General features: G+C 52.1%; 70 protein-coding genes, 1 rRNA gene, 1 pseudogene and 2 other annotated features (1 of these 74 only partly in view). Of the genes and pseudogenes, 71 read left to right on the forward strand and 1 reads right to left on the reverse strand.

The features are described 5' to 3' along the window. From rrf to salA, 71 genes and pseudogenes are all read left to right on the forward strand, one after another. Positions 1-86 (forward strand): 5S ribosomal RNA (gene rrf / locus T260_RS1000000138235); the annotation flags it as partial. A gap of 264 nt (positions 87-350) precedes the next feature. After that, a complete protein-coding gene (gene ctsR / locus T260_RS136045) occupies positions 351-812 on the forward strand; it encodes a transcriptional regulator CtsR (protein ID WP_011229590.1) in 462 nt (153 codons plus the stop codon). A 15-nt stretch (positions 813-827) separates the two neighbouring features. Then, positions 828-1,376 (forward strand): protein-arginine kinase activator protein McsA, encoded by a 549-nt coding sequence (mcsA, locus tag T260_RS136040; protein ID WP_011229591.1) that lies wholly within the window; start codon positions 828-830, stop codon positions 1,374-1,376. A 5-nt stretch (positions 1,377-1,381) separates the two neighbouring features. Further along, positions 1,382-2,473: a protein-arginine kinase McsB gene (gene mcsB / locus T260_RS136035; protein ID WP_011229592.1), complete on the forward strand. Its 1,092-nt coding sequence runs from the start codon at positions 1,382-1,384 to the stop codon at positions 2,471-2,473. Further along, positions 2,470-4,902, forward strand: coding sequence for an ATP-dependent protease ATP-binding subunit ClpC (gene clpC / locus T260_RS136030; protein ID WP_011229593.1), 2,433 nt, complete (start codon positions 2,470-2,472; stop codon positions 4,900-4,902). The genes mcsB and clpC overlap by 4 nt, the downstream gene beginning before the upstream one ends. A gap of 77 nt (positions 4,903-4,979) precedes the next feature. Beyond that, complete coding sequence (gene radA, locus T260_RS136025) at positions 4,980-6,353, forward strand: DNA repair protein RadA (protein WP_011229594.1); 1,374 nt, start codon at positions 4,980-4,982, stop codon at positions 6,351-6,353. Positions 6,354-6,661: 308 nt separating this feature from the next. Beyond that, a complete protein-coding gene (locus T260_RS136020; protein WP_012820471.1) occupies positions 6,662-7,756 on the forward strand; it encodes a PIN/TRAM domain-containing protein in 1,095 nt (364 codons plus the stop codon). A gap of 21 nt (positions 7,757-7,777) precedes the next feature. Continuing rightward, on the forward strand, positions 7,778-8,464 hold the full coding sequence (ispD, locus tag T260_RS136015) for a 2-C-methyl-D-erythritol 4-phosphate cytidylyltransferase (protein ID WP_011229596.1): 687 nt from the start codon (positions 7,778-7,780) through the stop codon (positions 8,462-8,464). Between the two features lie 14 nt (positions 8,465-8,478). After that, positions 8,479-8,955 (forward strand): 2-C-methyl-D-erythritol 2,4-cyclodiphosphate synthase, encoded by a 477-nt coding sequence (gene ispF / locus T260_RS136010; RefSeq protein ID WP_011229597.1) that lies wholly within the window; start codon positions 8,479-8,481, stop codon positions 8,953-8,955. A 200-nt stretch (positions 8,956-9,155) separates the two neighbouring features. Then, positions 9,156-10,628, forward strand: a complete 1,473-nt coding sequence (gltX, locus tag T260_RS136005) for a glutamate--tRNA ligase (RefSeq protein ID WP_011229598.1) — start codon at positions 9,156-9,158, stop codon at positions 10,626-10,628. Positions 10,629-10,700: 72 nt separating this feature from the next. Continuing rightward, positions 10,701-10,936: a binding site (T-box leader), on the forward strand. Beyond that, complete coding sequence (gene cysE / locus T260_RS136000; protein WP_075261495.1) at positions 10,934-11,671, forward strand: serine O-acetyltransferase; 738 nt, start codon at positions 10,934-10,936, stop codon at positions 11,669-11,671. (Overlaps the previous feature by 3 nt.) Next, positions 11,649-13,049 carry a cysteine--tRNA ligase gene (gene cysS, locus T260_RS135995; RefSeq protein ID WP_011229600.1) on the forward strand — a complete coding sequence of 467 codons (1,401 nt, stop codon included), beginning with the start codon at positions 11,649-11,651 and terminating at the stop codon, positions 13,047-13,049. The genes cysE and cysS overlap by 23 nt, the downstream gene beginning before the upstream one ends. A gap of 6 nt (positions 13,050-13,055) precedes the next feature. Continuing rightward, entirely contained in the window at positions 13,056-13,481 is a 426-nt protein-coding gene (locus T260_RS135990; protein ID WP_012820476.1) for a Mini-ribonuclease 3, read from the forward strand. Further along, positions 13,481-14,218, forward strand: coding sequence for a 23S rRNA (guanosine(2251)-2'-O)-methyltransferase RlmB (gene rlmB, locus T260_RS135985; protein WP_011229602.1), 738 nt, complete (start codon positions 13,481-13,483; stop codon positions 14,216-14,218). Before T260_RS135990 ends, rlmB begins: the two co-directional genes overlap by 1 nt. Before the next feature lie 3 nt (positions 14,219-14,221). Further along, entirely contained in the window at positions 14,222-14,734 is a 513-nt protein-coding gene (locus tag T260_RS135980) for an NYN domain-containing protein (protein WP_011229603.1), read from the forward strand. 90 nt (positions 14,735-14,824) lie between these two features. Further along, positions 14,825-15,454, forward strand: a complete 630-nt coding sequence (gene sigH, locus T260_RS135975) for an RNA polymerase sporulation sigma factor SigH (RefSeq protein ID WP_020278980.1) — start codon at positions 14,825-14,827, stop codon at positions 15,452-15,454. Positions 15,455-15,546: 92 nt separating this feature from the next. Continuing rightward, complete coding sequence (gene rpmG, locus T260_RS1000000138470; RefSeq protein WP_011229605.1) at positions 15,547-15,696, forward strand: 50S ribosomal protein L33; 150 nt, start codon at positions 15,547-15,549, stop codon at positions 15,694-15,696. A gap of 40 nt (positions 15,697-15,736) precedes the next feature. After that, entirely contained in the window at positions 15,737-15,919 is a 183-nt protein-coding gene (gene secE / locus T260_RS135970) for a preprotein translocase subunit SecE (protein ID WP_012820481.1), read from the forward strand. A gap of 112 nt (positions 15,920-16,031) precedes the next feature. After that, positions 16,032-16,565: a transcription termination/antitermination protein NusG gene (nusG, locus tag T260_RS135965; RefSeq protein ID WP_012820482.1), complete on the forward strand. Its 534-nt coding sequence runs from the start codon at positions 16,032-16,034 to the stop codon at positions 16,563-16,565. Positions 16,566-16,799: 234 nt separating this feature from the next. After that, positions 16,800-17,225 (forward strand): 50S ribosomal protein L11, encoded by a 426-nt coding sequence (rplK, locus tag T260_RS135960; RefSeq protein ID WP_011229608.1) that lies wholly within the window; start codon positions 16,800-16,802, stop codon positions 17,223-17,225. A gap of 181 nt (positions 17,226-17,406) precedes the next feature. After that, positions 17,407-18,108 carry a 50S ribosomal protein L1 gene (rplA, locus tag T260_RS135955; protein WP_011229609.1) on the forward strand — a complete coding sequence of 234 codons (702 nt, stop codon included), beginning with the start codon at positions 17,407-17,409 and terminating at the stop codon, positions 18,106-18,108. 47 nt (positions 18,109-18,155) lie between these two features. Further along, positions 18,156-18,319 (forward strand) — a sequence feature (ribosomal protein L10 leader region). 47 nt (positions 18,320-18,366) lie between these two features. Beyond that, on the forward strand, positions 18,367-18,867 hold the full coding sequence (rplJ, locus tag T260_RS135950; protein WP_011229610.1) for a 50S ribosomal protein L10: 501 nt from the start codon (positions 18,367-18,369) through the stop codon (positions 18,865-18,867). A 54-nt stretch (positions 18,868-18,921) separates the two neighbouring features. Next, on the forward strand, positions 18,922-19,290 hold the full coding sequence (gene rplL / locus T260_RS135945) for a 50S ribosomal protein L7/L12 (protein ID WP_012820484.1): 369 nt from the start codon (positions 18,922-18,924) through the stop codon (positions 19,288-19,290). A 111-nt stretch (positions 19,291-19,401) separates the two neighbouring features. Then, positions 19,402-20,004 (forward strand): class I SAM-dependent methyltransferase, encoded by a 603-nt coding sequence (locus tag T260_RS0119545; RefSeq protein WP_025039126.1) that lies wholly within the window; start codon positions 19,402-19,404, stop codon positions 20,002-20,004. Between the two features lie 413 nt (positions 20,005-20,417). Next, positions 20,418-23,990, forward strand: coding sequence for a DNA-directed RNA polymerase subunit beta (rpoB, locus tag T260_RS135940; RefSeq protein ID WP_011229613.1), 3,573 nt, complete (start codon positions 20,418-20,420; stop codon positions 23,988-23,990). A 92-nt stretch (positions 23,991-24,082) separates the two neighbouring features. Further along, positions 24,083-27,682, forward strand: a complete 3,600-nt coding sequence (gene rpoC / locus T260_RS135935) for a DNA-directed RNA polymerase subunit beta' (protein ID WP_012820486.1) — start codon at positions 24,083-24,085, stop codon at positions 27,680-27,682. A 134-nt stretch (positions 27,683-27,816) separates the two neighbouring features. Beyond that, on the forward strand, positions 27,817-28,065 hold the full coding sequence (locus tag T260_RS135930) for a 50S ribosomal protein L7ae-like protein (protein WP_011229615.1): 249 nt from the start codon (positions 27,817-27,819) through the stop codon (positions 28,063-28,065). Between the two features lie 96 nt (positions 28,066-28,161). Beyond that, a complete protein-coding gene (rpsL, locus tag T260_RS135925; RefSeq protein WP_011229616.1) occupies positions 28,162-28,584 on the forward strand; it encodes a 30S ribosomal protein S12 in 423 nt (140 codons plus the stop codon). Between the two features lie 39 nt (positions 28,585-28,623). Further along, positions 28,624-29,094, forward strand: coding sequence for a 30S ribosomal protein S7 (gene rpsG / locus T260_RS135920; protein ID WP_011229617.1), 471 nt, complete (start codon positions 28,624-28,626; stop codon positions 29,092-29,094). A 180-nt stretch (positions 29,095-29,274) separates the two neighbouring features. Continuing rightward, positions 29,275-31,353 carry an elongation factor G gene (gene fusA, locus T260_RS135915; protein WP_021322059.1) on the forward strand — a complete coding sequence of 693 codons (2,079 nt, stop codon included), beginning with the start codon at positions 29,275-29,277 and terminating at the stop codon, positions 31,351-31,353. Between the two features lie 128 nt (positions 31,354-31,481). Continuing rightward, positions 31,482-32,669, forward strand: a complete 1,188-nt coding sequence (tuf, locus tag T260_RS135910; protein WP_011229619.1) for an elongation factor Tu — start codon at positions 31,482-31,484, stop codon at positions 32,667-32,669. A 296-nt stretch (positions 32,670-32,965) separates the two neighbouring features. Beyond that, positions 32,966-33,274, forward strand: coding sequence for a 30S ribosomal protein S10 (gene rpsJ, locus T260_RS0119550; RefSeq protein ID WP_008881945.1), 309 nt, complete (start codon positions 32,966-32,968; stop codon positions 33,272-33,274). Between the two features lie 20 nt (positions 33,275-33,294). After that, entirely contained in the window at positions 33,295-33,936 is a 642-nt protein-coding gene (gene rplC, locus T260_RS135905; RefSeq protein WP_011229620.1) for a 50S ribosomal protein L3, read from the forward strand. A 29-nt stretch (positions 33,937-33,965) separates the two neighbouring features. Continuing rightward, positions 33,966-34,589, forward strand: a complete 624-nt coding sequence (gene rplD / locus T260_RS135900) for a 50S ribosomal protein L4 (protein ID WP_011229621.1) — start codon at positions 33,966-33,968, stop codon at positions 34,587-34,589. Continuing rightward, positions 34,589-34,876 (forward strand): 50S ribosomal protein L23, encoded by a 288-nt coding sequence (gene rplW, locus T260_RS135895; protein WP_011229622.1) that lies wholly within the window; start codon positions 34,589-34,591, stop codon positions 34,874-34,876. Before rplD ends, rplW begins: the two co-directional genes overlap by 1 nt. Before the next feature lie 27 nt (positions 34,877-34,903). After that, positions 34,904-35,734 carry a 50S ribosomal protein L2 gene (gene rplB, locus T260_RS135890; protein ID WP_011229623.1) on the forward strand — a complete coding sequence of 277 codons (831 nt, stop codon included), beginning with the start codon at positions 34,904-34,906 and terminating at the stop codon, positions 35,732-35,734. 33 nt (positions 35,735-35,767) lie between these two features. After that, positions 35,768-36,046 (forward strand): 30S ribosomal protein S19, encoded by a 279-nt coding sequence (rpsS, locus tag T260_RS135885; protein WP_011229624.1) that lies wholly within the window; start codon positions 35,768-35,770, stop codon positions 36,044-36,046. 18 nt (positions 36,047-36,064) lie between these two features. Continuing rightward, the gene (rplV, locus tag T260_RS135880) at positions 36,065-36,406 is read left to right on the forward strand and encodes a 50S ribosomal protein L22 (RefSeq protein WP_011229625.1); all 342 of its coding nucleotides are present in this window, start codon (positions 36,065-36,067) and stop codon (positions 36,404-36,406) included. A gap of 3 nt (positions 36,407-36,409) precedes the next feature. Then, positions 36,410-37,066 (forward strand): 30S ribosomal protein S3, encoded by a 657-nt coding sequence (gene rpsC, locus T260_RS135875; protein ID WP_011229626.1) that lies wholly within the window; start codon positions 36,410-36,412, stop codon positions 37,064-37,066. 2 nt (positions 37,067-37,068) lie between these two features. Beyond that, positions 37,069-37,494, forward strand: coding sequence for a 50S ribosomal protein L16 (gene rplP, locus T260_RS135870; protein WP_011229627.1), 426 nt, complete (start codon positions 37,069-37,071; stop codon positions 37,492-37,494). Further along, positions 37,494-37,694, forward strand: a complete 201-nt coding sequence (gene rpmC, locus T260_RS135865; RefSeq protein ID WP_011229628.1) for a 50S ribosomal protein L29 — start codon at positions 37,494-37,496, stop codon at positions 37,692-37,694. Before rplP ends, rpmC begins: the two co-directional genes overlap by 1 nt. Before the next feature lie 24 nt (positions 37,695-37,718). Continuing rightward, positions 37,719-37,982, forward strand: a complete 264-nt coding sequence (rpsQ, locus tag T260_RS135860; RefSeq protein ID WP_011229629.1) for a 30S ribosomal protein S17 — start codon at positions 37,719-37,721, stop codon at positions 37,980-37,982. 49 nt (positions 37,983-38,031) lie between these two features. After that, the gene (gene rplN / locus T260_RS135855) at positions 38,032-38,400 is read left to right on the forward strand and encodes a 50S ribosomal protein L14 (protein WP_011229630.1); all 369 of its coding nucleotides are present in this window, start codon (positions 38,032-38,034) and stop codon (positions 38,398-38,400) included. A 36-nt stretch (positions 38,401-38,436) separates the two neighbouring features. Next, a complete protein-coding gene (rplX, locus tag T260_RS135850; protein ID WP_011229631.1) occupies positions 38,437-38,748 on the forward strand; it encodes a 50S ribosomal protein L24 in 312 nt (103 codons plus the stop codon). 27 nt (positions 38,749-38,775) lie between these two features. Continuing rightward, complete coding sequence (gene rplE / locus T260_RS135845) at positions 38,776-39,315, forward strand: 50S ribosomal protein L5 (RefSeq protein ID WP_011229632.1); 540 nt, start codon at positions 38,776-38,778, stop codon at positions 39,313-39,315. Between the two features lie 29 nt (positions 39,316-39,344). Next, the gene (locus T260_RS135840) at positions 39,345-39,530 is read left to right on the forward strand and encodes a type Z 30S ribosomal protein S14 (protein WP_003247599.1); all 186 of its coding nucleotides are present in this window, start codon (positions 39,345-39,347) and stop codon (positions 39,528-39,530) included. A 33-nt stretch (positions 39,531-39,563) separates the two neighbouring features. Then, positions 39,564-39,962 carry a 30S ribosomal protein S8 gene (gene rpsH, locus T260_RS135835; RefSeq protein WP_012820490.1) on the forward strand — a complete coding sequence of 133 codons (399 nt, stop codon included), beginning with the start codon at positions 39,564-39,566 and terminating at the stop codon, positions 39,960-39,962. Positions 39,963-39,994: 32 nt separating this feature from the next. After that, complete coding sequence (gene rplF / locus T260_RS135830; RefSeq protein WP_011229634.1) at positions 39,995-40,531, forward strand: 50S ribosomal protein L6; 537 nt, start codon at positions 39,995-39,997, stop codon at positions 40,529-40,531. Between the two features lie 33 nt (positions 40,532-40,564). Next, the gene (gene rplR / locus T260_RS135825; protein ID WP_011229635.1) at positions 40,565-40,927 is read left to right on the forward strand and encodes a 50S ribosomal protein L18; all 363 of its coding nucleotides are present in this window, start codon (positions 40,565-40,567) and stop codon (positions 40,925-40,927) included. Between the two features lie 19 nt (positions 40,928-40,946). Continuing rightward, positions 40,947-41,447, forward strand: a complete 501-nt coding sequence (gene rpsE, locus T260_RS135820; protein ID WP_011229636.1) for a 30S ribosomal protein S5 — start codon at positions 40,947-40,949, stop codon at positions 41,445-41,447. Between the two features lie 13 nt (positions 41,448-41,460). Continuing rightward, complete coding sequence (rpmD, locus tag T260_RS135815; RefSeq protein ID WP_014194602.1) at positions 41,461-41,649, forward strand: 50S ribosomal protein L30; 189 nt, start codon at positions 41,461-41,463, stop codon at positions 41,647-41,649. Between the two features lie 24 nt (positions 41,650-41,673). After that, on the forward strand, positions 41,674-42,114 hold the full coding sequence (gene rplO / locus T260_RS135810) for a 50S ribosomal protein L15 (RefSeq protein ID WP_011229638.1): 441 nt from the start codon (positions 41,674-41,676) through the stop codon (positions 42,112-42,114). Beyond that, positions 42,114-43,406: a preprotein translocase subunit SecY gene (gene secY / locus T260_RS135805; protein ID WP_023633390.1), complete on the forward strand. Its 1,293-nt coding sequence runs from the start codon at positions 42,114-42,116 to the stop codon at positions 43,404-43,406. The genes rplO and secY overlap by 1 nt, the downstream gene beginning before the upstream one ends. 43 nt (positions 43,407-43,449) lie before the next feature. Continuing rightward, positions 43,450-44,118: an adenylate kinase gene (locus T260_RS135800; protein ID WP_023633391.1), complete on the forward strand. Its 669-nt coding sequence runs from the start codon at positions 43,450-43,452 to the stop codon at positions 44,116-44,118. Then, positions 44,058-44,249 (forward strand): annotated as a pseudogene (locus T260_RS1000000139775) (adenylate kinase); the annotation flags it as partial. The gene T260_RS135800 and the pseudogene T260_RS1000000139775, both read left to right, overlap by 61 nt. Then, the gene (gene map, locus T260_RS135795; RefSeq protein WP_011229641.1) at positions 44,246-45,013 is read left to right on the forward strand and encodes a type I methionyl aminopeptidase; all 768 of its coding nucleotides are present in this window, start codon (positions 44,246-44,248) and stop codon (positions 45,011-45,013) included. The pseudogene T260_RS1000000139775 and the gene map, both read left to right, overlap by 4 nt. Before the next feature lie 95 nt (positions 45,014-45,108). Then, positions 45,109-45,327, forward strand: coding sequence for a translation initiation factor IF-1 (gene infA / locus T260_RS135790; RefSeq protein ID WP_011229642.1), 219 nt, complete (start codon positions 45,109-45,111; stop codon positions 45,325-45,327). A 36-nt stretch (positions 45,328-45,363) separates the two neighbouring features. Further along, positions 45,364-45,477, forward strand: a complete 114-nt coding sequence (gene rpmJ, locus T260_RS135785; protein WP_011229643.1) for a 50S ribosomal protein L36 — start codon at positions 45,364-45,366, stop codon at positions 45,475-45,477. Between the two features lie 20 nt (positions 45,478-45,497). After that, positions 45,498-45,863, forward strand: a complete 366-nt coding sequence (gene rpsM, locus T260_RS135780; protein ID WP_008881920.1) for a 30S ribosomal protein S13 — start codon at positions 45,498-45,500, stop codon at positions 45,861-45,863. Positions 45,864-45,888: 25 nt separating this feature from the next. Continuing rightward, a complete protein-coding gene (gene rpsK / locus T260_RS135775; protein ID WP_011229644.1) occupies positions 45,889-46,278 on the forward strand; it encodes a 30S ribosomal protein S11 in 390 nt (129 codons plus the stop codon). A 150-nt stretch (positions 46,279-46,428) separates the two neighbouring features. Then, positions 46,429-47,373 carry a DNA-directed RNA polymerase subunit alpha gene (locus T260_RS135770; RefSeq protein WP_011229645.1) on the forward strand — a complete coding sequence of 315 codons (945 nt, stop codon included), beginning with the start codon at positions 46,429-46,431 and terminating at the stop codon, positions 47,371-47,373. Between the two features lie 100 nt (positions 47,374-47,473). Then, the gene (gene rplQ / locus T260_RS135765; protein WP_011229646.1) at positions 47,474-47,836 is read left to right on the forward strand and encodes a 50S ribosomal protein L17; all 363 of its coding nucleotides are present in this window, start codon (positions 47,474-47,476) and stop codon (positions 47,834-47,836) included. A 117-nt stretch (positions 47,837-47,953) separates the two neighbouring features. Then, positions 47,954-48,793, forward strand: a complete 840-nt coding sequence (locus tag T260_RS135760; protein ID WP_011229647.1) for an energy-coupling factor ABC transporter ATP-binding protein — start codon at positions 47,954-47,956, stop codon at positions 48,791-48,793. Further along, positions 48,769-49,641, forward strand: coding sequence for an energy-coupling factor ABC transporter ATP-binding protein (locus T260_RS135755; RefSeq protein ID WP_011229648.1), 873 nt, complete (start codon positions 48,769-48,771; stop codon positions 49,639-49,641). Before T260_RS135760 ends, T260_RS135755 begins: the two co-directional genes overlap by 25 nt. Next, positions 49,634-50,431: an energy-coupling factor transporter transmembrane component T family protein gene (locus tag T260_RS135750; RefSeq protein ID WP_011229649.1), complete on the forward strand. Its 798-nt coding sequence runs from the start codon at positions 49,634-49,636 to the stop codon at positions 50,429-50,431. The genes T260_RS135755 and T260_RS135750 overlap by 8 nt, the downstream gene beginning before the upstream one ends. A gap of 12 nt (positions 50,432-50,443) precedes the next feature. Beyond that, positions 50,444-51,220: a tRNA pseudouridine(38-40) synthase TruA gene (truA, locus tag T260_RS135745; protein ID WP_011229650.1), complete on the forward strand. Its 777-nt coding sequence runs from the start codon at positions 50,444-50,446 to the stop codon at positions 51,218-51,220. 179 nt (positions 51,221-51,399) lie between these two features. Then, a complete protein-coding gene (rplM, locus tag T260_RS135740; protein WP_011229651.1) occupies positions 51,400-51,837 on the forward strand; it encodes a 50S ribosomal protein L13 in 438 nt (145 codons plus the stop codon). 20 nt (positions 51,838-51,857) lie between these two features. After that, complete coding sequence (gene rpsI, locus T260_RS135735; protein ID WP_011229652.1) at positions 51,858-52,250, forward strand: 30S ribosomal protein S9; 393 nt, start codon at positions 51,858-51,860, stop codon at positions 52,248-52,250. Positions 52,251-52,369: 119 nt separating this feature from the next. Then, complete coding sequence (locus tag T260_RS135730; RefSeq protein WP_011229653.1) at positions 52,370-52,810, forward strand: YbaK family protein; 441 nt, start codon at positions 52,370-52,372, stop codon at positions 52,808-52,810. A gap of 66 nt (positions 52,811-52,876) precedes the next feature. Next, positions 52,877-53,593 carry an N-acetylmuramoyl-L-alanine amidase CwlD gene (gene cwlD / locus T260_RS135725; RefSeq protein WP_011229654.1) on the forward strand — a complete coding sequence of 239 codons (717 nt, stop codon included), beginning with the start codon at positions 52,877-52,879 and terminating at the stop codon, positions 53,591-53,593. Between the two features lie 194 nt (positions 53,594-53,787). Continuing rightward, positions 53,788-54,804 (forward strand): iron-sulfur carrier protein/transcriptional regulator SalA, encoded by a 1,017-nt coding sequence (gene salA / locus T260_RS135720; RefSeq protein WP_011229655.1) that lies wholly within the window; start codon positions 53,788-53,790, stop codon positions 54,802-54,804. Positions 54,805-54,889: 85 nt separating this feature from the next. Here salA and gerD read toward each other — a convergent pair whose 3' ends face one another. Next, a protein-coding gene (gerD, locus tag T260_RS135715) for a spore germination lipoprotein GerD (protein WP_014194611.1) crosses the window boundary here: on the reverse strand, positions 54,890-55,293 show its 3' portion. 223 nt of this gene lie beyond the right edge of the window; 404 of the gene's 627 nt are visible here — the last part of the coding sequence; the start codon falls outside the window, past its right edge — the gene reads right to left on this strand; it ends in the stop codon at positions 54,890-54,892.

Here is a 55,293-nt window from a genome sequence, read left to right on the forward strand (position 1 = left end):
TTCCCATCCCGAACACGGAAGTTAAGCCCTCCAGCGCCGATGGTAGTTGGGGCCAGCGCCCCTGCAAGAGTAGGTCGCTGCTAGGCAAAATGGAAAGCACGTCTTTTCTTTCCTTGGAAGAAAAGGCGTGCTTTTTCATTTATTCGGCTGCTTGACGTTTTATTGTCCAAAAAAACGGATATTCTATAGTTAGTTTTCCTTCTTTGGTCACTCTTGAAATTTTCCGTAATACATTGTATAGTAAGAGTAAGGTCAAATATAGTCAAAGTCAACAAATAGGCAGTGGGGTGTCCTGGTCAGCGGACGGCCCATCGCCAGGCAGCTTGGTTGTAAGGAAGGTGGTAGGTAGAGTGCCGAACATTTCCGACATCATTGAGCAATATTTAAAGCAAGTGCTCAATATGAGCGACCAAGATATCGTTGAAATTAAACGAAGCGAAATCGCTAATAAATTCCAATGTGTTCCGTCGCAGATCAACTATGTCATCAATACGAGGTTTACCCTTGAAAGAGGGTACATCGTCGAAAGCAAGCGCGGTGGCGGTGGGTATATCCGCATTATGAAAGTGAAGACAAAGAGTGAAGCACAGCTTATTGACCAGCTGCTCGAGCTTGTCGGCCACCGCATCAGCCAATCGAATGCCGAAGATGTGGTAAAACGTCTCGTTGAAGAAAAGGTAATTTCGGAGCGGGAAGCGAAAATTATGTTAAGCGCTATGGATCGTTCTGTTTTATATATCGATTTGCCCGAGCGGGACGAACTGCGGGCCCGCATGTTAAAAGCGATGCTGACGTCGCTGAAATACAAATAGGGGGAGGGGGAGGCATTGATTTGCCAAGAATGCAAGCAGCGGCCGGCCACGATGCACTTTACAAAAATTGTAAACGGAGAGAAAACGGAGTTCCATCTTTGCGAGCAATGTGCCAGAGAGCATGGCCATATGTTTACGTTCTACGGCAATGATGATTTTTCACTCAACAACTTGTTGGCGGGGCTTCTTAACTTTCAAGCGCCGATGAAAGAGATGACGGCGAACGCGTTTCCGAACCCGGATGTACTTCAATGTGAGACGTGCCAAATGACATACCATCAATTCACACAAATCGGGCGGTTCGGCTGCGCTAACTGCTACCGGACGTTTGCACGCTACTTGCCGCCGATTTTGAAACGGCTCCATAGCGGCAATACCGCTCATTCAGGAAAAATTCCGAAGCGAAAAGGCGGCGTTCTCCATTTGCGCAAGCAACTTGCTATGTTGAAACAAAAGCTTCAGGAGCTCGTTGCTCGTGAGGAATTCGAGCGGGCGGCCGAGGTGCGCGACCAAATCCGCTCGTTGGAGGATGAACTGCGTCGACGCGGAGAGGGGGATATGTAAGCGGTATGTCGTTCGAGAAGTTTTTCAATACGGCGGTCAGCGCGTGGATGAGCCAAGAGGGGCCGGATTCGGACATCGTCTTAAGCAGTCGCATCCGACTGGCGCGCAACATCGTTGACTTTCGTTTTCCAACGCTGTTTAGCAGTGAAGAAGCGATGCAAATCGTCGCGTTGTTTGAACGGACGTTCGCCCATCGTTCTTACGGAGGGGCAGGCCGCTTCGAGTTGTTGAAAATGTCGGAGCTTCAGCCGATTGAAAAACGGGTATTGGTAGAAAAACACTTAATTAGTCCGCATCTGGCTGAGGATTCGCCGTTTGGCGCTTGTCTGCTTTCGGAAAATGAAGAAATCAGCATCATGATCAACGAGGAGGATCATATCCGCATCCAATGCCTATTCCCGGGGTTGCAGCTTGCTGAGGCTCTCGAGGCGGCGAGCGAATTGGACGATTGGATTGAAGGGTATGTCAACTATGCCTTTGACGAGCGGCTTGGTTATTTAACGAGCTGCCCGACCAATGTCGGGACGGGATTGCGGGCTTCGGTGATGATGCATCTTCCGGCGCTTGTGCTGACGCAGCAAATTAACCGTATTATTCCTGCCATCAACCAGCTTGGGCTTGTTGTCCGTGGAACATACGGTGAAGGGAGTGAAGCGTTGGGGAATATATTCCAAATTTCCAACCAGATCACGCTTGGGAAATCGGAGGAAGACATTGTTGCTGATTTGCATACGATCGTTCAGCAGCTGATCGCCCAAGAAAGAGCGGCTCGTCAGGCATTAGTGAAAACTTTGGGCATACAATTAGAAGACAAGGTGTTCCGTTCATACGGCATACTGGCCAACTGCCGCGTCATCGAATCGAAAGAAGCGGCGCAATGTCTGTCCGATGTTCGCTTAGGGATTGATCTAGGATATATCAAGAACATCTCGCGCAACATTTTAAATGAGCTGATGATTTTGACGCAGCCGGGATTTTTGCAGCAATATGCCGGCGGGGCGCTTCGCCCTGAAGAACGGGACGTCCGCCGCGCGGCGCTGATCCGGGAGCGTTTAAAGATGGAGGAACGAAGAAAGATGGAGGGTGATGAACGATGATGTTTGGCAGATTTACGGAACGGGCGCAAAAAGTGCTGGCGCTGGCGCAGGAAGAAGCCATTCGCCTCGGCCATAACAATATCGGCACAGAACATATTTTGCTCGGCCTCATCCGCGAGGGCGAGGGGATCGCGGCTAAGGCGCTCATGGCGCTTGGGCTCGGCCCAGATAAAATTCAAAAAGAAGTCGAATCGCTCATCGGCCGTGGCAGTGAAGTGTCGCATACGATCCACTATACGCCGCGGGCGAAAAAAGTAATTGAGCTGTCGATGGATGAAGCGCGGAAGCTCGGCCATTCATACGTCGGCACAGAACATATTTTGCTTGGGTTGATCCGCGAAGGCGAAGGGGTGGCCGCCCGCGTGCTGAACAACTTGGGAGTAAGCTTGAACAAAGCGCGCCAGCAAGTGTTGCAGCTGCTTGGCAGCAATGAGTCGATGTCAGGCCATGGCGGCGGTGCTTCGCACGTGAGCACTCCGACGCTTGACAGCCTCGCCCGCGATTTGACAGCGATTGCCCGCGAAGGGCGGCTGGACCCGGTCATCGGCCGCAGTAAAGAAATTCAGCGCGTCATTGAAGTATTAAGCCGGCGGACGAAAAATAATCCGGTGTTGATCGGCGAGCCGGGCGTTGGGAAAACGGCCATTGCTGAAGGGTTAGCCCAACAAATCGTCAATAACGAAGTGCCGGAAACGCTGCGCGACAAGCGGGTCATGACGCTCGATATGGGGACAGTCGTCGCCGGAACGAAATACCGTGGAGAATTTGAAGACCGACTGAAAAAAGTGATGGATGAAATTCGTCAAGCGGGCAACATCATCTTGTTTATCGATGAGCTGCATACATTAATTGGCGCCGGTGGGGCGGAAGGAGCGATCGACGCGTCGAACATTTTGAAACCGGCGTTGGCGCGCGGGGAGCTTCAATGCATCGGCGCGACAACGCTCGATGAATACCGGAAATATATTGAAAAAGACGCCGCGCTTGAACGCCGCTTTCAGCCGATTTACGTTGATGAACCGACAGTGGAAGAATCGATCCAAATTTTAAAAGGGTTGCGCGATCGGTATGAAGCGCATCACCGCGTTTCGATTTCCGACGAGGCGATCGTGCAAGCCGTCAAGTTGTCCGACCGCTACATTACCGACCGTTTCTTGCCGGATAAGGCGATCGATTTGATCGACGAGGCTTGCTCGAAAGTGCGCCTTCGTTCGTTCACCGCACCGCCGAAATTGAAAGAACTTGAACAAAAGCTCGAGGAAGTGCGGAAAGAAAAAGACGCGGCCGTGCAAAGCCAAGAGTTTGAGAAAGCGGCGTCGCTGCGCGATATGGAACAGCGGCTGCGCGAAGAACTGGAGGAAACGAAACGTGCGTGGAAAGAAAAACAAGGCCAAGAAAATTTGGAAGTGACGGTCGAAGACATCGCCGCGGTCGTCTCGAGTTGGACCGGCATTCCGGTATCGAAGCTCGCTGAGACGGAAACGGAGCGGCTGCTCAAGCTGGAAGAAATTTTGCATTCGCGTGTCGTCGGCCAAGACGAGGCGGTCAAAGCGGTCGCCAAAGCGGTGCGCCGCGCCCGTGCTGGCCTGAAAGACCCGAAACGCCCGATCGGTTCGTTCATTTTCCTTGGTCCGACCGGGGTTGGGAAAACGGAGTTGGCTCGAGCCTTGGCAGAAGCGATGTTTGGCGATGAAGACGCCCTCATTCGCATCGATATGTCCGAGTATATGGAAAAACACTCGACATCGCGGCTCATCGGGTCGCCGCCGGGGTATGTCGGTTATGAAGAAGGCGGCCAGCTGACGGAAAAAGTGCGCCGCAAGCCGTATTCGGTTGTCCTGTTAGATGAGATGGAAAAAGCGCATCCGGACGTGTTCAATATTTTGCTGCAAGTGTTGGAAGATGGGCGGCTGACTGACTCGAAAGGGCGGACGGTCGACTTCCGCAACACGATCATCATCATGACGTCCAACGTCGGCGCCGATGCGCTGAAACGGAATAAGTACGTTGGCTTCAACATTCAAGACGGGAACCAGCAATACAAAGATATGAAAAGCAAAGTGATGGATGAGCTGAAAAAAGCATTCCGTCCAGAGTTTTTAAACCGGATCGACGAAATCATCGTCTTCCATTCGCTCGAAAAAGACCATCTGAAACAAATCGTCCGATTGATGGCCGATACGCTCGTGAAGCGGCTGAAAGAGCAAGACATTGATCTTGAGCTGACGGAGGCCGCCATTGAGAAAATCGCCGCCGAAGGGTTCGATCCAGAATACGGTGCCCGCCCGCTGCGCCGCGCCTTGCAAAAGCATGTTGAAGACCGTTTGTCCGAAGAATTGTTAAAAGGCACGATCGCCAAAGGGCAAAAAGTCGTCGTGGATGTCAAAGACGGGGAGTTTGTCGTATTGTCGAAACAAGCGGTCGTGTGAGGGAAGAAAAGGCATGCGGCAGCTTCCTGCCCATGCCTTTTTTTCGTTGGAAAACGTTACAGAAAGGGTTAAGATCGATGGCGAAGAAGAAAACGAAGTTCGTTTGCCAAGAGTGTGGATATGAGTCGGCCAAATGGCTTGGACGCTGTCCGGGATGCCAAACATGGAATTCGTTTGTTGAGGAAATTGAGCAGGAGAAACCGACTGTGCGCGGCGCATTTCTTCATTCGGAGCGGGCGGGTTCGGCCAAACCGGTCCCGATTACAGCCGTGGAGGCGGTGCAAGAGCCGCGCATGAAAACGAACAGCGCGGAGCTCGATCGCGTGCTGGGCGGTGGAATCGTCAAAGGTTCGCTCGTTTTGATCGGCGGCGACCCTGGCATTGGCAAATCAACGTTGCTTTTGCAAACATCGGCGCAGCTGGCCGCCGCTGGGCATCAAGTGCTGTATGTCTCCGGTGAGGAATCGGTCAAACAAGTAAAGCTGCGCGCTGGACGCCTTCGTGCGGAGTGCGATCAGCTGTACGTGTTGGCGGAAGCAGATTTGGAATACATTGTGGCAGCGGTTGAAACGGTTCAACCTGCTTGTGTCATCATTGATTCGATTCAGACGGTGTATCGCACCGATATTTCCTCTGCACCGGGCAGCGTCGCCCAAGTGCGCGAATGCACGGCCGAGCTGATGAAGCTGGCGAAAACAAAAGGCATTGCCATTTTTATCGTCGGTCATGTGACGAAGGAAGGGGCGATCGCCGGGCCGCGCCTGCTCGAACATATGGTGGACACCGTTCTCTATTTTGAAGGGGAGCGACACCATACGTATCGCATTTTGCGAGCGGTGAAAAACCGTTTTGGCTCAACGAACGAAATTGGCATTTTTGAGATGCGCGACATTGGGCTGAAGGAAGTGGAAAACCCATCAGAAGTGTTTTTAGAAGAACGGTCGCGCGGAGCGGCTGGCTCGACGGTCGTGGCGGCGATGGAAGGGACGCGGCCGGTGCTCGTGGAAATCCAGGCGCTCGTCTCGCCGACGAGCTTCGGCAACCCGAGACGGATGGCGACCGGCCTTGACCATAACCGTGTGTCGCTTTTGATGGCCGTGCTCGAAAAGCGGGTTGGGCTGCTGTTGCAAAACCAAGATGCTTATTTGAAAGTGGCGGGCGGCGTGAAGCTTGATGAGCCGGCAATTGACTTGGCGGTCGCTGTCAGCATCGCCTCGAGCTTTCGCGATCGGCCGACGAATCCGGCGGATGTCATTATCGGCGAAGTCGGCTTAACTGGAGAGGTGCGCCGCGTCTCGCGCATCGAACAGCGCGTGCAGGAGGCGGTAAAATTAGGCTTTTCCCGCATCATTGTGCCAAAAAACAATTTAGCTGGCTGGCAGCCGCCAAAAGGTGTGCAAGTGATCGGTGTTTCGCATGTGGCCGAGGCGCTTGAGCATACAATGTGTTAATCGCTCTTTCACCTGCGCAACCCGCTTCTTCGCGCCCAAGGGGATATGAGCGATCAAAAATTCATCGCCTCTTCATTCTTAAGTGTTCAAGCAGAGGCATAAACAGCCTAAAAGGATTGAACCTTTTCGCTCTGATGTACGTAAAAAATAGTAGGGTGATCCGAAACAACTATGGCGTTTGGCCGGCGTTTTCCGCTATTGTTACAAGCAGATGTCGAATGTTCAAAAACGATGAAAAATTGCCTTCCAATTGGTTTCAAACATTGGAAACTGTTTATAATGTTAAATAGGGAGGTGAAGATGGGCTGATGGTCAAACGCATTGTGCAATTATTTTTCCTCGCCGTGGGCGGAACGTTAGGCGCCATGTTTTTTCCTGACTTGCTTAAGCTGATGAATGTGAGCGGCATGCCGCTTCTCAATAATTCTTATACGCTGGCGGTGCTGGGGGCAGTCGTTTTCTTTTTGTTGACGTTTTGGCTTGTCGATTATGTGGTCGACATGATTCGCTGGGTGGAGGAAACGCTCGTGAAGGCGCCGGCCGCCGACGTGCTGTTTGGCAGTCTCGGGCTGATTTTCGGTCTTATTATCGCGTTTTTCGTTGTCATGCCGTTGCAGTCGTTTCACATTCAAGTGTTGAATACGGTGTTGCCGATTTTTTTGACGGTGTTGCTTGGCTACTTAGGGTTTCGCGTCGGTTTAAAGAAACGGAATGAGTTGATGAACTTATTTTCCTTGTCCAATCGCATGGCGAAGAAAAAAGGTGGAGAAGCGGAAAACGAACCGTCAAAGGGCGGTGCTGTGAAAATTTTGGATACGAGCGTCATCATCGACGGGCGGATCGCAGACATTTGCCAAACCGGGTTTTTGGAAGGGCCGCTTGTCATTCCGCGGTTTGTGCTCGAAGAATTGCAGCATATCGCCGATTCGTCCGATGTGCTGAAGCGGAACCGCGGCCGCCGCGGCTTGGATATTTTGAACCGCATCCAAAAAGAAATGGCGATGAAAGTGGAAATCCATGAAGCGGATTTCAGCGACGTCCAGGAAGTCGACAGCAAACTCGTCAAGCTGGCGAAGCAGCTTCAAGGCGTTGTCGTGACGAACGATTTCAATTTAAACAAAGTATGTGAGCTGCAAAACGTGCGTGTTTTGAATATCAACGATTTAGCGAATGCCGTCAAACCGGTCGTGTTGCCAGGCGAGGAGCTGAACGTACACGTCATTAAAGATGGGAAGGAGCATAACCAAGGCGTGGCCTATTTGGACGACGGGACGATGATCGTCGTTGAAGATGGCAAAGAATATATCGGCAAACGGGTTGACGTTTTAGTCACCAGCGTGTTACAAACATCTGCAGGGAGAATGATTTTTGCCAAATTGAAACTGCTGCAAAAAGCGTTGTAAAACGAATAGGGGAAACGGCCAATGAATTACGAAGCGATTGTCTTGGCGGCCGGGCGAGGAAAGCGGATGAACGCCGGCATGAACAAGCAATTCCTTGAGCTTGGCGGTGAGCCGCTCATCGTTCGGACGCTGAACGTGTTTGAGCGCGATGAGCGGTGCACCCGCATCGTGCTCGTCGTCAACCCAGCCGAGCGAAGCCGATTTGAGCAGCTGCTCGCCCGCTTTCGCATTCAAAAAGTCGCCGCGCTTACCGACGGCGGCGAGGAGCGGCAGCATAGCGTTTATAACGGATTGCAGGCGCTCGCGGGGGAGGAGATTGTTCTCATCCATGACGGCGCCCGCCCGTTTGTCCGCGTCCATCATTTGCACGAGCTAGTAAACGCCGCTGTTCAGTACGGGGCGGCGATCCCGGCAGTGCGGGTGAAAGATACGATCAAAAAAGCGAACGGTTTGTTTGTCGAACAGACGATTGATCGTTCCAGCTTGTGGGCGGTGCAGACGCCACAAGCTTTTCGTCTGTCTTTGATCATGGAAGCGCACGAAGCGGCGAAACAGGCTGGCTATCTCGGCACGGATGACGCCAGCCTTGTGGAGCGAATCGGCAAGCCGGTGAAGATCATTGAGGGGGATTATCGCAATATTAAGCTGACGACGCCGGAGGACCTTTTGTTTGCTGAAGCGATTTTGGCAAGCCGGATGGCCGAATAGATGGGGGTGGAGAGATGTTTCGCATTGGACAAGGGTTTGACGTCCATCAGCTTGTTGAAGGGCGTCCGCTGATCATTGGCGGCGTTACTATTCCGTATGAAAAGGGGCTGCTCGGCCACTCAGATGCCGACGTGCTGCTTCATGCGGTGGCGGACGCATGCCTTGGGGCGATCGGCGCCGGCGATATCGGCCGGCATTTTCCAGACACAGATCCGCGCTTTAAAGATGCCGACTCGGCTGAGCTGTTGGCGCACGTATGGGCGCTCGCTCGGCAGGAAGGGTATAGGCTCGTGAACGCCGACTGCACGATCATCGCACAAAAGCCGAAGCTGGCGCCATATATTGAAGAAATGAGGGCGGTGATCGCTCGGTTGCTGGAAGCCGAGCGCTCGCAAGTCAATGTGAAGGCAACGACGACGGAAAAGCTTGGATTCACTGGGCGGGGGGAAGGCATTGCCGCCCAGGCGGTCGTCTTGCTGCAAAAAAGCTAATGGAGCGGCCTTTGGCAGCATCATTTGGGAAGGCCTCGTTCTTTAATACATAAGCGCTTTGTTCGCCGTCCTGGCTAGGAGGTGTAAAGGGGGCGTCGGCGGCGTGGTGCGGCTTAGGCGAGAGCTGTCTGTTTTGAACTTTGCCGCGATAAACGGTACAATAATAGCACAAGCTTTGATGGAAGTGGAGGGTTTGGATGATGGCAAAAGAGGTGCGCGTGCGCTATGCGCCGAGCCCAACCGGCCATTTGCATATCGGCGGGGCGCGGACAGCGCTGTTTAACTATTTGTTTGCCCGCCATCACGGTGGAAAAATGATCGTCCGCATCGAGGATACGGATATTGAACGGAACGTCGAAGGCGGCGAAAAGTCGCAGCTCGAAAACTTAAAATGGCTCGGCATTGATTATGATGAATCGATTGATCAAGATGGCGGCTACGGGCCGTACCGGCAAACGGAGCGGCTCGATATTTACCGAAAATATGTGAATGAATTGCTTGAGCAAGGGCATGCGTACAAATGTTTTTGCACGCCGGAAGAGCTCGAGCGCGAGCGGGAGGCGCAGCGGGCGGCCGGCATCGCCGCTCCGCAGTACAGCGGCAAATGCCGCCATTTGACGCCGGAGCAGGTCGCGGAGCTCGAGGCGCAAGGGAAGCCGTATACGATCCGCCTGAAGGTGCCGGAAGGGAAAACGTACGAGTTTTACGATTTAGTGCGCGGCAAAGTGGTGTTTGAATCGAAAGATGTCGGCGGCGATTGGGTGATTGTCAAGGCGAATGGCATTCCGACATACAATTTCGCTGTTGTCATCGACGACCATTTAATGGAAATCAGTCATGTGTTTCGCGGTGAGGAACATTTGTCCAATACGCCGAAGCAGCTCATGGTATACGAGTACTTCGGCTGGGAGCCGCCGCAGTTCGCGCACTTGACGTTGATCGTCAACGAGCAGCGGAAAAAGCTGTCGAAGCGCGATGAATCAATCATTCAGTTCGTCTCGCAATACAAAGAACTTGGCTATTTGCCGGAAGCGATGTTCAACTTTTTCGCTTTGCTTGGCTGGTCGCCGGAAGGAGAGGAAGAAATTTTTACGAAAGACGAACTGATCCGCATGTTCGATGTCTCCCGGCTGTCAAAATCGCCGTCCATGTTTGATACGAAAAAGCTGACATGGATGAACAACCAATATATCAAAAAGCTTGATCTTGACCGGCTTGTCGAGCTGGCCTTGCCGCATTTAGTGAAAGCCGGGCGCCTGCCGGCGGATATGACGGACGAACAGCGGCAATGGGCGCGCGATTTAATTGCTTTGTATCAAGAGCAAATGAGCTACGGTGCGGAGATCGTCCCGCTGTCTGAGCTGTTCTTTAAAGAAGAAATCGACTACGAGGACGAGGCGCGTCAAGTGCTTGCTGAAGAGCAAGTGCCGGCTGTGCTTTCCACCTTCCTTGAGAGCGTGCGTGAGCTTGAGCCGTTTACGGCAGACGAGATTAAAGCGGCCATTAAAGCGGTGCAAAAGGCGACCGGGCAAAAAGGGAAAAAGTTGTTTATGCCGATCCGCGCGGCGGTGACGGGACAAACGCACGGACCGGAGCTGCCGTTTGCCATTCAGTTGCTCGGCAAAGAAAAAGTGATCGAGCGGCTGGAGCGGGCGTTGCAAGAAAAATTTTAATCGGCCTCTATGCACGTTTGCATGATGGATGTGGTATAATAATATAAAGTTTCGATGGAACAAGCGCATAAAGAAAAAGCGTTGACGAGGAGAAGTAGGAAGCATCGGCATCCCAGAGAGAGCCGCCTTGGCTGGAAGCGGCTTGTGTTCGGTGCTGTCTGAAGTGCGCCTCGGAGTCTCCTTTCGAACCGGAACAGAGACGTTCTGCAGTAGAGGGGAGCGGAGCATCTCCGTTATCGGAATCGAGTGAGCGAAACGGCGCCCCGTTTCGCTAAACAGAGTGGAACCGCGCCAAAAGCGTCTCTGTGTCTGCGGCACAGGGACGCTTTTTTATTCAAGACAACTTAGAGGGATGGAGGGAGGACATTATGTTTAAAACGTTAAAAGAGGATATTGAGGTCATTTTTGAGCAAGACCCGGCGGCGAGAAGCTATTTGGAAGTCATTTTAACGTATTCCGGCCTGCATGCCATCTGGGCGCATCGGATCGCCCATGCGCTTTACAAGCGGAAATTTTACTTTCTTGCCCGCTTGATTTCGCAAATCAGCCGCTTTTTCACTGGCATTGAAATCCATCCGGGCGCGAAAATCGGCCGCCGCTTTTTCATCGACCACGGCATGGGCGTGGTGATCGGCGAAACGTGCGAAATCGGCGACAATGTCACTGTCTATCAAGGGGTCACATTAGGCGGGACAGGGAAAGAAAAAGGGAAGCGGCACCCGACGATCAAAGACAACTGTTTGATCGCTGCCGGCGCGAAAGTGCTCGGTTCGATTACGATCGGGGAAAACTCGAAAATCGGCGCTGGGTCGGTCGTGTTAAAAGACGTACCGCCCAATTCGACCGTCGTTGGCATTCCGGGCCGCGTCGTTGTGCGCGACGGGGTGAAAGTGAAGAAAGATTTAAACCATACCGACCTTCCTGACCCGATCGCCGACCGGTTTCGGGAGCTTGAAGAGGAAATCGCCCGGCTGAAAAGCGAGCTTGAGGCATTGAAACAACAAGAAAGGAAGAACGAGTATGAGCAGCATCCGGCTTTATAATACACTGACGCGAAAAAAAGAACCGTTTGAGCCGCTGGAGCCGAATAAAGTGAAAATGTATGTGTGCGGCCCGACCGTCTATAATTATATTCACATCGGCAATGCTCGGGCCGCCATCGTTTTTGACACGATCCGCCGCTATTTGGAGTTCCGCGGCTATGATGTGACGTATGTATCGAACTTTACCGACGTCGATGACAAGTTGATCAAAGCGGCCCGCGAGCTCGGCGAGAGCGTGCCGGCGATCGCTGAGCGGTTTATTGAGGCGTATTTTGAAGACATTCAGGCGCTTGGCTGCAAAAAAGCGGACATCCATCCGCGGGTGACCGAAAACATTGATACGATTATCGAATTCATTCAGGCGCTCATTGACAAAGGATATGCCTACGAAGTCGACGGCGACGTGTATTACCGGACGCGCAAGTTCCGTGAATACGGCAAGCTGTCTCATCAATCGATCGATGAGCTGCAAGCTGGGGCGCGCATCGAAATTGGGGAGAAAAAAGACGATCCACTTGATTTCGCCCTTTGGAAAGCAGCGAAGGAAGGAGAAATTTGTTGGGACAGTCCATGGGGGAAAGGGCGGCCTGGTTGGCATATCGAATGCTCGGCGATGGCGCGCAAATATTTGGGCGATACGATCGATATCCACGCCGGCGGCCAGGACTTGACATTCCCGCACCATGAAAACGAAATCGCCCAGTCGGAGGCGCTGACCGGCAAACCGTTCGCGAAATATTGGCTGCACAATGGGTATTTAAATATTAACAACGAAAAAATGTCGAAGTCGCTTGGCAATTTCGTGCTCGTTCACGATATCATCCGGGAGATCGACCCGCAAGTGCTGCGTTTTTTCATGCTGTCGGTGCATTACCGCCATCCGATCAACTACAGCGAGGAACTGCTTGAGAGTGCGCGGCGCGGACTCGAGCGCCTGAAGACGGCGTACAGCAATTTGCAGCATCGCCTGCAGGCAAGCACGAACTTAACGGACAATGACGAGGAATGGGTTTCGCGCATTGCCGACATCCGCGCCTCGTTCATCCGTGAAATGGACGACGATTTCAACACGGCGAACGGCATTGCCGTATTGTTTGAACTGGCGAAGCAGGCCAACTTGTACTTGCAGGAAAAAACGACATCCGAGAAGGTCATTCACGCGTTTTTGCGCGAGTTCGAACAGCTGGCGGACGTACTTGGACTCACCTTGAAGCAGGATGAGCTGCTTGATGAGGAAATCGAGGCGTTGATCCAAAAGCGCAATGAAGCGCGGAAAAACCGCGATTTTGCGCTGGCCGACCGCATTCGCGACGAGTTGAGAGCGAAAAACATTATTTTGGAAGACACGCCGCAAGGAACGAGATGGAAACGGGGATAGCACGCGATGATGGCGGAGTTTGAAACGGTCAACGATGTGAAGCAGTTAAATGGACTGGCGCTTGCCTATATTGGCGACGCCGTGTACGAGGTGTATGTGCGACGCCATTTGCTTGCTGGCGGCAGCGTGCGGCCGCATGAGCTGCATCGGCGGGCGGTCCGCTATGTGTCGGCGCGGGCGCAAGCGCGAGTGATTTTGGCGTTGCTTGACGAGGGCGTCCTGACCGAGGAGGAAAAGGACATCGTCCGCCGCGGCCGCAATGCCAAATCAGGCACAATCCCGAAAAATACGGATGTGCAAACATACCGGCATAGCACGGCCTTTGAGGCGCTCATCGGTTATCATTTTTTGGTTAATAATGAAAAGCGGGTTGATGAGCTGATCGGCCGTTCGTTTGCCATTATTGAAAGGGAAGAAAGGGCGTTGGAATGATGGACTACATTATCGGCAAAAATCCGGTCATTGAAGCGCTCAAAGCCGGGCGCGACATCAATAAAATTTGGATCGCGGAAGGGGCGCAGCGCCATACCGTCGAACCTGTGCTTGAATGGGCAAAGCGGCGGGGCGTGCTCGTCCAATATGTCCCGAAGCGCAAGCTTGATCAGATGGCTGAAGGAGCTCATCAAGGGGTGATCGCTCAGGCGGCGGCTTACCGCTACTATGAAATTGATGACTTGTTCGCTCGCGCCGCCGAGCGGGGCGAGGCGCCGTTTTTTCTCATCTTGGATGAGCTTGAGGATCCGCATAATTTAGGGGCCATCATGCGCACCGCTGATGCGGTCGGGGCGCACGGCCTCATTATTCCGAAGCGGCGTTCGGTCGGGCTGACCCAAACGGTGGCGAAGGCGTCGACCGGGGCGATTGAGCACGTTCCGGTCGCGCGTGTGACAAACTTGGCGCGGACGATTGACGAGCTGAAAGAGCGCGGAGTGTGGGTAGCCGGAACGGATGCATCGGCTCAAGACGACTACCGCTCGCTCGATGGCACGATGCCGTTGGCGCTCGTAATCGGGAGCGAAGGAAAAGGGATCAGCCGCCTAGTGCTTGAAAAGTGCGATTTCTTGTTCCGGTTGCCGATGCGCGGCCATGTCACCTCACTCAATGCCTCTGTCGCCGCCAGCCTGCTCATGTACGAGGTGTACCGGAAGCGGTATCCGTTGGGAGAATAGCGAATGAACATTTTGATTGTCGACGGCTATAACATGATCGGTGCTTGGCCGGAGCTGCGCCGGCTGAAAGAAGAGGGCGATCTGGCAGCGGCAAGGGATTTATTGATTGAAAAAATGGCTGACTACAAAGGATTCACCGGGGACCATGTCGTGATCGTATTCGATGCCCACCTCGTGCAAGGAAACGAGAAAAAGTATAAACATTACGACGTCGATGTCATTTTTACAAAGGAACATGAGACGGCCGATGAGCGAATTGAACGGTTGGCGAAAACATTGATGAATGCGCGCACAAAAGTGTATGTCGCTACCTCCGACTACACCGAACAATGGACGGTGTTCGGCCAAGGCGCCCTGCGCAAGTCGGCGCGCGAGCTATTGGATGAAGTCGAGACGGTTGAGCGGGACATTTCCCAAAAAGTAAAAGCGATGCGGCAACGCACTCCGATCTCCAAAGTTCCGCTAAATGATAGAATTGCTGAAATTTTTGAAAAATGGCGAAGAGGAGAAAAATGAGCGGTTGACGCTGTAAAAATTTGTCCTGTATAATACATGTTAGCGATTGATGCGGTCGGGGGGATCAGCGTGGGGGAATGCTTGAAAGCAATGAAAGGGAAAGGTTATCATCAGCTGGACGATGAGCAGCTTGTTGCGCTCGTTCACGAAGGGGATGGGGAAGCACTTGATTTTTTAATCCATAAATATCAAAACTTTGTGCGCGCCAAAGCTCGCTCCTATTTTTTAGTCGGAGCTGATCGGGAAGATATCGTGCAGGAAGGAATGATCGGTCTGTATAAGGCCGTCCGTGATTTTAAGGGGGACAAGCTTTCCTCATTTAAAGCGTTTGCAGAACTTTGCATCACAAGGCAAATGATTACCGCGATTAAAACGGCGACCCGCCAAAAGCATATTCCGCTCAACTCTTACGTTTCCTTGGATAAGCCGATTTATGACGATGAATCTGACCGGACGCTGATGGATGTGTTGTCCGGCACGCAGGTGACGGACCCGGAACAATTGATTGTCAACCGCGAGGAAGTCGATGATATTGAACTAAAGATGGCGGAACTGCTCAGCGACCTCGAGCGGAAAGTGCTCGCTTTGTATTTGGATGGACGCTCATACCAGGAAATTTCCGAAGAGCTGAACCGCCATGTCAAGTCGATCGACAACGCGTTGCAACGCGTCAAGCGGAAGCTCGAGAAATATTTGGAATACCGCGAGATCAGTTTATAGCATCGCAACGCCGCATCAAAAGATGTCATTGACAGCGAAACAGCCAATATGATAAATTTTTATGGACATCTCGCAGGAACGGTGGAATGCTGATGCGCCAAAAAGTGACGCTGGCTTGCGTGCAGTGCGCAAGCCGAAACTATACGGCAGCAAAACAAATACGTCGCCTTGGTGAGCGCCTTATGGCCAACAAGTTTTGCTCAACATGCAACAAACATACAATCCATCGTGAAACGAAATAGACGGTGGAGATAGTTTTGAACGATGATGGAGGTACGAGTGATGCAGCGAGTAATCAACTTTTTAAAAGAAGTCGTACGCGAGCTGAAAAAAGTGAGTTGGCCAAACCGGAAGGAGTTAGTGAACTACACGGCGGTCGTGTTGGCCACGGTGGCGTTTTTCACTGTCTTTTTTGCCGTTGTGGACCTCGGCATTTCTGAGTTGATTCGCCTCGTGTTTGAATAAGCGGACAAAGGATATGTTATAATGAAAGATAATCGTGCGCGTATGGAACCCGGCAACGGGTTTTTGTTTTGCGCAAAAAACAAAACGAAAACCGCCTTGGGGAGGCTTGTTGATGGAGAAAAACTGGTATGTTGTCCATACATATTCGGGATATGAAAACAAAGTGAAAGCCAATTTGGAAAAACGCGTCGAATCGATGGGAATGCAAGATAAAATTTTTCGCGTCGTCGTTCCGGAAGAGACGGAGACGGACGTCAAAAACGGAAAACGGAAAACGACGAAAAAGAAAGTGTTCCCTGGCTATGTGCTCGTTGAGATGGTCATGACGGATGACTCATGGTATGTCGTGCGCAACACGCCGGGCGTCACTGGATTTGTCGGCTCAAGCGGAGCTGGTTCGAAACCGACGCCGCTTATGGAGGAAGAAGTAAAAATGATCTTGAAGCGGATGGGCATGCCGCTTGCCGAGGTTGACGTAGACTATGAGGTAAATGAAACGGTGCGGATCAAAGAAGGTCCGTTTGCGAACTTTACAGGGAAAATTGAAGCGATTGACCCGGATAAACATAAAGTGAAGCTGCTTGTCGATATGTTTGGGCGCGAAACACGGGTGGAGCTTGAGTTTTCGCAAATAGAAAAAATCTAATGGATAAAGAACTTGCAATTGATAGGGAAAAGTGATACTATTTTAAAGTCAGTATGTCTCTTAAACGGAGACATATGGCGGTGAACTTATACACTTGTATAAGGGAGCCGTTTTGTTTTTACGCTGATCCTCTCAACTGAACGGGAGATAGGAAAACGGCTCAGTAGACCGGAGCCGGATGAGTGGGAGGGGCAATCCCTAATACCACATCACGGACTTAAGGAGGTGTGTCTCGTGGCGAAAAAAGTAATCAAGGTCGTCAAACTGCAAATTCCTGCAGGGAAAGCGAATCCGGCGCCGCCAGTAGGTCCTGCGTTGGGTCAAGCCGGTGTCAATATTATGGCGTTTTGCAAAGAGTTTAATGCCCGCACGGCGGACCAAGCAGGGTTGATCATTCCGGTTGAAATTACGGTTTTTGAAGACCGTTCATTTACATTCATCACGAAAACGCCGCCAGCCGCTGTATTGCTGAAAAAAGCGGCGGGCATTGAATCGGGCTCCGGCGAACCGAACCGCAACAAAGTGGCGACAATTAAACGCGACAAAGTACGTGAGATCGCTGAGCTGAAAATGCCGGATTTGAATGCGGCGAGCATTGAGGCGGCCATGCGCATGATCGAAGGCACGGCCCGCAGCATGGGCATTGTGATTGAAGACTAAAGCCGGTGCGTCGTTTGTAGGGGAGGTTGCGTCATTGGGCAACCTCTCTCTCCATGAACAAAAACAGCAAGACGGGCCCGATGAATGGGCATCCGTCCGCTTCTTCGTTTTCGAAAGAAGCGAAGAACGTTCAATGTGGGAGGTTTTTCCGCTAAAACCACAATCGAGGAGGATTTTTCACATGCCGAAAAGAGGAAAGAAATACTTAGAAGCATTGAAGCTCGTCGACCGCTCCAAAGCATACCCGATTGCTGAAGCAATCGAGCTCGTGAAAAAAACGAACATCGCGAAATTCGATGCCACGGTGGAAGTGGCGTTCCGTTTGGGCGTCGACCCGAAAAAAGCGGACCAACAAATTCGCGGCGCCGTCGTCCTGCCGCACGGCACAGGGAAAGTGGCGCGCGTGTTGGTGTTCGCGAAAGGGGAAAAAGCGAAAGAAGCAGAAGCGGCTGGCGCTGACTATGTCGGCGATGCAGAATATATCAACAAAATCCAGCAAGGTTGGTTTGACTTTGATGTCGTTGTTGCTACGCCGGACATGATGGGTGAAGTCGGGAAACTCGGCCGCATTTTAGGGCCGAAAGGGTTGATGCCAAACCCGAAAACCGGAACAGTCACGTTTGACGTAGCAAAAGCGGTGCAGGAAATCAAGGCTGGTAAAGTGGAATACCGCGTCGACAAAGCGGGCAACATCCACGTTCCGATCGGCAAAGTGTCGTTTGACAACGAGAAATTGGCTGAAAACTTCGCGGCCGTCTATGAAGCAATTTTGAAAGCCAAACCGGCGGCGGCAAAAGGGACGTACGTGAAAAACGTCACGATTACATCGACAATGGGCCCTGGCATCAAGGTTGACCCGTCCACGGTTGCTGTTGCACAATAACCGTTGACTTTTGTTTGTCCGTCTGTTAAAATGCCATTTGGCTGAACAAATGAATATCATTTGTACCGTAGACAGTAGGTGCCTGTTTGAGGCTTAATTTCCTACCGAGGTATGTGGACGATAGAACAGCGCGCCCTGCGTCGGGGACGAGCGGCGGTGCGTTGAACGACACCTCCATGTCTACGCGGCATGGAGGTTTTTTATTGAGCAGACGGTATAAGTGGTATTCTCTCATTTTCCTTACAGGAGGTGCAGGACGTGTCGAGCGCGATTGAACTGAAAAAACAAGTGGTCGCGGAAATCGCAGACAAATTCCGGGCCAGCAAGGCAACCGTCATCGTTGATTACCGCGGCTTGAACGTGGCGGAAATGACCGAGTTGCGCAAACAGCTGCGCGAGGCAGGCGTCGAGTTTAAAGTGTACAAAAACACCTTGACCCGCCGGGCGCTCGCGGAAGTCGGCTTGGAAGGACTGGATGAAGTGTTCACCGGTCCAAATGCCATCGCCTTCAGCAATGAAGATGTCGTGGCGCCGGCAAAAATTTTAAGCGAGTTTGCGAAAACGCATGAAGCATTGGAAATCAAAGGCGGCGTCATCGAAGGGAACATCGCCAGCAAAGAAGAAATCGATGCGTTGGCGAAACTCCCGTCCCGCGAAGGGTTGCTTTCGATGTTGCTTAGCGTTCTTCAAGCCCCGATCCGCAACTTTGCGCTTGCGATTAAAGCGGTGGCTGACAAGCAAGAGGAACAAGGCGCGTAATGGCGCATCGATATGTGCTTAACAATCATTCAGAAAACAAAGGAGGAAGTTGTGATGACGAAAGAACAAATCATTGAAGCAGTGAAAAATATGACCGTATTGGAATTAAACGAATTGGTGAAAGCGATCGAGGAAGAATTCGGCGTAACAGCTGCGGCTCCGGTTGTTGTCGCGGGCGGCGCAGCAGCTGGCGCTGAAGCAGCGGCAGAAAAAACGGAATTCGACGTCATTCTTGCCGACGCCGGCGCGCAAAAAATCAAAGTCATCAAAGTCGTTCGCGAAATCACTGGCCTCGGCCTGAAAGAAGCGAAAGACTTGGTCGACAACACCCCGAAGCCGATCAAAGAAGGCATTGCGAAAGAAGAAGCAGAAGAAATCAAAGCAAAACTCGAAGAAGCTGGCGCGAAAGTCGAAATCAAGTAATGGCTGCGCCATTGAAAAAAGAGGCTTGCCCGAAGCAAGGGACGGCCTCTTTTTTGTTACACTATATAACGGAAGGCAGTGCAGCCTGTCGACAAGGAGGAGGGGATGATGATGAGCGAGCATTATTACTCAGTCAATCCGACGTCGGAGCGAAACCCGCAAACGTGGACGTACGTGTTGCGGGGGCATGAATTCCGCTTTACGACCGACAGCGGAGTGTTTTCAAAGCGCGAAGTCGACTTTGGCACACGCCTGTTAATTGAAACGTTCGAGGAGCCGGGAGTGGCTGGGGATTTGTTGGATGTCGGCTGCGGATATGGGCCGATCGGGCTTGCCTTGGCCAAATCGTTTCCAAACCGGCGCGTTCACATGATTGATGTCAACGAGCGGGCGCTCGAACTGGCGCAGGAAAACAAGCAGGCAAACGGGATTGACAATGCGGTGATTTACAAAAGCGATCTTTTTTCGGAAGTCGGAGAACAGCGATTTGCAGCGGTCGTCACCAATCCGCCGATCCGGGCTGGCAAACGGGTCGTTTACGCGATTTTTGAACAAAGCCGCGATCATCTGCTCGATCATGGCGAGCTATGGGTCGTCATTCAAAAAAAGCAAGGCGCCCCATCGGCCTTGCAAAAGCTGAACGAATGCTTTCCTGCTGTAGAAGTCGTCGCGAAGAAAAAAGGATATTATATCATAAAGGCGAAAAAATGTTGACACCGTTTTTTTATTGTGGTAGCATTATAAAATGCTAAATATGCACATTTCCCGTGCAGAGGGGATGACGTATAATTTTGGACGCAATGGAAACAATGATAAAATCAATAAACAACGAACCATATGGTTTTCTATTGGAATAGAAACCATTTTCTTTTTTTCTCCATTCAACTCAACGCCTGGTTTCCTCGCGCCGGGAGCGTGTTAAATCCCCTAAATGAAACGGCGGTGCACGCAACGAAGCCGTTTCCGCCCGGATGGCGGGGGCCGGCCGCATGCATGCCTAGTGCTTTGCCCCGGAATGACGGAGCGGCCAGTCCGCCTTGAAGGCATTGATTGCTGAGCAGAGCGGATGATGGAGCTGTTCCGGTTCCGGTTTTCACTAATGTCTACATTTGAGGGGTGAATCACTCTTGACAGGCCGACTAGTTCAATACGGGCGACACCGCCAACGCAGAAGCTATGCACGCATCAGCGAAGTGCTGGAATTGCCGAACTTGATCGAAATTCAAACGTCCTCCTACCAATGGTTTCTCGATGAAGGGCTGCGGGAAATGTTTAGGGAAATTTCCCCGATTGAAGACTTTTCCGGCAATCTCTCGCTTGAATTTATCGACTATAGTTTAGGAGAACCGAAATATACGGTCGAAGAGGCGAAAGAACGCGACGTTACATATGCGGCGCCGCTTCGCGTCAAAGTTCGCTTGATTAATAAAGAAACGGGCGAAGTGAAAGAACAAGACGTGTTTATGGGCGATTTTCCGCTCATGACGGAAACCGGAACGTTTATTATCAATGGGGCGGAACGCGTCATTGTTTCCCAGCTCGTCCGTTCGCCAAGCGTCTATTACAGCGACAAAGTTGATAAAAACGGCAAACGCGGCTACTCGGCGACAGTGATTCCGAACCGCGGCGCATGGCTTGAATATGAAACCGATGCGAAAGACGTCGTTTACGTTCGCATCGACCGCACCCGTAAACTGCCCGTTACGGTGCTTCTCCGTGCGCTTGGGTTCAGCTCCGACCAAGAAATCATCGATCTGCTCGGCGACAACGAATACTTGCGCAATACGCTTGAAAAAGATAATACCGACAGCACGGAAAAAGCGTTGATTGAAATTTACGAGCGTCTTCGTCCGGGAGAGCCGCCGACGCTTGAGAATGCGAAAAATTTGCTGGCGTCGCGCTTTTTTGATCCGAAGCGCTATGACTTGGCGAGCGTAGGCCGTTATAAAATCAATAAAAAACTTCATATTAAAAACCGCCTGTTCAATCAGCGGCTCGCGGAAACGATCATTGATCCCGAAACCAAGGAAGTCATCGCCGAAGCTGGAGCGATGATCGACCGCCGAACGCTGAATCGCCTGCTCCCGTATTTGGAAAAAGGGGTCGGCTTACAGACATACCGCCCGGCCGAAGGGGTGGTGGACGGGGACATTTCGGTGCAAACGATCAAAATTTATGCCCCGAATGACCCGGATGGCGAAAAAGTGATCAACGTCATCGGCAACGGCTTCATCGCCGAGGATGTCAAACATATTACACCGGCTGACATCATTGCGTCGATCAGCTATTTCTTCAACTTGCTCCACGGCGTCGGCGATACGGATGACATCGACCATTTAGGCAACCGCCGTCTCCGTTCGGTCGGCGAACTATTGCAAAACCAATTCCGCATCGGCCTGTCGCGCATGGAGCGCGTCGTGCGCGAGCGCATGTCGATCCAAGATACGAACACGATTACGCCGCAGCAGCTGATCAACATCCGCCCAGTGATCGCGGCGATCAAAGAGTTTTTCGGCAGCTCGCAGCTGTCACAGTTCATGGATCAAACGAACCCATTGGCCGAACTGACGCACAAGCGGCGTCTGTCCGCGCTTGGCCCTGGCGGATTGACACGTGAGCGCGCTGGGTTTGAGGTGCGCGACGTTCACTATTCGCACTACGGGCGGATGTGTCCGATTGAAACGCCGGAAGGTCCGAACATCGGACTCATCAACTCGCTGTCCACTTACGCGAAAGTGAACAAGTTCGGCTTTATTGAAACGCCATACCGGCGCGTCGATCCGGAAACAGGGCGGGTGACGGACCAAATCGATTATTTGACAGCCGATGAAGAGGACAATTACGTTGTAGCGCAGGCGAACGTACCGCTTGCGGAGGACGGCACGTTCCTTGAAGAAAACGTTGTCGCCCGTTTCCGCGGCGAGAACATCGTCGTCAAGCGCGATCGCGTCGACTACATGGACGTTTCGCCGAAGCAAGTCGTCTCGGCAGCGACGGCGTGCATCCCATTTTTGGAAAACGACGACTCGAACCGCGCGCTGATGGGAGCGAACATGCAGCGGCAAGCCGTGCCGCTGTTGGAACCGGAAGCGCCGATCGTTGGCACGGGGATGGAGTATGTTTCGGCGAAAGACTCGGGCGCAGCGGTCATTTGCAAGCACCGCGGCATCGTCGAGCGCGTCGAAGCAAAGGAAATTTGGGTGCGTCGGCTGATTGAAGTGGACGGCAAAGAAGTCAAGGGTGATCTAGATAAATATCGGTTGCTGAAATTCGTTCGTTCGAACCAAGGCACGTGCTACAACCAGCGGCCGATCGTGAAAAAAGGCGATATCGTTGAGAAGGGCGAAATTTTGGCCGATGGCCCGTCGATGGATAAGGGCGAATTGGCGCTTGGCCGCAATGTGCTTGTCGCTTTTATGACATGGGACGGTTACAACTACGAAGACGCGATCATCATGAGCGAACGGCTCGTCAAAGAAGACGTGTATACATCAATTCATATTGAAGAGTATGAAGCCGAATCGCGCGATACGAAACTCGGTCCGGAAGAAATTACGCGCGACATTCCAAACGTCGGCGAGGATGCGCTGAAAAACTTGGATGAACGCGGCATCGTCCGCATCGGCGCAGAAGTCAAAGACGGCGACTTGCTCGTCGGCAAAGTGACGCCAAAAGGAATGACCGAGCTGACGGCGGAAGAGCGGCTTTTGCACGCGATCTTCGGCGAAAAAGCGCGCGAGGTGCGTGATACGTCGTTGCGCGTCCCGCACGGCGGCGGCGGCATCGTCCTTGACGTGAAAGTGTTCAACCGCGAAGACGGCGACGAGCTTCCGCCGGGTGTCAATCAACTGGTGCGCGTCTATATTGTGCAAAAGCGGAAAATTTCCGAGGGCGACAAAATGGCAGGCCGCCACGGAAACAAAGGGGTTATTTCCCGCATTTTGCCGGAGGAAGATATGCCCTTCTTGCCGGATGGCACGCCGATTGACATCATGTTAAACCCACTCGGCGTTCCGTCGCGGATGAACATCGGGCAAGTATTTGAGCTGCACCTTGGCATGGCGGCGAAAAAACTCGGCCTGCACATCGCCTCCCCGGTCTTTGACGGGGCGACGGAGGAAGACGTTTGGAACATCCTCGAAGAGGCAGGTCTAGCGCGCGATGCAAAAACGGTGCTGTATGACGGACGGACGGGTGAACCGTTTGATAACCGCGTGTCGGTTGGGATCATGTACATGATCAAGCTCGCCCACATGGTCGACGACAAGCTTCATGCCCGTTCCACCGGCCCGTACTCACTCGTCACTCAACAGCCGCTCGGCGGCAAGGCGCAGTTCGGCGGCCAGCGCTTTGGTGAGATGGAAGTATGGGCGCTTGAGGCGTATGGGGCGGCATACACGCTGCAAGAAATTTTGACCGTCAAGTCCGACGATGTCGTCGGCCGTGTCAAAACGTACGAGGCGATCGTCAAAGGGGAAAACATTCCGGAGCCGGGTGTGCCGGAGTCGTTTAAAGTGTTGATCAAAGAGTTGCAAAGCTTGGGCATGGACGTCACGATTTTGACGAGCGATGAACAAGAAGTGAACATGGAAAACTTTGATGATGATGATGACCATGCACCGGATGCCATCATGGTGGACGTCAAACCGGCCGAACGGGAAGAAGCCGGCGAAGAGAAAGATGCGGTGACGAAAGAATAAACCGGCCATAACGGCCAGGCGGGGAGTTGTTCCCCGCCATTGGCCGCTTGAGCGAACGGAAAACCGACGGATCAAAAAGGGAGGTATACCCCTTGCTAGATGTCAATAAGTTTGAGTACATGAAAATTGGGCTCGCTTCCCCGGAGAAAATTCGTTCTTGGTCGTATGGCGAAGTCAAAAAGCCGGAGACAATCAACTATCGGACGTTAAAGCCGGAAAAAGACGGCTTGTTTTGCGAGCGCATTTTCGGTCCGACGAAAGACTGGGAATGCCATTGCGGCAAATATAAACGCGTTCGCTACAAAGGCGTCGTCTGCGACCGCTGCGGCGTCGAAGTGACGCGCTCGAAAGTCCGCCGCGAACGGATGGGCCATATTGAGCTCGCCGCCCCGGTTTCGCACATCTGGTATTTCAAAGGCATCCCGAGCCGGATGGGATTGGTTCTTGACATGTCGCCGCGGGCGCTCGAAGAGGTCATTTATTTTGCATCCTATGTCGTCACCGACCCGGGTGATACGCCGCTTGAGAAAAAGCAGCTGTTGTCGGAAAAGGAATACCGCGCCTATCGCGAGAAGTACGGTCAATCGTTCCAAGCGTCGATGGGGGCGGAGGCGATCAAAAAGCTGCTCCAAGACATTGATTTGGATAAAGAGGTGGCCGCGCTGAAAGAAGAGCTGAAAACAGCGCAAGGGCAACGGCGCGCCCGCATCATTAAGCGGCTTGAAGTGCTTGAAGCGTTCCGCAGTTCAGGGAACGATCCGGCATGGATGGTGCTTGATGTACTGCCGGTCATTCCACCGGAGTTGCGCCCGATGGTTCAGCTTGACGGCGGGCGGTTTGCAACATCGGATTTGAACGATTTGTACCGCCGCGTCATCAACCGCAACAACCGGCTGAAACGGCTGCTTGATCTCGGTGCGCCGAACATTATCGTCCAAAATGAGAAGCGAATGCTGCAAGAGGCGGTTGATGCTTTGATCGATAACGGCCGCCGCGGCCGTCCGGTGACCGGTCCGGGGAACCGTCCGTTAAAATCGCTTTCTCATATGCTGAAAGGGAAGCAAGGCCGCTTCCGGCAAAACTTGCTCGGCAAGCGCGTGGACTATTCCGGCCGTTCCGTCATCGTCGTCGGCCCGAACTTGAAAATGTATCAATGCGGCTTGCCGAAAGAAATGGCGCTAGAGTTGTTCAAGCCGTTTGTTATGAAGGAGCTTGTCGAGCGGGGCTTGGCGCACAACATTAAAAGCGCGAAACGGAAAATCGAGCGCGTCCATCCGGAAGTATGGGATGTGCTGGAAGATGTCATTAAAGAACATCCGGTGCTGTTAAACCGCGCCCCGACGCTGCACCGTCTCGGCATTCAGGCGTTTGAACCAACGCTTGTGGAAGGGCGGGCGATCCGTCTTCATCCGCTTGTTTGCACGGCGTACAACGCTGACTTTGACGGCGACCAAATGGCGGTGCACGTGCCGCTGTCAGCTGAGGCGCAAGCCGAAGCGCGCTTGTTGATGTTGGCGGCGCAAAACATTTTGAACCCGAAAGATGGGAAGCCGGTCGTGACACCATCACAAGACATGGTGTTGGGCAACTACTACTTGACGATGGAGCGCGAGGGAGCCATCGGCGAAGGCATGGTGTTCAAAGACACGGACGAGGCGCTGCTTGCTTACCATAACGGCTACGTCCATCTCCATTCGCGCATTGCCATTCATGCCGGTTCGCTGAAAAACGAAACGTTTACCGAAGAGCAAAACAACAAGTTGCTCTTAACGACCGTCGGCAAGCTCATTTTCAACGAAATTTTGCCGAATTCGTTCCCGTACATCAACGAGCCGACGACGGAAAACATTGAAGGGCGGACGCCGGACAAGTACTTCCTTGACAAAGGGGTCAACGTGCGCGAAGAAATTCGCAAGCGCGAACTCGTGCCGCCGTTTAAGAAAAAAGTGCTCGGGCAAATTATCGCTGAAGTGTTCAAACGGTTCAAAATCACCGAAACATCGAAGATGCTCGACCGCATGAAAGACCTTGGCTTCCAATATTCGACGAAGGCCGGCATCACGATCGGCGTGGCCGATATCGTCGTCCTGCCGGAAAAACAAGAAATTTTGGATGAAGCGCAAGCGAAAGTTGATACGGTTTTGAAGCAGTTCCGCCGCGGGTTGATTACCGACGAAGAGCGGTACGAGCGCGTCATCTCCATCTGGAGCGCGGCGAAAGACAAAATTCAAGACCGGTTGATGAAGTCGCTTGATAAACGCAACCCGATCTTTATGATGAGCGATTCCGGAGCGCGCGGGAACGCGTCGAACTTTACGCAGCTTGCGGGGATGCGCGGTTTGATGGCCAACCCGGCCGGCCGGATCATTGAGCTGCCGATCAAGTCGTCGTTCCGCGAAGGCTTGACGGTGTTGGAATACTTTATCTCGACGCACGGCGCGCGAAAAGGATTGGCGGATACGGCGCTCAAAACGGCCGACTCAGGCTATCTCACGCGCCGCCTTGTCGACGTGGCCCAAGACGTCATCGTCCGCGAAGAAGATTGCGGCACCGACCGCGGCATTTTGGCGCGGGCGCTGACGGATGGCACGGAAGTTGTCGTCAAGCTTGAAGAGCGGCTTGTCGGCCGCTATGCGCACAAAACGGTGCGCCATCCGGAAACGGGCGAAGTGATCGTCCGCAAAGACGAGATGATCACCGAAGATATCGCCAATGAGATCATTAAAGCCGGCATTACGGAAGTATGGATTCGCTCCGTATTCGCCTGCAACACGCGCCATGGCGTCTGCAAAAAATGTTACGGCCGCAACATGGCGACCGGCATGGACGTCGAAGTTGGCGAAGCCGTCGGCATTATCGCCGCTCAGTCGATCGGCGAGCCGGGCACGCAGCTGACAATGCGGACGTTCCATACAGGCGGCGTCGCCGGCGACGATATCACTCAAGGTTTGCCGCGGGTGCAAGAGCTGTTTGAAGCGCGCAACCCGAAAGGGCAAGCGGTCATTTCTGAAATCGACGGCACGGTTATTTCGATTAATGAAACGCGCGACAACCAATATGAAATCGTCGTGCAAAGCGAGGTCGAAACGCGTACGTATGTAGCGCCGTACAACGCGCGGCTGAAAGTCGAAGAAGGTCAGCGCGTCGAACGCGGCCAAGAGCTGACAGAAGGCTCGGTCGACCCGAAACAGTTGTTGCGCGTGCGCGATATTACATCCGTTCAAGAGTACTTGCTTCGTGAAGTGCAAAAAGTGTACCGGATGCAAGGGGTGGAAATCAGCGATAAGCATATCGAGGTCATGGTGCGGCAAATGCTGCGCAAAGTGCGCGTCATCGATGCCGGCGACACCGATGTGCTGCCGGGCACGCTGTTGGATGTCCACCAGTTTACGGATGTCAACGCCAAAGCTCTTCGCGAAGGGAAACGGCCGGCGACGGCCCGCCAGGTGTTGCTCGGCATCACGAAAGCGTCGCTTGAGACGGATTCGTTCTTGTCGGCTGCTTCGTTCCAAGAAACGACGCGCGTCTTGACGGATGCGGCCATCAAAGGAAAACGTGATGAACTGCTTGGCTTGAAGGAAAACGTCATTATCGGCAAACTCGTCCCGGCTGGAACCGGTATGGCCCGCTACCGGAAAGTGAAGCCGGCCGTCAAAAAGGAAACGGCTGGCGACACGGTGTCTTCCAAATAACGCGAACCAAGTGGCCGGCTAAGGCGCTCCTTGGCCGGCCATCATCTAATTAAAAATCCAGTTGACAATCGACAAAGAAAATGGTAGTCTAATAAAGGTGTTCCAACAACCTGGTACTTTGGAGGATATGTTACATGTCTTATGAAAAAGTATTACAGGCTGGAAAAATTGTCATTGGAACCAAACAAACGATAAGGGCTTTAAAGGAAGGGAAAGCAGCGGAAGTGATCGTGGCGGAGGATGCCGACTTGCCGATCATCGAAAAAGTGACCGCCGCCGCCAATGAGGCAAACGTGCCGGTCACAAAAGTCGATTCGATGAAAAAGCTTGGCAAGGCGTGCAAAATCCAAGTCGGTGCGGCCGCGGTGGCGATCCTTCGGTAACGTTTTGCCTTTCTCCCCTAAAACCTTTATTTGCATAAACGATGAACCACCTGGATATGTGGGCTTAAACGATGCATGCGAAAGGAGGATCTTTTCATGCCTACAATCAACCAATTGGTCCGCAAAGGACGCGAGAAAAAAGTCGTTAAATCGAAATCCCCTGCGTTGAACAAAGGGTATAACAGCTTCAAAAAAGAGCAAACGAATGTGTCGTCTCCGCAAAAACGCGGCGTTTGCACGCGTGTCGGCACGATGACGCCGAAAAAACCGAACTCGGCGTTGCGGAAATACGCCCGTGTCCGCTTGACAAATGGGATTGAAGTTACGGCGTACATTCCGGGGATCGGCCATAACTTGCAAGAACACAGCGTTGTGCTCATCCGCGGCGGACGTGTCAAAGACTTGCCGGGGGTACGCTACCATATCATCCGTGGGGCGCTGGATGCTGCAGGCGTAGCGAACCGGATGCAAGGTCGTTCGAAATACGGCGCGAAAAAACCAAAAGCAGCGAAAAAATAATGAAATGAAGAGAATGTTTTCCTGAAGGGAGGAAACACTATGCCACGTAGAGGCCCTGTTGCTAAACGTGACGTACTGCCAGATCCAATTTACAATTCGAAGCTTGTTACCCGTTTGATCAATAAAATTATGATCGACGGCAAAAAATCAAAAGCGCAAAAAATTCTTTACACCGCGTTTGATATTATCCGTGAGCGCACGGGTAAAGATCCAATGGAAGTGTTTGAGCAAGCGTTGAAAAACGTTATGCCGGTGTTGGAAGTGCGCGCTCGCCGCGTTGGTGGGGCGAACTACCAAGTTCCGGTCGAGGTTCGTCCGGACCGCCGCGTTTCTCTCGGTTTGCGCTGGCTCGTGCAATATGCACGTCTTCGCAACGAAAAAACGATGGAAGAGCGCTTGGCAAATGAAATTATGGACGCTGCCAACAACACGGGTGCAGCGGTGAAAAAACGCGAAGATACACATAAAATGGCTGAAGCGAACCGCGCGTTTGCCCATTACCGCTGGTAAGGAGCGTCGCCTAAAGGAAATAGGTGAGGAGGCACTGCGGTTGCCTATTCACCTATCTTCCTATATATTGCGGCCTTTCCGGTCGCGCGTGGGACAACTTCAAAGACAAGGGGATTGCGCCATCGATGGCGGCGCCATCTACTTATATTTCATATTTGAAGGAAGGAGAAAATAACCACTATGGCAAGAGAGTTCTCCTTAGAAAACACTCGCAACATAGGGATCATGGCGCACATTGACGCCGGGAAAACGACGACGACTGAACGGATCTTGTTCTATACCGGCCGCGTTCATAAAATCGGGGAAGTGCATGAAGGTGCGGCAACGATGGACTGGATGGAACAAGAACAAGAGCGCGGAATTACGATCACGTCGGCGGCGACAACGGCGCAATGGAAAGGCCATCGCATCAACATCATCGACACGCCGGGGCACGTCGACTTTACGGTCGAGGTTGAGCGTTCGTTGCGCGTATTGGACGGGGCCATCACAGTCTTAGACGCGCAATCGGGTGTTGAACCGCAAACGGAAACCGTTTGGCGCCAAGCGACGACATATGGCGTCCCACGGATCGTGTTCGTCAACAAAATGGATAAAATCGGCGCCGATTTCTTGTATTCGGTGAAAACGCTCCATGACCGCCTGCAAGCAAATGCCCATCCGGTGCAACTGCCGATCGGCGCTGAAGATCAATTCTCCGGCATTATCGACTTGGTTGAAATGTGCGCGTACCATTACCATGATGAGCTTGGCAAAAACATTGAGCGCATTGACATTCCGGAAGAATACCGCGATATGGCAGAAGAGTACCATAACAAGCTGATTGAGGCGGTCGCTGAGCTGGACGAAGAATTAATGATGAAATATTTGGAAGGGGAAGAAATCACGACGGAAGAGCTGAAGGCCGCGATCCGCAAAGCGACGATCAGCGTTGAATTCTTCCCGGTCTTCTGCGGTTCGGCATTCAAAAACAAAGGTGTTCAGCTGCTTCTTGACGGCGTTGTCGACTACTTGCCGTCTCCGGTTGACATCCCGGCGATTCGCGGCGTCGTTCCGGATACCGAAGAAGAAGTGACACGTGAAGCAAGCGATGACGCTCCGTTTGCCGCTTTGGCATTTAAAATCATGACTGACCCGTATGTCGGGAAATTGACGTTTATTCGCGTCTACTCTGGAACGCTTGATTCCGGCTCATATGTGATGAACACGACCAAAGGGAAGCGCGAACGGATCGGCCGCTTGTTGCAAATGCACGCGAACCACCGTCAAGAAATTTCGAAAGTCTATGCCGGTGATATTGCCGCAGCGGTAGGTTTAAAAGATACGACGACCGGTGATACTCTATGTGATGAGAAGCATCCTGTCATTTTAGAGTCGATGCAATTCCCAGAACCGGTCATTTCGGTGGCAATCGAGCCGAAGTCGAAAGCCGATCAAGACAAAATGAGCCAAGCGCTGCAAAAATTGCAAGAAGAAGACCCGACTTTCCGCGCTCACACCGACCCGGAAACGGGACAAACGATCATCTCCGGAATGGGCGAGTTGCATCTTGACATCATCGTCGACCGGATGCGCCGCGAGTTCAAAGTCGAAGCGAACGTCGGGGCGCCGCAAGTTGCCTACCGCGAAACGTTCCGCAAATCGGCGCAAGTCGAAGGCAAATTCATCCGTCAATCCGGCGGCCGCGGTCAATACGGCCACGTTTGGATCGAATTCTCGCCGAACGAGCGCGGCAAAGGCTTCGAATTCGAGAACGCCATCGTCGGTGGGGTTGTTCCGAAAGAGTATGTGCCGGCCGTCCAAGCTGGATTGGAAGAAGCGATGCAAAACGGCGTCTTAGCCGGCTATCCGGTTGTCGACATTAAAGCGAAACTGTTTGACGGATCGTACCACGATGTCGACTCGAGCGAAATGGCATTCAAAATCGCTGCTTCCTTGGCATTGAAAAACGCCGCGACGAAGTGCGATCCGGTTCTTTTGGAACCGATCATGAAAGTCGAAGTCGTCATCCCTGAAGAGTACCTCGGTGACATCATGGGCGACATCACGTCCCGTCGCGGCCGCATCGAGGGGATGGAAGCGCGCGGCAACGCCCAAGTCGTCCGGGCGATGGTGCCGTTGGCTGAAATGTTCGGTTATGCGACATCGCTCCGTTCGAACACGCAAGGACGCGGAACGTTCTCGATGGTGTTTGACCACTATGAAGAAGTTCCGAAAAACATCGCCGATGAAATTATCAAAAAAAATAAAGGCGAATAATTGATTTCTCTTGCTAGTTTCGCTATAAATACTTATGTAAGTAAGACTTGGGAACATTTTGTTCCCAAGCATCCTATACTTACCCAACCATATAAATTCATATCTTACTTTTAAGGAGGATATCTCTCATGGCTAAAGCGAAATTTGAGCGCACGAAACCGCACGTCAACATTGGCACGATCGGCCACGTTGACCACGGGAAAACGACGTTGACAGCTGCGATCACGACGGTTTTGGCGAAACAAGGGAAAGCCGAAGCAAAAGCGTACGACCAAATCGACGCTGCTCCGGAAGAGCGTGAACGCGGGATTACGATTTCGACGGCGCACGTCGAGTATGAAACAGATGCTCGCCACTATGCGCACGTTGACTGCCCGGGCCACGCTGACTACGTCAAAAACATGATCACGGGCGCGGCGCAAATGGACGGCGCGATCCTTGTTGTCTCGGCGGCTGACGGTCCGATGCCGCAAACGCGCGAACACATTCTTCTCTCCCGCCAAGTCGGTGTTCCGTACATCGTTGTATTCTTGAACAAATGCGACATGGTGGACGACGAAGAATTGCTTGAACTTGTTGAAATGGAAGTTCGCGATCTTCTCTCTGAATACGACTTCCCAGGCGATGAAGTGCCGGTCATCAAAGGTTCGGCATTAAAAGCGCTTGAAGGCGACCCGCAATGGGAAGAAAAAATCATTGAACTGATGAATGCGGTTGACGAATACATCCCGACGCCGCAACGTGAAGTGGACAAACCGTTCATGATGCCAATCGAGGACGTCTTCTCGATCACGGGCCGCGGTACGGTTGCAACAGGCCGTGTTGAACGCGGTACGTTGAAAGTTGGCGACCCGGTTGAAATCATCGGTTTGTCGGATGAGCCGAAAACGACGACCGTTACGGGTGTAGAAATGTTCCGCAAACTTCTCGATCAAGCGGAAGCTGGCGACAACATCGGTGCGCTTCTCCGCGGCGTATCTCGTGATGAAGTCGAGCGCGGCCAAGTATTGGCGAAACCTGGTTCGATCACGCCGCACACGAAATTCAAAGCGCAAGTATACGTCCTGACGAAAGAAGAAGGCGGACGTCATACTCCGTTCTTCTCGAACTACCGTCCGCAATTCTACTTCCGTACGACGGACGTAACGGGCATTATCACGCTTCCGGAAGGCGTCGAAATGGTTATGCCTGGCGACAACGTTGAAATGACGGTGGAACTGATCGCCCCGATCGCGATCGAAGAAGGTACGAAATTCTCGATCCGCGAAGGCGGCCGTACGGTCGGCGCTGGCTCTGTATCGGAAATCATCGAGTAATCACGGCAAAAAAGGGTGTCCAGCAATGGACATCCTTTTTTTGATGCCATCTTGACCGTCAGATTGGCGGCTGTGTTGAAAACGGGATGGCAGCTATGTATAATAGAAGAAGTGTGGGAAAAGCAAAGAAATCACTTGCAATCTTGCTTACATACCAGTATAATATCAAATGTTGGTCTTTGACTGCGATGAAGCGGAAGGTTGCTGACACACCCGGCCGCTTTGCCACGGCGGTGTGCAGGAAATTTCCGTGGAGAAGTCTATTTTCAAAATAGGCGAAGAAGGAGGGAAACCAAATGGCAAAAGAAAAAATTCGCATTCGTTTAAAAGCTTACGATCATCGAATTTTAGACCAATCGGCGGAGAAAATTGTGGAAACCGCAAAACGTTCCGGGGCAAAAGTGTCGGGGCCGATCCCGCTGCCGACGGAAAGAACGGTGTATACGATCTTGCGCGCCGTTCATAAGTACAAAGACTCCCGTGAACAATTCGAAATGCGGACGCATAAACGTTTGATCGACATCATCAACCCGACTCCGCAAACGGTTGATTCGTTAATGCGTCTCGATTTGCCGTCGGGCGTTGATATTGAAATTAAACTTTGATCGACTGGGAGGTGTGACACATGACGAAAGGAATCTTAGGAAGAAAGATCGGTATGACGCAAATATTTGCGGAAAATGGCGATTTGATTCCGGTAACCGTCATCCATGCGACGCCGAATGTCGTCCTGCAAAAGAAAACGATCGAAAACGACGGTTACGAAGCGATCCAATTAGGTTTTGAAGATATTAGCGAAAAACGCGCCAATAAACCGCAAATTGGCCATGCTGCCAAAGCTAACACGGCACCTAAGCGCTTCATTCGTGAAATCCGCGGCGCCAACATCGATGAATATGAAGTTGGCCAAGAAGTGAAAGTTGACATTTTCAGCGAAGGCGAAATTGTCGATGTCACGGGCATTTCGAAAGGGAAAGGTTTCCAAGGGGCGATCAAACGCCACGGTCAATCACGCGGACCAATGGCTCACGGTTCCCGTTATCATCGCCGTCCGGGTTCGATGGGGTCCATCGCGCCAAACCGCGTTTTCAAAACGAAAAACTTGCCGGGCCGCATGGGCGGTGAGCGCGTGACGATCCAAAACTTGAAAATCGTGAAAGTGGATCCGGAGCGCAACTTGCTGCTCATTAAAGGCAATGTGCCGGGTCCGAGAAAAGGCTTAGTCATCGTCAAAAGCGCCGTGAAAGCGGCGAAGAAGGCGAAATAACATCCGGCCAAGAAAGGAGGAACTACGTAATGCCAAAAGTAGCATTATACAACCAAAACGGTCAGACGGTCGGCGAAATCGAGTTGAACGACGCCGTTTTTGGGATTGAACCGAATAAGCATGTGTTGTTTGAAGCAGTGATTATGCAACGCGCCTCGATGCGTCAAGGAACGCATAAAACGAAAAACCGCGCTGAAGTGAGCGGCGGCGGCCGCAAGCCATGGCGCCAAAAAGGGACAGGACGCGCCCGTCAAGGTTCGATTCGCGCTCCGCAATGGCGCGGCGGCGGTACGGTCTTTGGTCCAGTTCCGCGCAGCTACAGCTACAAACTTCCGAAAAAAGTTCGCCGTTTAGCGATCAAATCGGCATTGTCTTCGAAAGTGCTCGAAAACGACATCGTTGTATTGGATCAATTGTCGCTTGAAGCACCGAAGACGAAGGAAATGGTCAAAATTTTAAACAATCTCTCAGTGGATCGGAAAGCACTCATTGTGACCGACGAGCTGAATGAGAATGTATATCTGTCGGCGCGCAACATTCCAGGCGTCAAAGTGGTGGCAGCCAACGGCATCAATGTGCTCGATGTGCTCAACCATGACAAACTCGTCATTACGAAGGCGGCCGTGGAGAAAGTAGAGGAGGTGCTTGCATAATGAAAGACCCCCGCGACATTATTAAGCGCCCCATCATCACGGAAAATACAATGAATTTGATCGGGCAAAAAAAATATACGTTTGAGGTCGACGTCAAAGCGAACAAGACGGAAGTGAAAGACGCCGTCGAGAAAATTTTTGGCGTTAAAGTAGCCAAAGTGAACATCATGAACTATAAAGGGAAATTTAAACGCGTCGGCCGCTACAGCGGCTATACGAACCGCCGCCGCAAAGCGATCGTCACGCTGACGCCGGACAGCAAAGAGATCGAACTGTTTGAAGTGTAACATAAACGATGAAGGAGGGACATTCCGATGGCGATCAAGAAGTACAAACCGACATCGAACGGCCGTCGCGGCATGACGGTGCTTGATTTCTCGGAAATTACGACGGATCAGCCGGAAAAATCGCTGCTTGCTCCGTTAAAGAAAAAGGCGGGCCGCAACAATCAAGGGAAAATTACGGTGCGCCATCAAGGCGGCGGCCATAAACGCCAATATCGGATTATCGACTTTAAACGCGACAAAGACGGAATTCCAGGACGCGTTGCTACGATTGAATACGATCCGAACCGTTCTGCCAATATCGCGCTCATCAACTATGCAGACGGTGAAAAACGCTACATTATCGCGCCGAAAAACTTGAAAGTCGGCATGGAAATCATGTCCGGTCCGGATGCGGACATTAAAATCGGCAATGCGCTTCCGCTTGAGAACATCCCAGTCGGTACGCTCGTCCACAATATTGAGCTGAAACCGGGCCGCGGCGGACAATTGGTGCGTGCAGCTGGTACGTCGGCGCAAGTGCTCGGGAAAGAAGGAAAATACGTCATCGTTCGTTTGGCTTCCGGCGAAGTGCGCATGATTTTAGGCAAATGCCGTGCAACGGTTGGTGAAGTCGGCAACGAGCAACACGAACTTGTCAACATCGGGAAAGCAGGACGCGCCCGCTGGTTGGGGATTCGCCCGACAGTTCGCGGTTCGGTTATGAACCCGGTTGACCATCCGCACGGCGGTGGTGAAGGGAAAGCGCCAATCGGACGCAAATCGCCGATGACGCCATGGGGCAAACCGACGCTTGGATACAAAACACGCAAAAAGAAAAACAAATCGGATAAATTCATCATCCGTCGCCGCAAGAAATAATGAACGAGCGCAATTCAGAAGGGAGGTTCACTTATGGGTCGCAGCTTGAAAAAAGGTCCGTTTTGCGATGAGCATTTGATGAAAAAAATCGAAAAACTGAATGCAACAGGGCAAAAACAAGTGATCAAAACGTGGTCTCGCCGTTCGACGATCTTCCCGCAGTTTGTTGGGCATACGATCGCGGTGTACGATGGCCGCAAACATGTTCCGGTCTACATCACGGAAGACATGGTCGGGCACAAACTCGGCGAATTTGCGCCGACGCGCACGTTCCGCGGCCATGCTGGCGATGACAAGAAAACGAAACGGTAATGAGAGGAGGTTCTAGATATGCAAGCCAAAGCTGTTGCAAGAACCGTTCGCATCGCTCCTCGTAAAGCGCGCTTAGTCATTGACTTGATTCGCGGGAAAGAAGTGGGCGAAGCGTTCGCTATTTTGCGCCATACACCAAAAGCAGCTTCCCCGATCATTGAGAAAGTGTTGAAATCAGCAGTCGCCAACGCTGAACACAACTATGACATGGACGTCAACAACTTGGTCATTACTCAAGCGTATGTCGACGAAGGCCCGACGCTGAAACGGTTCCGTCCGCGCGCCATGGGACGGGCAAGCGCCATTAACAAACGCACAAGCCATATTACGATCGTCGTTTCAGAAAAGAAGGAGGGATAATCCGTGGGTCAAAAGGTCAACCCGATCGGTCTGCGCATCGGCATCATTCGTGACTGGGAATCGAGATGGTATGCGGAAAAAGACTATGCAGATCTGTTGCACGAAGACTTGAAAATCCGTGAATACATTAGCAAACGCCTGCAAGACGCGGCCGTCTCCCGCGTGGAGATTGAACGGGCAGCCAACCGCGTCAACGTAACGATCCATACCGCCAAACCGGGCATGGTCATCGGGAAAGGCGGTTCGGAAGTGGAAGCGCTCCGCAAAGCGCTCGCGCAATTGACCGGTAAACGCGTCCATATCAACATTGTAGAAATCAAAAAACCGGACTTGGATGCACGTCTTGTTGCTGAAAATATCGCTCGTCAGCTTGAAAACCGCGTATCGTTCCGCCGGGCGCAAAAACAAGCGATCCAACGTGCGATGCGCGCTGGGGCGAAAGGGATCAAAACGATGGTATCCGGCCGTTTGGGCGGGGCTGACATCGCTCGTTCGGAGCATTACAGCGAAGGGACGGTTCCACTCCATACGCTGCGCGCTGACATTGACTATGGAACAGCAGAAGCCGATACGACGTACGGAAAAATCGGCGTGAAAGTATGGATTTATCGTGGAGAAGTCCTTCCGACCAAGAAAAAAGCTGAGGAAGGAGGAAAATAATCATGTTAATGCCAAAACGCGTCAAATATCGCCGTGAACATCGCGGACGGATGAAAGGCCGGGCGAAAGGCGGCACGGAAGTTCATTTCGGTGAATTTGGGTTGCAAGCATTAGAATCAGCTTGGATTACGAACCGGCAAATCGAAGCAGCCCGTCGGGCGATGACCCGTTACATGAGACGGGGCGGGAAGGTATGGATCCGCATTTTCCCATCCAAACCGTATACGGCAAAACCGCTTGAAGTGCGGATGGGTTCTGGTAAAGGGGCGCCGGAAGGCTGGGTCGCCGTTGTCAAACCAGGCAAAGTGATGTTTGAAGTGGGCGGTGTTTCTGAGGAAGTGGCACGTGAAGCATTGCGTCTCGCTTCTCACAAACTTCCGATCAAATGCAAATTTGTAAAACGTGAAGAAACTGGTGGTGAAGCGTAATGAAAGCGAAAGAAATCCGTGAGTTGACCACTGCCGAGATCGAACAAAAAATTAAAGCGTTGAAGGAAGAATTGTTCAACCTTCGCTTCCAACTGGCCACAGGTCAATTGGAAAACACGGCGCGCATCCGCCAAGTGCGCAAAGACATCGCCCGCATGAAAACGATTATTCGCGAACGTGAGCTCGCTGCCAATAAATAATGTGTTTGAGAGGAGGTTTGTGGAATGAGCCAACGCAATCAACGCAAAGTGTACGTCGGGCGGGTTGTATCGGACAAAATGGACAAAACGATCACCGTGTTGGTCGAAACGTACAAAAAACATCCGCTGTACGGCAAACGCGTGAAATATTCGAAAAAATATAAGGCGCATGATGAACATAACATCGCTAAAGTCGGCGATATCGTGAAAATTATGGAAACTCGCCCGCTGTCGGCCACAAAACGCTTCCGCTTAGTGGAAGTCATCGAAAAAGCGGTTGTTCTGTAATCGTTCTTCACTTAGTTCGGAGAGATAATTCCGAAAGGAGGTTTCGTCGATGATTCAACAAGAATCTCGCTTGAAAGTAGCTGATAACTCTGGTGCACGCGAAGTGCTTGTCATTAAAGTGCTCGGAGGCTCGGGTCGCCGCTATGCGAACATCGGCGACGTCGTTGTGGCGACGGTCAAAGATGCGACACCAGGTGGCGTTGTTAAAAAAGGTCAAGTCGTGAAAGCAGTTGTTGTTCGTACGAAACGCGGGGTGCGCCGTCCGGACGGCTCGTACATCCGCTTTGACGAAAACGCCTGCGTCATCATCCGTGATGACAAAAGCCCGCGCGGCACGCGGATTTTCGGACCGGTTGCCCGTGAATTGCGCGATAAAGACTTCATGAAAATCATTTCTTTAGCTCCGGAAGTTATTTAATGGAACGGAACAGCGTTTCAAGGAGGTGCGAATGCGATGCATGTAAAAAAAGGCGATAAAGTGCAAGTAATCTCCGGCAAAGACAAAGGCAAGCAAGGCGTCATTCTAGCGGCGTTTCCGAAGAAAAACCGCGTCATCGTCGAGGGCGTCAATATTGTGAAAAAGCATGCGAAACCGTCGCAAGCGAACCCGCAAGGCGGCATCATTGAGAAGGAAGCGCCGATCCACGTTTCGAAAGTCATGCCGCTCGACCCGAAAACGGGTGAACCGACGCGCATCGGCTATAAAATTGTCGATGGCAAAAAAGTGCGCTATGCGAAAAAATCCGGCGAGATTTTGGATAAATAACCGTGACGCAGGAAGGGAGGTACTTTTATGAACCGCCTGAAAGAGAAGTATTTAAACGAAGTCGTACCTGCTCTCATGAGCAAGTTCAACTATAAATCGATCATGCAAGTGCCAAAAATCGAAAAAATCGTCATCAACATGGGTGTCGGCGATGCGGTGCAAAACCCGAAAGCATTAGACAGCGCCGTTGAAGAGCTGACGCTGATCGCCGGTCAGCGTCCGGTGGTAACGCGTGCGAAAAAATCGATCGCCGGCTTCCGTCTTCGCCAAGGGATGCCGATCGGTGCGAAAGTGACGCTGCGCGGCGAACGGATGTATGAGTTTCTCGATAAGTTGATTTCGGTCTCGCTTCCGCGCGTGCGCGACTTCCGCGGCGTATCGAAAAAGTCGTTTGACGGCCGCGGCAACTATACGCTCGGCATTAAAGAACAGCTCATTTTCCCTGAGATTGACTACGATAAAGTGAACAAAGTGCGCGGCATGGACATCGTGATCGTCACAACGGCCAACACGGATGAAGAAGCTCGTGAACTGCTGGCGTTGCTCGGCATGCCATTCCAAAAATAATGATCCCATAACGCAAGGGAGGCGAAATCGTGGCTAAAAAATCGATGATCGCGAAACAAAAACGGACGCCGAAGTTTAAAGTGAGAGCGTACACCCGTTGCGAGCGCTGCGGCCGCCCGCACTCGGTCTATCGAAAATTCAAATTGTGCCGTATTTGTTTCCGTGAGCTCGCATACAAAGGTCAACTTCCAGGCATCAAAAAAGCCAGCTGGTAATCAACCCATTGATTGGGAAGGAGGTAAAACATAATGGTGATGACAGATCCAATTGCTGATATGCTGACTCGCATCCGCAATGCGAATATGGTGCGTCACGAAAAGCTCGAAGTCCCGGCTTCGAAAATCAAGCGGGAAATCGCGGAAATTTTAAAGCGCGAAGGGTTTATTCGTGATTATGAATATATCGAAGACAACAAACAAGGCATTCTCCGCATCTTCTTGAAATACGGTCCGAACAACGAACGTGTCATTACCGGGCTGAAACGCATCAGCAAACCGGGGTTGCGCGTTTACGTCAAAGCCCATGAAGTGCCGCGCGTCCTGAACGGCTTAGGGATCGCGATTCTTTCGACATCGCAGGGCATCTTAACAGACAAAGAAGCACGGCAAAAAGGCACGGGCGGCGAAGTAATCGCCTACGTTTGGTAATCTATCTGCTCAAGAATGGAGGTGTTTTTGACATGTCACGTGTCGGCAAAAAACCAATTGAAATTCCTGCCGGTGTCACCGTTACGGTCAACGGCAACACGGTTACGGTCAAAGGGCCGAAAGGGGAGCTGACCCGCACGTTCCATCCAGATATGACGATCACGGTTGAGGGCAATGTCATCACGGTTACGCGTCCAAGCGATGAAAAACATCATCGCGCGCTCCATGGCACGACGCGCAGCTTGCTTGCCAACATGGTCGAAGGCGTTTCGAAAGGTTATGAAAAAGCGCTCGAACTCGTTGGTGTCGGGTACCGGGCGTCGAAACAAGGGAAAAAGCTTGTATTGAGCGTCGGTTATTCTCATCCGGTAGAAATTGAGCCGGAAGAAGGGCTTGAAATTGAAGTGCCATCCCAAACGAAAATCATCGTCAAAGGGGCAGACAAACAGCGCGTCGGCGAACTGGCCGCCAACATTCGCGCGGTTCGTCCGCCAGAGCCGTATAAAGGCAAAGGCATCCGCTACGAAGGTGAGCTTGTGCGCCTGAAAGAAGGCAAAACTGGTAAATAACGCGGCATAGCGAAGCGAAAGGAGTGACATTCGATGATCACGAAAGTGGACCGAAACGCGGTTCGGAAGAAAAGACACGCGCGCATCCGCAAAAAAATCTTCGGCACGGCTGAACGTCCGCGGTTGAGCGTGTTCCGTTCAAATAAACATATTTACGCGCAAATTATCGATGATACAAAATCGTCAACGATCGTCAGCGCCTCGACGTTGGACAAAGAGTTTGGCTTAGATTCGACGAACAACATTGAGGCAGCGAAAAAAGTCGGCGAACTTGTCGCCAAACGTGCATTGGAAAAAGGCATTAAAAAAGTCGTGTTCGACCGTGGCGGGTATTTATATCACGGACGGGTAAAAGCATTGGCAGACGCCGCCCGCGAAGCCGGCTTGGAATTCTAATTACAAAGGAGGGACAACGATGCGTCGTATCGATCCAAACAAACTTGAATTGGAAGAGCGTGTAGTCGCGGTCAACCGTGTAGCAAAAGTCGTAAAAGGCGGACGTCGCCTGCGCTTTTCAGCTCTCGTCGTCGTCGGCGATAAAAACGGCCATGTCGGATTTGGCACCGGAAAAGCACAAGAGGTTCCAGAAGCGATCCGCAAAGCGATTGAAGATGCGAAGAAAAACTTAATTGAAGTGCCGATCGTCGGCACAACGATTCCGCATGAAGTCATCGGCCATTTCGGTGCCGGGGAAATCATTTTGAAACCCGCTTCCGAAGGTACCGGGGTCATCGCTGGGGGTCCGGCGCGTGCTGTATTAGAGCTGGCGGGCATCAGCGACATCTTGTCGAAATCGATCGGTTCAAACACGCCAATCAACATGGTGCGCGCAACGTTTGATGGACTAAAACAATTAAAACGCGCCGAAGACGTAGCGAGATTGCGCGGCAAAACAGTCGAGGAACTGTTAGGATAAGGAGGGAACGATCATGGCAAAAAAACTGGCGATTACCCTCACGCGCAGCGTGATTGGCCGTCCGGAAGACCAACGCGTTACCGTCAGAACGCTCGGCCTGCGAAAAATGCACCAAACGGTCGTCCACAATGACAATCCTGCAATCCGCGGGATGATCAACAAAGTGGCCCACCTTGTCAAAGTCAAAGAAATTGAAGAATAATGAATCATAAGGAGGTGCTTTGCCATGAAACTTCATGAATTGCAACCAGCGCCGGGATCTCGAAAGAAAGCTGTGCGCGTCGGCCGCGGGATCGGTTCGGGCAACGGCAAAACGTCCGGCCGCGGTCAAAAAGGTCAAAATGCCCGCTCGGGTGGAGGAGTTCGTCTTGGGTTTGAAGGCGGTCAAACTCCGCTGTTCCGCCGTTTGCCGAAACGAGGATTTACGAACATCAATCGGAAAGAGTATGCTGTTGTGAATCTGGAAAAACTGAATCGTTTTGAAGACGGAACGGAAGTGACGCCGGAATTGCTTCTTGAGACGGGCGTCATCAGCAAGTTGAAATCGGGCGTGAAAATTTTGGGCAAAGGCCAAATCGAGAAAAAGCTGACGGTCAAAGCGCATAAGTTCTCGGCATCGGCGAAAGAGGCCATTGAGGCGGCTGGCGGTAAAACTGAGGTGATTTAATGTTTCGGACAATCTCCAACTTTATGCGCGTCAGTGATATTCGAAACAAAATTATTTTCACTCTTCTTATGTTGATCGTGTTCCGCATTGGAACGTTCATCCCTGTTCCAGGCGTGAACGCGGATGTGTTAAAACTGCAAGATGAATTGAATGCATTCGGCGTCCTGAACATTTTCGGCGGCGGGGCGCTGCAAAACTTTTCAATTTTTGCCATGGGGGTTATGCCCTACATCACCGCGTCGATTATCGTCCAGCTGCTGCAAATGGACGTCGTTCCAAAATTTACGGAGTGGTCGAAGCAAGGCGAGGTTGGCCGGCGTAAATTAGCTCAGTTTACCCGCTATTTCACGGTCGTGCTCGGGTTTATCCAAGCGCTTGGCATGTCGTACGGCTTCAACAATTTAGCCGGCGGGATGCTCATTCGAAATCCGGGCATCGGCACGTATTTGCTGATCGCCGTTGTCTTGACCGCCGGCACCGCATTTTTAATGTGGCTCGGCGAACAGATCACCGCGAAAGGCGTGGGCAATGGCATTTCGATCATTATTTTCGCCGGGATTGTCTCAGGCATTCCGACGGTCTTGAACCAAATTTACGCCCAACAGTTTGAAAATGTCGGGGAAGATGTGTTTTTGCGCATCGTCCGGCTCCTGCTTGTGGCGTTGGCGGTCGTTGCCGTCATCGTTGGTGTCATTTACATCCAGCAGGCGTTCCGGAAAATTCCGATTCAATACGCGAAGCGGCTTGAGGGCCGAAGCCCGGTGGGCGGCCACTCGACTCATTTGCCGCTCAAAGTGAACCCAGCGGGAGTCATTCCGGTCATTTTCGCTGTATCGTTTTTGATTGCACCACCGACCATTGCATCGTTTTTTGGCACGAATGATGTAACATTGTGGATTCGCCGAACGTTTGATTATACGCACCCGGTTGGGATGATCATTTACGTCGTGCTCATCATCGCGTTTACGTACTTTTATGCGTTTGTTCAAGTCAATCCGGAGCAGATGGCGGACAACTTGAAAAAACAAGGCGGCTACATCCCAGGTATTCGCCCTGGGAAAAACACACAAGAGTACGTGACGAGAATTTTATACCGGCTGACGCTCGTCGGCTCTGTCTTTTTAGCGGTCATTGCCGTGCTGCCGGTGTTCTTTGTGAACTTTGCCAACTTGCCGTCTTCCGCACGAATCGGCGGTACGAGCTTGCTTATTGTCGTCGGCGTGGCGCTTGAGACGATGAAACAGCTTGAGAGCCAGCTGGTGAAACGCCATTACCGTGGATTCATCAAATAAAGAAGGCAAGAACGGACGTCCCTTGCCGATAGGGGGAGTTAGGATGAATTTAGTGCTGATGGGGCTGCCGGGTGCCGGCAAAGGCACGCAGGCCGGGAAAATTGTCGAGGCTTACGGAATTCCGCATATTTCAACGGGAGATATGTTTCGAGCGGCGATCAAAGAAGGGACGCCGTTAGGGTTGCAGGCAAAGCAGTATATGGACCGCGGCGATCTTGTGCCGGATGAGGTGACGATCGGCATCGTCCGCGAACGGCTGAGCAAAGAGGATTGCCAAAATGGTTTTTTGCTCGATGGATTCCCGCGCACGGTCGCCCAAGCAGAAGCGCTTGAAACGTTGCTTTCGGAAATCGGGCGCAAGCTTGACTATGTCATCCATATCGACGTTCGCCAAGAGGTCTTAATGGAGCGCCTGACCGGCAGACGTATTTGCCGCAACTGCGGAGCAACGTACCATCTCGTTTTTCATCCGCCGGCGAAACCGGGCGTATGCGATAAATGCGGTGGCGATCTGTACCAGCGCCCCGATGATAATGAAGCAACGGTGGCCAATCGGCTTGAGGTGAATATGAAACAAATGAAGCCGCTCCTCGATTTTTACGAGCAAAAAGGCTATTTGCGCCACATTAACGGCGAACAGGAAATGGAAAAGGTGNTCTGTACCAGCGCCCCGATGATAATGAAGCAACGGTGGCCAATCGGCTTGAGGTGAATATGAAACAAATGAAGCCGCTCCTCGATTTTTACGAGCAAAAAGGCTATTTGCGCCACATTAACGGCGAACAGGAAATGGAAAAGGTGTTTGCTGATATTTGTGAAGTGCTCGGGGGACTTGCTCGATGATTCGTTGCAAAACCGCGCAGGAAATTGCTTTGATGCGCGAGGCGGGAAAAATCGTTTCCCTTACATTGAAAGAATTGCAAAAGCACATTCGTCCCGGGATCACAACAAAGGAACTGGACGCCATCGCGGAGGAAGTGATTCGTTCCCATGGCGCCATTCCGTCGTTTAAAGGGTATCAAGGGTTTCCAGGGAGCATTTGCGCCTCGGTGAATGAAGAGCTTGTGCACGGGATTCCCAGCAGCCGCGCATTGCGGGAAGGCGATATTATTACGATCGATGTCGGCGCGCAGTATGAAGGCTATCACGCCGACTCGGCCTGGACGTATCCGGTCGGGGAGATCGACGCCGAGACGAAACGGTTGCTTGACGTGACAGAGCAATCGCTGTACGTCGGGCTCGCCGAGGCAAAACCGGGCGCTCGTTTAACGAACATCTCCCATGCGATTCAAACGTATGTCGAAGCGCATCACTTTTCCGTTGTTCGCGAGTATGTCGGGCATGGAATTGGTCAACACTTACATGAAGACCCACAAATCCCACATTATGGGCCGCCGAACAAAGGCCCGATTTTGCGGCCAGGGATGGCGCTGTGCATCGAACCGATGGTCAATGCCGGCAGCCGTTACGTGAAAACGTTGGCCGACGATTGGACCGTCGTCACGGCCGATGGAAAACGGTGCGCCCATTTCGAACATACGATTGTCATTACAGAAGATGGCTGCGAAATTTTAACACATTGTGGAAATGAGTCTCCCACTTCATAAGTGGGAAGGGGTAAACGTCTTCTCGATCATCATGGATATCACGTTCGGTTTTGCGTAACACAATGTTACTCATTCGAAGGAGGGAGAGCCGCTCGATGGCGAAAGATGATGTAATTGAAGTGGAAGGCACCGTCATCGAAACATTGCCAAATGCGATGTTTCGTGTAGAATTAGAAAATGGGCACACGGTGTTGGCTCATGTATCCGGCAAGATCCGCATGCATTTCATTCGCATTTTGCCTGGCGACCGGGTGACGGTGGAGCTGTCGCCGTATGATTTGACGCGTGGACGGATCACGTATCGATATAAATAAAGGAATGCACTCCGTTCAATTAGGGAGGTAAACAACATGAAAGTAAGACCATCTGTCAAACCGATTTGCGAAAAGTGCAAAGTTATTCGCAGACGCGGCAAAGTTATGATCATTTGTGAAAATCCGAAGCATAAACAACGCCAAGGGTAATTTTCAAGGAGGTGTATCATATGGCACGCATTGCAGGTGTCGATATTCCGCGTGATAAACGGGTAGTCATTTCGTTAACATACATTTATGGGATCGGCAAACCGACAGCACAAAAAATCTTAAAAGAAGCCGGCGTATCGGAAGACACACGCGTTCGCGACTTAACGGAAGAAGAGCTTGGCCGCATTCGTGAAATCGTCGGCCGCTTAAAAGTGGAAGGCGATTTGCGGCGTGAAGTATCGTTAAATATTAAACGGTTGATGGAGATCGGCTGCTATCGTGGTCTTCGCCATCGCCGCGGATTGCCGGTTCGCGGCCAAAACACGAAAAACAATGCCCGCACGCGCAAAGGTCCGCGCCGCACGGTAGCGAACAAGAAAAAATAATCACGCAAAGGAGGTCATTTGACGAATGGCACGCAGAACAAACACTCGTAAACGCCGGGTAAGAAAAAATATTGATACAGGCATCGCCCATATCCGTTCAACGTTCAACAACACGATCGTGACGATTACGGATGTTCATGGCAACGCCATTGCTTGGGCGAGCGCTGGTTCGCTGGGGTTCAAAGGTTCGCGCAAATCAACGCCGTTTGCGGCGCAAATGGCGGCTGAAGCAGCAGCGAAAGCGTCGATGGAGCATGGCATGAAAACGGTCGAAGTGAACGTCAAAGGTCCGGGGGCTGGCCGCGAGGCAGCGATCCGTGCATTGCAAGCAGCCGGGTTGGAAATTACGGCGATCAAAGACGTCACTCCAATCCCGCACAATGGATGCCGTCCGCCAAAACGTCGCCGTGTGTAACGCCCCTGTATAGAATTTGCACCATTGTCAATAATGGGATATGATAAAGACCATGGCAGGCAAGCGTAAAGAGAGATTCATGGGGGAATGTTGTTAGGCGTGTACCGTTTGATCGGGGTCTCGACGTTTTGAAGGAGGGTATAATAATCGATGATTGAAATTGAAAAGCCGAAAATTGAAACGGTCGAACTGAGCGAAGATGCCAAATATGGCAAATTCGTCGTCGAACCGCTTGAGCGTGGATATGGTACAACCTTAGGGAACTCCTTGCGTCGTATCCTATTGTCTTCACTCCCTGGTGCAGCTGTAACATCGGTGCAAATCGACGGCGTCTTGCATGAGTTTTCAACGATTGACGGCGTCGTTGAAGATGTGACAGCCATCATTTTGAATATCAAAAAACTAGCGTTGAAAATTTATTCAGACGAAGAGAAAACGTTGGAGATTGATGTGCAGGGTGAAGGAGTTGTCACGGCTGCCGATATCACTCACGACAGCGATGTAGAAATTTTAAACCCGGACCTTCATATCGCGACGCTGGCGGAAGGCGGCCGCCTGCGCATGCGCATGACTGCCAAGCGGGGGCGCGGATATGTTCCTGCTGAGGCGAATAAGCGCGAAGACCAGCCCATCGGCGTCATTCCGATCGATTCCATTTATACGCCGGTCTCCCGAGTTTCCTATCAAGTCGAGAATACAAGGGTCGGCCAAGTGACGGACTATGACAAGCTGACCATTGATGTGTGGACGGATGGAAGCATTGGGCCGAAAGAGGCCATTTCCCTTGGAGCGAAAATTTTAACGGAGCACTTGAACATTTTTGTCGGCTTGACGGATGAGGCGCAAAATGCGGAGATCATGGTCGAGAAAGAGGACGATCAAAAAGAAAAAGTGCTCGAAATGACGATCGAGGAACTCGATCTTTCGGTTCGTTCCTACAATTGCTTGAAGCGGGCCGGCATCAACACTGTTCAAGAACTGACGCAAAAAACGGAAGAAGATATGATGAAAGTGCGCAACCTCGGCCGCAAGTCGCTTGAGGAAGTAAAAGCGAAACTGGCTGAGCTTGGCCTCAGCCTGCGCAAAGACGACTAAGTGCCGGCCTCCGCCGGCAAGCCGGAAACACACTTTCACCATATTGCTTTGATGATGGCCACCATGAGGAACACATCACTTTAAAAGGGAGGGACATTTGATGTCGTACAGAAAATTAGGACGCACGACTTCGCAACGAAAAGCACTGCTTCGCGACTTGGCAACAGACTTAATCATCAACGAACGCATTGAAACGACGGAAGCGCGGGCGAAAGAACTGCGCTCGGTCATGGAAAAAATGATTACGCTCGGCAAACGCGGCGATTTGCATGCCCGCCGCCAAGCAGCGGCATTCATCCGCAAGGAGGTCGCCAACAGCGAAACCGGCCAGGATGCGTTGCAAAAGCTGTTCAGCGACATTGCGCCGCGCTACCAAGATCGCCAAGGCGGCTATACGCGCATTATGAAACTTGGTCCTCGCCGCGGTGACGGGGCGCCGATGGTCATTATTGAACTCGTGTAACGGTTTCATTTCAACAAGGGCGAGACAGTTTCGTTTGAACTGGATCTATGCCCTTTTTTTGTTTACCATCATTTAGCAGGCTGCGTTTGCAACGCGGCGAAGCAAGGGGAAACGATCATGGCCGAACCAATCTTGTCGATCGAGGGAGTGTCCTTTCGCTATCCAAATCAATCCGACTATGCGGTGCAAAACGTCAGCTTCACGGCCGAGCGCGGGGAGTGGTTAGCGATCGTCGGCCATAACGGATCCGGCAAATCGACCATCGCTCGGATGCTGATCGGCTTGCTTCGGCCGGAGCGGGGCGCCATTCGCTTGTTTGGACGCCTTTTGAACGACGCAACCGTTTGGGAGGTGCGCCGCCGCGTCGGCCTTGTGTTCCAGAACCCGGACAACCAGTTTGTCGGTGCGACCGTGGAAGACGACATCGCTTTTGCCCTTGAAAACAACGGCATTCCGCGCTTGGAAATGGTCGAGCGCATTCGCGAGGCCATTCGCCAAGTCCATATGGAGCCGTTTCTCCATTATGAGCCGCACCGGTTGTCTGGGGGGCAAAAACAGCGCGTCGCCATCGCTGGCATTTTGGCGCTCCGCCCCGATATGATCATTTTGGACGAAGCGACATCGATGCTTGACCCGCGTGGAAGGGAAGAAGTGCTTGAGACGGTGCGCCGCCTGAACCGCCAGCAGCGCATTACCGTCTTGTCAATTACCCATGATTTGGAAGAGGCAGCGAAGGCGGACCGTCTCATTGTGATGAACAAAGGCGAAGTGATGGCAGAAGGGACGCCGGAGCAAATCTTTCGGCTCGGAAGCAAGCTCGAGCGCATCGGTCTTGATTTGCCGTTTGCCGTGAAAATGGGCAGTCGCTTGCGGGAACAAGGCATTCCGCTTCGGGCTGGATATTTCACGACAGAGGAGTTGGTCGAGGAGCTATGGACATTGTATTCGAAAAAGTAGAGCATGTGTACAACGCCCGTTCACCGCTTGCCCGTCGGGCGCTCTATGATGTCAATGTCGCAATCCGAAGCGGGGCGTACGTTGCCGTGGTTGGGCATACGGGCTCAGGAAAATCGACCCTCCTTCAGCATTTAAACGGGTTGCTGCAGCCGACAAGCGGCGCGGTGAAGATCGGCGAAGAGACGATCACGAGCCATAAGCGGCCAAAGCAGCTGAAACCGCTGCGCAAAAAGGTCGGGGTCGTCTTCCAGTTCCCGGAGCACCAGTTGTTTGAAGAAACGGTGGAGAAAGATATTTGTTTTGGCCCGCTCAATTTTGGCGTGCCGGAAGACGAGGCGAAGCGGAAGGCGCGGGAGCTCATTAAGCTCGTCGGATTGAGTGAAGACGTATTGGCGAAATCGCCGTTTGATTTGAGCGGAGGGCAAATGCGGCGCGTCGCCATCGCCGGCGTGCTCGCGCTTGAACCAGAAGTGCTCGTGCTCGATGAACCGACCGCGGGCCTTGATCCGCGCGGGCGAAAAGAGATGATGGAGATGTTTTATCGCCTCCATCGTGAGAAGCAGTTGACAACCGTTCTCGTCACCCACAGCATGGAAGATGCAGCTCGGTACGCTGATGAAATCATCGTCATGCATGAAGGAACGGTATGGGGCCACGGAACGCCGGAAGAGATGTTTCGCGACGCTGACAAACTGGCTGCCATCGGTTTGAGTGTGCCGGAAACGGTCAAATTGAAACAGCAGCTCGAAAAGCGGTTCGGCGTTGTCATTCCGTCGCCATGCTTGACGTTGGAACAGACAGCGGAAGCCATCCAGCAATTGTTCTCCAAGGTGAGCGTCCATGACTAATCATTTGATTATCGGGCAATATGTGCCTGGTCATTCCGTCATTCATCGCTTAGACCCGCGCGCCAAACTATTGATCGTGTTTGCTTACGTCCTGATCGTCTTTTTGGCGAACAATGCGGCGACGTATGCACTGCTGTCGCTGTTTGCGTTTGCCTTTGCAGCTCTGTCTCGCATCCCGTTTTCGTTCATTGCCCGCGGCTTGAAACCGATTTTATGGGTCGTTTTGTTTACATTGCTGTTGCATCTATTCATGACGAAAGAAGGAGACGTCATCTACCAAATCGGTGCGCTCTCTGTATATGAAGGCGGCATCAAGCAAGGGGTCTTTATTTCCCTAAGGTTTTTGCTCCTTGTATTGATGACGACGATGTTGACGTTGACGACGACGCCGATTGAAGTGACCGACGGCGTCGAAAGTTTGCTCGGGCCGCTCAAAAAGATGCGCGTTCCTGTCCATGAGCTCGCCTTGATGATGGCCATTTCGCTTCGATTCATTCCAACATTGATGGAAGAGACGGAAAAAATTATGAAAGCACAGGCGGCTCGTGGTGTTGATTTTTCTGGCGGCCGTTTTTCCGAACGGATGAAAGCCATTGTCTCACTGCTTGTGCCCCTGTTTATCAGCTCGTTCAAACGAGCCGATGAGCTGGCGACAGCCATGGAGGCGCGCGGCTACCGCGGCGGGGAAGGGCGGACGAAATTCCGCCAGCTCGCTTGGAAGCCGGTGGACATCGCGTTTTTAGCGGCTGTGGCGCTGCTGGCCGTATTGCTTTGTTTATTACGCTCATAGCGGAGGAAGGCCATGACACAACGGATCAAATGCATCATCGCCTATGATGGCACCCACTTTTCCGGCTACCAAATCCAGCCGGGAAAGCGGACGGTGCAAGGCGAGTTTGAGGAAGTGCTTCGGCGGATGCATAAAGGGACAAAAGTGCGTGTGGCGGCTTCCGGAAGGACGGATGCCGGCGTTCATGCCTATGGGCAAGTGATCCACTTTGATACGCCGCTTTCCCTTTCCTCGGAGCAGTGGAAAAAGGCGTTGAACGCCCAGCTGCCGGATGATATCGTCGTTCGCTTTGTACAGGAGGCCGATGCAGACTTCCACGCCCGTTTTTCGGCGAAAGCGAAAGAATACCGCTATAAAGTATGGACGGCTGCCGAGCGCGACGTGTTTCGCCGCCATTATTGCGCATGGCATCCATATTCGCTTCATATCAGCGCGATGAACGAGGCGCTTCGTTTGCTTCATGGAACGCACGATTTTACAAGCTTTTGTTCCGCAAAAACGTCGATCGAAGACCGGGTGCGCACCATGTATCGGGCTGAAGTGAAGGCCGACGGCCCGATGCTCGAGTTTCGGTTTGTCGGCAGCGGCTTTTTGTACAACATGGTGCGCATTATCGTTGGCACGGTGTTGGAGATCGGCCAAGGGAAGCGTTCTCCCGCCGACATTTCGACACTGCTTGCGGCGAAAGATCGGCGCCTCGCTGGTCCAACCGCGCCGGCCGAAGGGCTGTATTTATGGCGCGTATACTATGAGGATGAATGTTTGGTTCACTCATTGGTGGATGGCTGATGGTTTTCTCCGGCTTTTTAAGACAACGAGTCCTTGTGTAACATCTTCTTGACATTGGCGCGCCGGCAAGCTATTATATCATATGGCATGTATTTTCCACGATTAGCCCCGGACCATAATCGTGTTGAAATAAACGACCATTTTGTTTGTTCATTTTTTTATTTTAGGAGGGAACTGCATTGCGTACGACTTATATGGCGAAACCGAATGAAGTAGAGCGTAAATGGTACGTTGTCGACGCAGCTGGCAAAACGTTAGGCCGCTTAGCCAGCGAAGTAGCAGCGCTGTTGCGCGGCAAACATAAACCGACGTTCACTCCGCACGTTGATTGCGGAGATCACGTCATCGTCATCAATGCGGACAAAGTCGAACTGACTGGGAAAAAGTTGACGAAAAAACTGTACTATCGCCACAGCTTATATCCGGGTGGCTTAAAAGTAAGAACAGCGCTGGAAATGCGTACGAACTACCCGGAACAAATGATCGAACGTGCGGTGCGCGGCATGCTTCCAAAAGGCAGCCTTGGCCGGCAAATGTTCAAAAAGTTGCACGTTTACCGTGGAAGCGAACATCCGCATCAAGCACAAAAACCAGAAGTGTATGAACTTCGCGGATAATCATAAGGGAGGGTATGATTTTGGCACAAGTACAATATTACGGCACAGGTCGTCGCAAAAGCTCGGTCGCCCGTGTCCGCCTTGTCCCGGGCGATGGCCGCATCATTGTCAATAAGCGTGACATTCGCGAGTACATCCCGACGGAAGCGCTCATCGAAATGGTAAAACAGCCGCTCGTATTGACGGAAACGCTTGGCAGCTACGACGTTTTGGTGAATGTCCAAGGCGGCGGATTTGCCGGCCAAGCCGGTGCGATTCGCCATGGCATCGCCCGTGCGTTGCTTGAAGTCGATCCGGAATTCCGCACGGTGCTGAAACGGGCCGGTTTGCTGACGCGCGATGCTCGCGTTAAAGAACGCAAAAAATACGGGCTCAAAGGCGCCCGCCGCGCTCCGCAATTCTCGAAACGTTAATCGCGTGATGTTCCAACCCAGCCGATTTGGCTGGGTTTTTTGCTTATTTCTGCCTTTCGCCCGCGCGTATGATTGTGAGCGATCGTTAGACACTACATCGTAAAGGAGCGTGAAAGACGATGACAGTCATCACTTCATTGGCGGAAAAAAGGCAGGAAAAGCAGCTTCGCTATGAACGGAACATGTTGCGCGAACTGTCGCTTGAGAAATTACGGACCAAAGCGCTTGAGCACTTTGTTCCGTTTTATACGGCGTATCGGATGTTCCCATCCGTTGTTGAGGAAGGCTGTATTGATCTGGCCATTGAAGCGTATTTGCTCGGCGCTCGCTACAGCCGATTCGGCTATTATGGGGAGCCGGCGGCCAGCGTACGTTGTCGATGTGCTCAAGAAGAAAAATATTTGATCGATACGCTGTTTGATTTTCTTTGCTTTTGGGGCAATATCGACAACGATTTCCTCAGCCAGTCGCTGTATGACGCGTGTGAACAATATATCGGCAACTGGTGGACGGAAGGATTTGAGCGGGGCAAAAAACGGCGTCGTCTAAAACTTCGCTGAATGAGTTCTATTCCCGCGCCTTGTCCCATATAAGATAGAGAAGGGAAACGTGCGGGAGGAGAAACAATGAGAGAAAAATGGAAGTGGCTGGTCGCTTTTGCTGCCGTCGCCCTTATGAGCACTTTGCTATTTCCGTCTTTATTTTCCGATTTGACATCAACAAAACCATGGAATCTCCCATTATCGGGGAGAATCATCGTATTGGACCCCGGCCATGGTGGGCCGGACGGCGGCGCCGTCGGTGGCGAGGCGGTGGAAAAGGACATCGCGCTCAACGTGGCGAAAAAGCTGCGCGATTATCTGCAGCAGCAAGGGGCGCTCGTCCTGATGACGCGCGAGACGGATCGGGACTTGGCCAGCCCGTCCACACGCGGCTACAGCCGACGGAAAACGGAGGATTTGCTCGAACGAACGGCTTTCGTCAATCGATCGAATGCCGATCTTTTCATCAGCATCCATCTCAACGCCATCCCGTCGCCGCGTTGGCGAGGAGCGCAGACGTTTTATTACGGGTCGTTCATCGAAAACGAGCGGCTGGCGAGATTTATCCAAGCGGAATTGCGGCGCAATTTGGAGAACACCCATCGACTGGCAAAAATGATTGATACCGTCTATTTGCTCAAGCATGCAAAAATCCCCGGCGCGCTTGTCGAGGTTGGGTTTTTGTCGAATCCCGATGAGCGAGAGCTGCTTGTGTCTGATGGCTACCAAACGAAGCTGGCCGCCTCGATTTATAAAGGAGTGCTCCGCTATTTTTCCAATGAACATACGCCTCGCGAGTAGCGGGGATTTTTTAAGGTCGGAACAGAGGAGACAGACAGCCGACCGGCCTTGTTTCGCCAAAAGGAATTAGAAATTCCCCCCTTTTCAACCGCGGGGACGTGCGGGAGCAAGTCAAACATGGCGGCCGTCTGCCGATTTATGGTATGATAACACGTAGAAATGACCATTGATTTGCAAAAGGGTTGGTGAATACGATGTTGACGGAAACTGAAGTGCGCGCCATTCTTGAAAAGATGAAAGATCCCTTTTTAAACAAAACGTTTAAAGAGACGAATGCCATCCAAGAAATCAAAATTAAGGAAGAGAAAAACCATGTCAGCGTGAAAATCGCGCTCGCCAAAACCGGAACGCCCGAGCAGCTTCGCGTGCAAACGGCGATCGTCGAGCAGCTGAAAGACGCGGGCGCTGCGACGGTCGGGCTGCGGTTCGCCGAACTGCCGCGCGACGTGGTGGAGAAATATAGCGAAAACAAGCAAAAAACGACGTATATCGCCATTGCCAGCGGCAAAGGTGGAGTCGGCAAGTCGACCGTTTCCGTCAATTTGGCGGTCGCGCTCGCCCGGCTCGGCAAAAAAGTCGGGTTGATTGACGCGGACATTTATGGGTTCAGCGTTCCGGACATGATGGGAATCACCGAGCGCCCGACGGTGAGGGGCGACAAAATCATCCCGGTCGAACGGTTTGGCGTAAAAGTCATTTCGATGGCCTTTTTCGTCGAGGACAACGCCCCGGTCATTTGGCGCGGCCCGATGCTTGGGAAAATGTTGAACAACTTTTTCAAAGAGGTCGAATGGGGAGACTTGGATTACTTGCTGCTTGACTTGCCGCCTGGTACGGGCGACGTCGCCTTGGACGTCCATACGCTCTTGCCGTCGTGCAAAGAAATTATCGTCACGACTCCGCATCCGACCGCTGCGTTTGTCGCTGCCCGCGCTGGGGCAATGGCGTTGCGCACCGAACATGAAATTATCGGCGTGATCGAAAATATGTCGTACTACGAGAGCCGGAAAACAGGGGAGCGGGAGTATGTCTTCGGCAAGGGTGGCGGAGAAAAGCTGGCCAAAGAGCTGCAAACCGAGCTGTTAGGGCAGCTGCCGCTTCAGCAGCCGGATTGGAACGACGACGACTTCGCTCCGTCCGTTTACGCAGAAGATCATCCGATCGGGAAAATTTATATGGATATCGCCCGCAAAATCGTTGCAAAATATTAATCGGTTTCACAAAAAGCGTCCGATGGCGAGAAACCGCCGATTAGAGCGTTGGCGGTTTTCAGCGCACGGACGCTTTTTTGCTTGATTAACCTCCTCCGCCTTGTTGGTTGCCGGTGCTTTCTTCTCCCTCTCCCCCTTCCCCTCCGCCTTCTTCTTGTTTTTCTCCGCCTTGCTGAACCTTTTCAGCTGCTTTCATCAACATATCTTGAATTTTCGCCTGATACAGCGGGCTGTTCAACGTTTCCGTGATCACCTTTTGCAAATGCTGGCGGAACTCTTTGCTTTTTAAGACATCGACCATGGCTTTTTCCATTTCTGGATCTTTTAAAATATCGATCATCAGCGCCTGGTAATCGGGATCTTTCATGAGCGCCTTCATCATTTTTTCATGTTCTGCTTGCAGCCCTTTGGCAAAACTTTCAGCGAATTTCGGGTCTTTTAACGCACTTTCCCAGAACTTTTTTCCTTGATCGGATGTCAGCATTTGTT

The organism is Geobacillus thermopakistaniensis, assembly GCF_000498995.1.
Lineage (GTDB): Bacteria > Bacillota > Bacilli > Bacillales > Anoxybacillaceae > Geobacillus > Geobacillus thermoleovorans.

Excerpts from the sequence above, each read along its gene's own strand:
- rpsS (WP_011229624.1), top strand. The coding sequence starts at position 35,768 with ATGGGTCGCAGCTTGAAAAAAGGTCCGTTTTGCGATGAGCATTTGATG.
- secY (WP_023633390.1), top strand. The coding sequence starts at position 42,114 with ATGTTTCGGACAATCTCCAACTTTATGCGCGTCAGTGATATTCGAAAC.
- cwlD (WP_011229654.1), top strand. The coding sequence starts at position 52,877 with ATGAGAGAAAAATGGAAGTGGCTGGTCGCTTTTGCTGCCGTCGCCCTT.
- rlmB (WP_011229602.1), top strand. The coding sequence starts at position 13,481 with ATGGACTACATTATCGGCAAAAATCCGGTCATTGAAGCGCTCAAAGCC.
- rpsJ (WP_008881945.1), top strand. The coding sequence starts at position 32,966 with ATGGCAAAAGAAAAAATTCGCATTCGTTTAAAAGCTTACGATCATCGA.
- T260_RS135750 (WP_011229649.1), top strand. The coding sequence starts at position 49,634 with ATGACTAATCATTTGATTATCGGGCAATATGTGCCTGGTCATTCCGTC.
- rplB (WP_011229623.1), top strand. The coding sequence starts at position 34,904 with ATGGCGATCAAGAAGTACAAACCGACATCGAACGGCCGTCGCGGCATG.
- rplA (WP_011229609.1), top strand. The coding sequence starts at position 17,407 with ATGCCGAAAAGAGGAAAGAAATACTTAGAAGCATTGAAGCTCGTCGAC.
- salA (WP_011229655.1), top strand. The coding sequence starts at position 53,788 with ATGTTGACGGAAACTGAAGTGCGCGCCATTCTTGAAAAGATGAAAGAT.
- rplP (WP_011229627.1), top strand. The coding sequence starts at position 37,069 with ATGTTAATGCCAAAACGCGTCAAATATCGCCGTGAACATCGCGGACGG.
- rpsE (WP_011229636.1), top strand. The coding sequence starts at position 40,947 with ATGCGTCGTATCGATCCAAACAAACTTGAATTGGAAGAGCGTGTAGTC.
- rplD (WP_011229621.1), top strand. The coding sequence starts at position 33,966 with ATGCCAAAAGTAGCATTATACAACCAAAACGGTCAGACGGTCGGCGAA.
- rpsL (WP_011229616.1), top strand. The coding sequence starts at position 28,162 with ATGCCTACAATCAACCAATTGGTCCGCAAAGGACGCGAGAAAAAAGTC.
- infA (WP_011229642.1), top strand. The coding sequence starts at position 45,109 with ATGGCGAAAGATGATGTAATTGAAGTGGAAGGCACCGTCATCGAAACA.
- rpmJ (WP_011229643.1), top strand. The coding sequence starts at position 45,364 with ATGAAAGTAAGACCATCTGTCAAACCGATTTGCGAAAAGTGCAAAGTT.
- rplO (WP_011229638.1), top strand. The coding sequence starts at position 41,674 with ATGAAACTTCATGAATTGCAACCAGCGCCGGGATCTCGAAAGAAAGCT.
- rpmD (WP_014194602.1), top strand. The coding sequence starts at position 41,461 with ATGGCAAAAAAACTGGCGATTACCCTCACGCGCAGCGTGATTGGCCGT.
- tuf (WP_011229619.1), top strand. The coding sequence starts at position 31,482 with ATGGCTAAAGCGAAATTTGAGCGCACGAAACCGCACGTCAACATTGGC.
- T260_RS136020 (WP_012820471.1), top strand. The coding sequence starts at position 6,662 with ATGGTCAAACGCATTGTGCAATTATTTTTCCTCGCCGTGGGCGGAACG.
- fusA (WP_021322059.1), top strand. The coding sequence starts at position 29,275 with ATGGCAAGAGAGTTCTCCTTAGAAAACACTCGCAACATAGGGATCATG.
- T260_RS135760 (WP_011229647.1), top strand. The coding sequence starts at position 47,954 with ATGGCCGAACCAATCTTGTCGATCGAGGGAGTGTCCTTTCGCTATCCA.
- map (WP_011229641.1), top strand. The coding sequence starts at position 44,246 with ATGATTCGTTGCAAAACCGCGCAGGAAATTGCTTTGATGCGCGAGGCG.
- T260_RS135730 (WP_011229653.1), top strand. The coding sequence starts at position 52,370 with ATGACAGTCATCACTTCATTGGCGGAAAAAAGGCAGGAAAAGCAGCTT.
- rpsK (WP_011229644.1), top strand. The coding sequence starts at position 45,889 with ATGGCACGCAGAACAAACACTCGTAAACGCCGGGTAAGAAAAAATATT.
- rplW (WP_011229622.1), top strand. The coding sequence starts at position 34,589 with ATGAAAGACCCCCGCGACATTATTAAGCGCCCCATCATCACGGAAAAT.
- rpsG (WP_011229617.1), top strand. The coding sequence starts at position 28,624 with ATGCCACGTAGAGGCCCTGTTGCTAAACGTGACGTACTGCCAGATCCA.
- rpsM (WP_008881920.1), top strand. The coding sequence starts at position 45,498 with ATGGCACGCATTGCAGGTGTCGATATTCCGCGTGATAAACGGGTAGTC.
- rpsQ (WP_011229629.1), top strand. The coding sequence starts at position 37,719 with ATGAGCCAACGCAATCAACGCAAAGTGTACGTCGGGCGGGTTGTATCG.
- T260_RS0119545 (WP_025039126.1), top strand. The coding sequence starts at position 19,402 with ATGAGCGAGCATTATTACTCAGTCAATCCGACGTCGGAGCGAAACCCG.
- rplE (WP_011229632.1), top strand. The coding sequence starts at position 38,776 with ATGAACCGCCTGAAAGAGAAGTATTTAAACGAAGTCGTACCTGCTCTC.
- T260_RS135755 (WP_011229648.1), top strand. The coding sequence starts at position 48,769 with ATGGACATTGTATTCGAAAAAGTAGAGCATGTGTACAACGCCCGTTCA.
- radA (WP_011229594.1), top strand. The coding sequence starts at position 4,980 with ATGGCGAAGAAGAAAACGAAGTTCGTTTGCCAAGAGTGTGGATATGAG.
- T260_RS135930 (WP_011229615.1), top strand. The coding sequence starts at position 27,817 with ATGTCTTATGAAAAAGTATTACAGGCTGGAAAAATTGTCATTGGAACC.
- rplR (WP_011229635.1), top strand. The coding sequence starts at position 40,565 with ATGATCACGAAAGTGGACCGAAACGCGGTTCGGAAGAAAAGACACGCG.
- rplC (WP_011229620.1), top strand. The coding sequence starts at position 33,295 with ATGACGAAAGGAATCTTAGGAAGAAAGATCGGTATGACGCAAATATTT.
- rpmG (WP_011229605.1), top strand. The coding sequence starts at position 15,547 with ATGCGCCAAAAAGTGACGCTGGCTTGCGTGCAGTGCGCAAGCCGAAAC.
- rplQ (WP_011229646.1), top strand. The coding sequence starts at position 47,474 with ATGTCGTACAGAAAATTAGGACGCACGACTTCGCAACGAAAAGCACTG.
- mcsB (WP_011229592.1), top strand. The coding sequence starts at position 1,382 with ATGTCGTTCGAGAAGTTTTTCAATACGGCGGTCAGCGCGTGGATGAGC.
- truA (WP_011229650.1), top strand. The coding sequence starts at position 50,444 with ATGACACAACGGATCAAATGCATCATCGCCTATGATGGCACCCACTTT.
- rpsH (WP_012820490.1), top strand. The coding sequence starts at position 39,564 with ATGGTGATGACAGATCCAATTGCTGATATGCTGACTCGCATCCGCAAT.
- nusG (WP_012820482.1), top strand. The coding sequence starts at position 16,032 with ATGGAGAAAAACTGGTATGTTGTCCATACATATTCGGGATATGAAAAC.
- cysS (WP_011229600.1), top strand. The coding sequence starts at position 11,649 with ATGAGCAGCATCCGGCTTTATAATACACTGACGCGAAAAAAAGAACCG.
- rplX (WP_011229631.1), top strand. The coding sequence starts at position 38,437 with ATGCATGTAAAAAAAGGCGATAAAGTGCAAGTAATCTCCGGCAAAGAC.
- ispD (WP_011229596.1), top strand. The coding sequence starts at position 7,778 with ATGAATTACGAAGCGATTGTCTTGGCGGCCGGGCGAGGAAAGCGGATG.
- rplF (WP_011229634.1), top strand. The coding sequence starts at position 39,995 with ATGTCACGTGTCGGCAAAAAACCAATTGAAATTCCTGCCGGTGTCACC.
- secE (WP_012820481.1), top strand. The coding sequence starts at position 15,737 with ATGCAGCGAGTAATCAACTTTTTAAAAGAAGTCGTACGCGAGCTGAAA.
- gltX (WP_011229598.1), top strand. The coding sequence starts at position 9,156 with ATGGCAAAAGAGGTGCGCGTGCGCTATGCGCCGAGCCCAACCGGCCAT.
- clpC (WP_011229593.1), top strand. The coding sequence starts at position 2,470 with ATGATGTTTGGCAGATTTACGGAACGGGCGCAAAAAGTGCTGGCGCTG.
- rplV (WP_011229625.1), top strand. The coding sequence starts at position 36,065 with ATGCAAGCCAAAGCTGTTGCAAGAACCGTTCGCATCGCTCCTCGTAAA.
- sigH (WP_020278980.1), top strand. The coding sequence starts at position 14,825 with ATGAAAGGGAAAGGTTATCATCAGCTGGACGATGAGCAGCTTGTTGCG.
- rpmC (WP_011229628.1), top strand. The coding sequence starts at position 37,494 with ATGAAAGCGAAAGAAATCCGTGAGTTGACCACTGCCGAGATCGAACAA.
- rplN (WP_011229630.1), top strand. The coding sequence starts at position 38,032 with ATGATTCAACAAGAATCTCGCTTGAAAGTAGCTGATAACTCTGGTGCA.
- ispF (WP_011229597.1), top strand. The coding sequence starts at position 8,479 with ATGTTTCGCATTGGACAAGGGTTTGACGTCCATCAGCTTGTTGAAGGG.
- T260_RS135770 (WP_011229645.1), top strand. The coding sequence starts at position 46,429 with ATGATTGAAATTGAAAAGCCGAAAATTGAAACGGTCGAACTGAGCGAA.
- rplL (WP_012820484.1), top strand. The coding sequence starts at position 18,922 with ATGACGAAAGAACAAATCATTGAAGCAGTGAAAAATATGACCGTATTG.
- T260_RS135990 (WP_012820476.1), top strand. The coding sequence starts at position 13,056 with ATGATGGCGGAGTTTGAAACGGTCAACGATGTGAAGCAGTTAAATGGA.
- T260_RS135980 (WP_011229603.1), top strand. The coding sequence starts at position 14,222 with ATGAACATTTTGATTGTCGACGGCTATAACATGATCGGTGCTTGGCCG.